Genomic DNA, 57,671 nt, shown 5'->3' on the forward strand with positions numbered 1-57,671 from the left:
CAAACTGCTTTTCTAGTTGTTTTAACGCATAGCAAACAGACTCTTCAGTATGGTCATCTAAAATAGCGGTCACCATGTAGCGTGTTTTTCTTTCAACGAGAGTGAGTAAAGCATTGTCATCTTTTGTTTTGGCTCCAAGAACACTATCTATTTCCCAATGACCAAAAGATTGTCTACTATCAATCGAAGCTGGCCGTAGATCAATTGATTTTCCTAGCTCTTTTTTATGTTGATGGCTTTTCTTTTTCTTCGGTGATAACCTAAGCTTCATTTTAAGATGGTGGTTTCTTATTGGTAGAATGCCACTATCTATGTAGTTATAAAGTGTTTTAGTGGAGACTGTAGGTTTGTCAAAATCCTCTAAGGATTTAACAAACCCAACAATCGCATCTGGTGACCAATTAAATTCAATGATTTGTTTACAAGCATAATTAATAAAGTCAAAGGCACTTATTAATTTGGATTTAGCTCCACAACGCTTCCTGTTTTTTATATAAACGGCTTGTCCTGTATCAGCAAAATAGAGTTGTCTAACTTTTCTATTTTCTTTAATTTGAGTTGTGGTACCACGTTTAAGCTCGTTAGCAATCGTTTGGTGATGACGACCTAACCGTTTACCAATTTCTCTATTTGATTTACCATTCTTATGCCAGGATTCAATAAGTTGTCTTTCCTTGAAGGAAAGGTGTTTATAGGTTGATTTTTTTGTGTTACTCTTAATTTGAGCCATGGTAAAAATTCCTTTCATTGTTGAGTGAGTACTTCAATGATACATGATTTTTTACCATGGTGTTTTTTATTTATCTTAGGGTGGCTAACTTGATTCTACAACTAGCCATTTCAGAATAATCTTTTATTGATTCAAATAAGCTAGCATCAAACTCTGGGTCTTTCAAATAGTGTTCATGATTGCCCTTGATTAAATATTTTTTGCCATTTAATTGTTGTAATATTTTATTCGCTTCCTCACCCGAGCCCCTTACAATGAAATCGCCTAAAATATAGACATCATCCTTTGGAGTTACTACTTGATTCCAGTTATGAATTAAAGTGTCATTCATTTCTTCGACATTAGCAAACGGTCTCTCACAAAATCGAATGACATTCTCATGATATAAATGTAAATCAGCGATAAAGTATTTCATACTCCCTTGTCCTCTCCTTCAACTTTTTCTAAGTAAAACATCGCGGATCGATACTTCTCAAAACGCTGTCTATCCCGTTGCATGATTTTTCTATTTTTTATTCGAGAGAGTTCACTATTATGACTAAGCTCTGCGAGTTTCACTATTCGAGCCCATTCATTAGTTTTCACTCGTGCTAAATAATCTTGATAAGATTCATATTTGGGTTTGGTCAATACTTTGACAGCCTCGACAATTTCTTGAGAAAACTTAATTATAAGCTGAGATTCATCAACTTTTGTATCTTCAAGAATATCATGCAGATACGCGACCGCAATAACCGCCTCCTCATGTTGCTGTTCTTTTACGATGTTCCCCACTGTGATTAAATGACGAAGATAGTTCTCTCCCGCAAGATCTACTTGACCATTGAGCTTCAAAAGTCAACGTTAACGCACGACTTAACACCGTATCTTTCTTAGCGAGTAAATGTAAGCGATTCTCTGTTTCTAAAACATTTTTAACAGATAGTTTTGTGGTTCAAACCAGATATCATAAGCTATCGGTTAGACCATGAGATTGATTGGTTGTAGATTCAGCTCTTTCATGGTACTAACTCCTTATTGATATATTTTTTCATTCTAAATTCGTAATTCGTATAATTTTGTTAATAAAATAATTCTCACATAACCTAAACCCAGCATTTTTCACAATTTAATTAAAGGTAAACCCTTGCTCCTTCAAAAACTCTGCCACTTCTGCTCGTCTTACTTCTCCAAAGAAGTTCGCATTTTTAAACGACCATGATGTTTCTTGCGCATTGGTTGCGCGACCACCATAATATTGGTGGGTGATTTCTTCATAAGCTGTTAAGTCCGTTAATTTCTCACGGTCATACGTATTTTCTGAGACTTGATTAGCAATTGGTAATCGTGGTTTGACTTGATTTTTAGCTTTAGGGATACCAACTGTCAAACCAAATAGCGGCACAGTAAATGGTGGTAAATCTAAAATTTCCGCCACTTGTTTCATATCATTACGAATCCCACCAATATAACAAATCCCCAAGTCCATTGATTCAGCAGCCACTGACATATCCTCAGCTGCAATGGTCGTATCGACGACGGCTACTAACAAACTTTCCATATTTCTAATGCCATCTAATGATTTCTGATGTGTTTCTAAAATGGTTGCATGACGGTATAAATCCGCGACAAACACATAAAATGTGCCTGTATTTTTGACATATTCGGCACTGTTGGTAATGTTGGCCAAGGCTTCTCGTTTTTGTGGATCAGTTATTTCAATAATCGAAAAGGCTTGGACAAAATTCGAAGACGAACCACTCTGAGCCGCTTCTATTAAGGCTTGTTTCATCTCTTCTGAAAGAGGCGTTGTCTCAAACTCTCTCACTGAGACATGTTCTTTCATTTTTTTAATCACTTCATTCACTTGCGGACACTTCCTTCATTTTTTATTATTTCCAAACGACTTGAAACTCTTCGCAGACAACGCCCATCTCTTCCTCATAATCTGCTCCCCAAAAATCCTGATGTACTTCTCGCCAGTAGGCTAATGAGCGGTCACCTTCGCCTTCTTTATACGCAAATTCTGGTGTGATTTGGTTGAAGGTTATCACACTAACGTTGGTAATTTTCAAAATCGCGATGGGTTTTCCTCTGCCATCCAATAATATATCATACGTATTTTCTTTGACTGTTGGGATAGGCTCATTCGCTTTTTGATAAGCATCCAACGCACTGCTCGTTGCTGTTTTGATACCTTGTAACACTAATTCCCCTAATTCATCCGCCGTCTCTTCTGAATTGCCAAAACGCCATGATTCACCCAATACTGCCTGCTGATTACCCGTTGCTTCAATAAACTTATTCCAAAACGTTCTTTCAGCTTGATTCATCTAACAACCCTCCTTATAAAAAACCTCTACACTCATCATACCATTAATTATTCTAGCTACCTCATTCTTATTATTCAACAAGGTTTAAAAAATGGTTCTTTAAAGAGAGAGTGGTATACTTTAAATATATAAATACGTTTTTTTACCATTATTCTTGTCACTAACTCATTAATAAAAAAACAGTTTAATAGCATCTCGAGGAGGAACTTTATGAAAAAATTTGATTTTACCAAAAATATTGAAAAGTTAGTAGATCCAATAAACGTGGGTTCTATTCATTTTTTACAACAATTTTTAACGATGTTACCAACTAAATATCAGAATAAAATTATTGAAAAAAATGCCAACAAAACACCTTATATGGGCTTTGTCGTTGAACCCTATAGTTCATTTTTATGTTATAAAGTCCATGATGTAGAAAAAGCCAATGCCTTACTTTCTGATAACTTTGAAATGGTTAAAAGTCGTGTAATAAAGGATGAAGAACCTCAGTACTATGCGCTTTTTGGCTCGTTCAATGTACATACCAGTGCTTTTTTGGGGACAACGGATGGAGTTTTACTTAGTCGCACGTGATAAGACAACCGGTCTTTTGACATGGGTAATTGTAGATTATGATACGAATACAATCAGCTACGATAAAAAAGGTGGTTTGATTAGTCCGACTACTGAACGCTCTATTATCACAACTGATTTCGATGGTCATGTTATTGTCGACGTCAAACGAGCAAATGCTACGAATGAACTCGTTTATGATTGCAATATTCCAAGTGGTATTTCAACCCAAATGGATGAAGAACTATGGCTATATGGTAACCTTTCGATTGGATACGGCAAGGAACTATCGAACAATAGTCCTGACGTTTTTTCATTAAAATTCGATCCAAAAGAAGTCGGAAAAGCTCTAAAAATCCCTAAGGAACACTATCAAATAGATGTTAATACCTGGTATCAAGATATGTTACATGCCGAACCAGAGCATGTTTTAGTCTTCCCCTATGCTCAACATATGTTATCTGACTCGCCGGGAAATGCTAGTTTATTAAAAGATGTCGAAACGATGCTAAAGGCGAAAGATGCGGTAAAATTCGATGATATAGAGGTTTACAATCCGAAAGAAACCACTAACTTGATGAAAAAAAGCAGTGCTATGATGCTATTAATTATTATAGGACTCATAATTGCCCTAATTATCAAATAAAACAAGTAAACACGCTAAGATTAAGGTATAAACGCCTCAATCTTAGCGTGTTTAGTTATTCAGACTTCAATATGTTTATTCGCTGTTGCCATCATTAATTTAATACGGTTCAACTGATTAACAATTGACGCGCCAGGGTCATAGTCAACGGGCGTAATGTTAGCCATTTGATAGCGTGAGCGTAGCTCTTTAATTACGCCTTTACCAACGACATGATTTGGTAGACAGCCGAATGGTTGTAAACAGACAATATTATGGACACCTTTGTTCAGTAACTCAATCATTTCACCTGTTAGGAACCAACCTTCACCGGTATGATTACCAATGGATAAAATCTCACTAGCTGCGTCAGCTAATGCTTCAATTTTGGTTAAACCAGTAAATCTCGCTGATTTTCTCAACGCTTTATCCATTGGTTTTTGACATTGCTCAACTGCTTTAATCGCAAATTCGGCAATCCATTTACTTTTCAGCGAGCCACCGATATTAGCTTGTCGCCACACGTTATTATAAAGTGAATATAATAAGAAACCTGCGATATCAAGAACGACCGCTTCAGCCCCTTCATTTTCTAGCACACGGACAATATCGTTATTGGCAACAGGTGAGTATTTCACTAAAATCTCCCCAACAATGCCGACTTTTGGTTTGACTGTGTTAGTTAGCGGAATCGTATCGAAATCTTCGATAATCGCTTGCATATTTTTTCTGAATTGTTTGTAGGAACCACTACGAATACTCGGCTCGATTTGCTTTAACCATTTTTGATGTAGCGCATCAACGGAACCTGGTGCGACTTCATATGGGCGCGTGCGATAAACGACGCGTTCAAACAAATCACCATATAAAAAGGCAATCGCTAGACTTTTTAAAATTGGGAGTGTCAATTTGAAACCAGGCTGATGTTCAACTCCTTTATTGCCCATTGAAATTGAGACAACAGGGACTTGGCCAAAACCAGCATCTTTTAACGCTTTTCTAAGTAGCGGAATGTAGTTGGTTGCCCGACAACCACCACCTGTTTGGGTCATCATAACACTAACATTATCTAAGTCATACTGCCCGCTCTGCAAAGCCTTTATTAATTGACCAATTGAAATAATCGCTGGATAACACGAATCATTATTAACATATTTTAGACCAACATCGACTGCTTGGCGATCTTCTGACGGTAAACAAACGACATAATAGCCTGCCTCTTGCAAAGCTAAATCGACCAATCCTTTTTGATGAATTGGGCTTAGCATTGGCAGTAATAGGGTATGCTTCTTACTCATTTCTTTTGTAAAAATAATTTTTTCTTCCGTTTCAAATTGTTTAGTCGGTACGTAATGACGTTTGTCGCGTTCTTTAACTGACGCTTTGAGTGAACGCAAACGAATACGAATCGCACCTAGATTAGACCCTTCGTCGATTTTTAGTACGGTATATATACGATCATACTGGGCCATAATTTCTTCAACTTGGTCAGTGGTTACGGCATCAATCCCACATCCAAATGAGTTAAGTTGCACAAGTTCTAAGGCTGGTGTTTTAGCCACTAGTTTTGCTGCTGCATAGAGACGCGAATGGTAGGTCCACTGATTAACCACACGTAAATCTCCAACATTTTCTAAATGCGAAACAGCATCTTCGGTTAAAACGTGGAAACCTTCTTGATTGATAATGTTAGCAATCCCGTGATTGATTTCTGGATCGATATGATAAGGTCTGCCAGCTAAGACAATTCCTTTTTGATTGTTGGCAATTAGCTTTTCTATTACGGCTTCACCTTTTTGCTGAATATCGGCCTTAAACTGGGCCATCTCCTTTAAGCCATGCGCGACTGCGCTAGCCATTTCTTCTTTAGTAATCCCTAAATCTTTAAACGTCTCACTTAATACGTGAATCACTGACTTGGGATTCGCTAAATTTAAGAACGGACGACGATAATCGACTTTCCCTTCACGAATTTCATCGACGTTATTTTTAATCACATCAGGATAACTTTGGACAATCGGGCAATTAAAATGATTATCTGCCCCTGCAAATTCTTCTTGCTCAAAAATAACACCTGGATAAAAAATGAGTGGTACATCTTGATTAATCAAAGCTTGAATATGACCATGTACCAATTAAGCTGGGTAACACACAGTATCGCTTGAAATGGTTTCAATTCCTAGTTCGTACAATTCTTTATCTGAACGTGGTGATAACACGACTCTAAATCCTAAATCAGTAAAAATCGTATGCCATAAAGGATAATTTTCATACATATTTAAGACACGTGGAATCCCAATCACTCCACGGGTTTGTTTTTTATTCGTTAATGAGCGGTACTTAAACAAACGGCGATATTTATAGTCAACTAAGTTTTCACGTCGATCATCACGGGCAACTTTAATTTTTGCCCCGCGTTCACAACGATTACCTGAAATAAATTGACGGCCATCAGAAAACATCGTCACTGTTAACATACAGTTATTTTCACACAAACCACAATTTGTATGGGTGTTCTCAGAAGTAAAATCAGCCATCTCCTCTAAACTAATTAGCGAACTCACCTCATTAGGTTCATAATTTTCTAAGGCAATTAAGGCTGCCCCGTATGCACCCATTAAGCCGGCAATCGACGGACGGACGACTTCTTGACCGGTTGTTAATTCGAAGGCTCGCAAAACCGCTTCGTTATAAAACGTCCCGCCTTGGCACACTATCTTCTGTCCTAAATCTTCGGGCCGACGAACTTTAATCACTTTGTAAATCGCGTTTTTGATAACCGAATAAGACAAACCAGCTGAAATATCACCGACTGTTGCGCCTTCTTTTTGAACTTGTTTGACTTTCGAGTTCATAAAGACCGTACAACGCGAGCCTAAATCAACCGGATTACGTGATTGAACTGCCAACTCAGCAAACTCTTCTACGCCATAGTTTAGTGACTTCGCAAATGTTTCGATAAATGAACCACAGCCTGACGAACAGGCTTCATTCAATTGAATCGATGTCAAAACACCCTCTTTGACTTTCATCGCCTTCATATCTTGACCACCAATATCGAGAATAAAATCAACGCCTGGATAAAACTTATTAGCCGCTTTGTAATGGGCCATCGTTTCGACTTCACCAAGATCAATTTTAAGCGCATGTTTAATCAAATGTTCACCGTAACCAGTGACCGCTGCTTTACCAATAAAGACTTGTGTCGGTAACTGTTGATAAATCTCGCGAATTACGCGCATCGTTGTCGCAAGCGGATCTCCTTCATTATTGCCATAATGTTGGAATAACATACGCCCCTCGTCATCAAGTAACACGACTTTAGTAGTCGTTGAACCCGCATCAATTCCTAAAAAAACTGGTCCTCGATATTTCGCCAAATCAGCTGTTTCAGCTTGTGCCAAAGCATGTCGCTCTCTAAAAATTTTTAATTCTTCCGTACTTTTGAACAGTCTCGGTAAACCTTCGACTTCTTCGACGACAATATTCGTTTCTTCCGCCAAACGTGCTAATACTTCTTCAAGCGTAAGTGCACCTTCTGACATCTGCGTTTGACACATCAAAGCCGCTCCAATTGCCACGAATAATTGGGGATTATCAGGAAAGACAACGTCCTCTTTTTTAATATCAAGCGTCTCGATAAAACGGCGACGTAACTCACTCATGAAATAAAGTGGCCCACCTAAAAAAGCTATTTTGCCTTTGATTTTGCGACCCGCAGCTAAACCGGCTATCGTTTGATTGACCACTGCTTGAAAAATACTGGCAGCGATATCTGCTTGATCCGCGCCCTCATTAATTAATGGCTGAATATCCGTTTTTGCAAAAACCCCGCAACGTGAGGCAATCGGATAGATGGTCTGATAGTTTTTAGCTAGTTCATTTACGCCATTGGCATCGGTTTTTAAAAGAGCGGCCATCTGATCAATAAACGCGCCCGTTCCACCAGCACACGTACCGTTCATGCGTTGCTCAAGTGAACCTTCAAAAAAAGTAATTTTAGCGTCTTCGCCACCTAATTCAATCACGACATCAGTTTCTGGAATCAATTGCTCCACCGTCGTTGTACAGGCGATCACCTCCTGAACAAAAGGAGCATTAATTGAATCTGCTAGCCCCATACCAGCTGAACCCGTCATTGTCAGCGATACTTCTTGATTGTGAAACGTTTGTTTTATTTCTTTTAATACCGCTATTATCGTCGCTTTAACATTAGAAAAGTGGCGTTCATATTTAGAAAACACCATTTGATTATCTTGATTAAATGCAACTACCTTAACCGTGGTCGAACCGGCATCTATTCCCAATCTCAACATCATATTATTCCCACCTTTTTATATAACCCAACAACTTGTTGATTACCCAACACTGCGTTTGTTATAATTATCTTAATACATGTGAAAATAAATACAATGATCAATCTTAAGCAGTTTGTCAGATAACCAACACAGCGCAATCATCTGTTGGATAACTTCCCAAAAAGGTGGCAAAAAAATGAAGAAAAAAATCGATTTACGCGTTTTACGTACAAAAAAAATGATTGTTGAATCATACGTGGCGCTCTGCCAAGTTAAAGATGAGGACCATATCACGATTCAAGACATTACTGATCGTGCAATGATTAATCGGGGCACGTTCTATGCTCATTTCAAAGACAAACAAGAATTGTCCGAGTATATTCTAGATATCATTGTGAAAGGCTTTGTCGATATTCTCGACACAGAACCACTACTGAACGGCAATACCGTCAAAATCAAAAATTTAGAAGAGTTGTTAACTAAAATCTTTCAAGAAATATACGAAAACAAACATTTTTTCCTGTCTTATACAGAGAGCAACTCGGCGTATTTATTCCGTAAACAGATGATGACTTTATTGGAACAACGCTACACCGTTATCTTTAATAAACTGAAAATCACTGAAAACGATATCGAAGTGCCGATTAGTTTTATCATTGAATACATGACCTCGATTTTCTTAGGCGTCGTCCATTGGTGGATTACTTCAGACAGCCAGTTCCCACCTGATCACATGGCACGCTTAGTCATTAAATTAGTCGGAAATGGACATCTAACCGTGATGGGCGTGACGATTGAACAAGGTTAAAAAAACTATGAAACAAGGACTACACTTATCTCACAGGTTGATTTTAGTTAACAGAATATCTTATTTTTAATGACTTTGTTTAGAACACATCAATACTTGCCGTTCATATGTCGTTTCATCATTCAAAAGACTAAGCATGACCTGTGCAACATCGACACGACGCGTGGTTGAATTGATTGGCATTTTAAGATTCGTTCTTGATAAAGCCACATAAGGTTGAACCGTTTTTTGCTTATCCACTAGAATTTCTGGATGAAGTGTTGTCCAATTAAGTGAGCTGCTCATTAACAGCTGTTCTCCCCGCTCATGATCGGTAAAAGCTCCCTTCAAAAAGGTTTTCGCTGCGATCTTATAATGTAGCGGGGCATTCACAAACGTCTCTCCCACGCCCATCGCTGACATCTTAATAATCCGCTTAAGCCCTACTTGTTCCATTGCGTTAATTATGACTGGCATCACTGTTTCAAACAGAGGGGCACTTTTGTTAGACTTTGGATTGCCTAAGGTCACTAAGACAGCATCCTGTTGACGCATAGCCGACACAAGTTTGTCTTTTTCTGTCAATTGACCCGTAATAATTTTAAGATCGGCATGTGTTAGTAATGGCCAAGACTTTCTAATATAAACCGTCACTTGATGACCACTTGCTAAAGCTTGTGTGACAAGTTCCTGACCAGTCTGACCCGTTGCCCCAATAATTAAAAGATTCATTGTTCTCTCCTTCCTAACATTTCAATTTAACTCATTTCTACTATCTTGATACTATCACGTTTGAATCGATTTTGTCTTTAACTGAAATTCCTAACATTTTCATCCCTCATTCTTCATTCTTCTATGTGTTCAAATTTTACAACTAACCTTTTTATCGTTTACTTTTTTCCATTTGTCGTTTATCTTTTGCAAGTGGTAGTTCTAGCTCTAATTTATGATTAATTAAGGCCATCGCCTGCTTGACACCTTGATATTCTTATGGATAAATTCGTTTCACTTCTAAATGAAGTGGATGATTTGGCACTTCAATTCCTTGTTGATGACGCGCAATCGCAAAATCAAGATGATCCGCTAGCGATAACAACAAGCTATCTTGAAATTCACACTGCCATTCTCGTTTCGCCCAATCAATAATTTCAGTGGTGACTTAAATGACACATTCATCAACTTTTTGTAAAAACGAATCGAACCTTTCAACCTGTTGCTCATCGTTCATCACAAAGGTTGCTTCAATTTTTCGGTTGGAATGACAGCTCCTTGTAATGATATGTTTATATTAACAACACAAGAAAACGCTATCAATAAAAACATAATAATAGTTTATATTTTTCTTGTTATTTAACAAAAAAACGCCCTTCAACGGACGTTTTTTAGTGATAATGATTTATTCGCCACGCTCATCACCAAAGAAAAAGACTGCGACAGTTCCTGGTCCAGTATGTGAACCAATCACTGTACCAACACTGTTAATTTGCACATTACCATCTAAATTTGGGAATGTTGCTTCGATTAAACCAGCTACTTCTTGGGCATCTTTAATGCAATCAGAATGTGAAATATAACATTTACCTGAATAGTTTTCACCATTTTGTGCATGTTGTTTCACTTCATTAACGATAGCTTTAATAACTTTTTTCTTACCACGAACTTTAGTACGTGGAATTAATTTTCCTTCATTATTCATATTCATTAACGGACAAATATTTAATAATCCACCGATTGCAGCTGACGTGGCACTAATCCTACCACCACGTTGATAATGCGTTAAATCTGTCGAGAAGAACCAATGGTGTAAGTTTAAACGATTATCTTTCACCCACTTAGCCACCTCTTCCAATGGTTTGCCTTGATCACGCATATCAGCAGCCGTTGCAACGAGTAGACCGTAGCCTGATGAAGCACCCAGAGTATCAATCACAACTATTTGGCGTTCAGGATATTGATCAGCTAATATTTCTTGAGCAATACATGCTGATTGATAATCCCCTGATAAACCTGATGAAAATGATAAATGTAAAATATCTTGGCCTTGTGCTAAAAATGGTTCAAAGAATTTTGTGTAGTCATCTGGATTACTTTGAGAGGTAATTGGCATTGAACCGGCTTTTATTTTCTGATAAAACGCCTCAAATGACATTGATTGACCTAAATCATCCAAGTATTCTTGACCATCAATCGTAAAATGGAAACTTGAATAGTGAATGTCACGTTCGTCAAAAAATTCTTTTGGCATATCGGCTGTTGAACCGCATGTTAATGTATAGCTTTGTTGCATAATATGTTATTCCCCTTATCTCTTTAAAAAACTAATATGGATAGATAAAAGGCACCCATTTTGGGTGCCTTTTAGTTAAACCGATTGATTGATCTTAGTGATATAAATCGAAACGTCCTTTAGCAAACATTTGTTTCATACCACCTGTTGCAGCAAGTGATTTATTCATGATGATTTTTTTCAAGAATGATGCTGGGTAACCTTTAACTGATGTGTTACCAACTTGACCTAAACCGATAGTGTTACCGATTGACGCAACAGATCCTTGAGACTTGAATGTGAATGTTTCAGTTGCTTGATTATTTAATTGGCGTAAAATGTTGTGTGCTGTGAAATCACCCATTTTTAAAGCGATTTGCGCTGTTGTTGGGAATGGACGACCTGATTCTGGATCCATAACTGCTGACACATCACCGATAATATAAACATTTTCATGATCTGGATCACGTAAGTCTTCGCCAACCATTACGCGGCCACGACGTTCTGCAAACCCTGATTCACCCATAACAAAGCTTCCGCTAACACCTGTTGTCCAAATAATTGTTGCTGCTTCTAATTCAGCTAATTCTTCTGTTTCAGCGTTGTCTTGATAAACAACTGTTTCTGGTTTGATGCCTTTAATTGGTTTTCCTGTTAATAACTTAACGCCTAAACCTTCTAATTTACCAATTGCAAAGTTCGCTAATTTTTCGTTGAACATTGGTAATAAGCGTGTAGCTGCTTCCACACAGTAAATTTCGATTTCTTCTGGTTTAACGCCAGCTACTTTCGCATATTTAGGTTTCATTTCAGCTAATGAACCTAATAACTCGATTCCTGTGAAACCTGCGCCACAAACGACAAATTTCAAGTATTTTTTATCTTGTGTTTCTTTATATTTTTTCAACATTGCATTGATATGATTGTTGATGTTAACAGCTGATTCAATGTTAACCATTTCTAAAGCATTTTCTTCAGCACCTGAGATACCAAATGTTTCAGAACGGAAGCCTAATGCCACAACTAAATAATCATATTTAAGAGCAGTGTTGTTTTCTAATTCTACTTCTTGTTTATCAGTATTGATTTTAACAACGCGGTCTTGTAAGAAAGTTGTCACTTTAGTGTTTACAACTTCTTTGATAGGATAAGTAATTTTTTCTTTTGGTACTGTTCCTGCAGCCACTTCGTGTAAAGCAGTTGCTTCATAGTGATAATCATTTTGATCCACTAACGTAATATGGAAATCTCCTGCTTTTTTTTGTAGAGCTTTCAGTGTACTTAAACCAGCATAACCGGCTCCTAAGATAACTACTTCTTTCATAACTAAATTCCACTTCTTTCTATTATATTGATAATGTTATAAAATCCTCGAATAAATGCGTACCGATTTTTAGATGCTTCTCCAAAAATAGTCTAGTTTGCTAATCAATGGTTATTTAATCACTTCACGACATGTTTTCACAAAGTTCTCGATCCGACTACTGCTTTAGCAATCCACACTACATTCGGCAAAGCAATAACTATACTACTAAAATAAAGCATCAAATTCAAATAAAATGCCTATGATTATGTGAATAAATTACAAACCAAATTAAAAACGTTTACATTTTGCGTAATGTTTTAATAACAATAAAAGTATGACTATTAAAAAGTAAATGGCATAAGCCTAAAACAGGAATTAACATCTCTATCAAGAACTTTCATGACTATACATAAGTATATATATCCCTCGCCATTGACCAATTGCGTTTTCTATTCGAATGTCCTCTCTTTCTGATTTCAACCACTTCATCATTTCTTTTTTTAGGCTTTTACTACCCCCGTGATAGCATTTTTTCCATGTCTGATGAAAAAATTCAAATGTTTCTTTGTTATAGTTGATAAAATAGGGCTGCATTCCAATTGGCAGTAGTTTATTATACAAATATTTAGAAACTTCAAACCCTAAGCTATAATTTTCATCATACATAATAGCTGCCATCTCTTCACTAAATAAGTGGCTCAGCGTTGAAAATAAGTGTTCAAAATCTTGCTGTTGCCACTCTTTATTGCCATCTAACCCTGTAAATTCCGAAAACTCTTCTAACTCAATATCAATTCTGCGTTTGATACCTGTTTGGGTTAAATCTGATATAATCTGTTCAAATAAATCAATATTCTCTTTAAATAAGTCCATCAGTTTATCAAATTCTTGATCAAAATTTTCTTTCATGATTGAACCTCATCTCTTTAATTGTTCTTTTATTATAACAACAATATAATTAAATTATTAGAGTTTTTATATAATAATTTAATTGGTCTTTGAATAAGACGGATTTAAAGTAAGTCTTATATTATTCATCACTATTGTATTAGGGCTGACGATAATGCCTAAAGAAACTTCTTGTTAGTGATAGAAAACTCGTTCTTTTTCATCAAATTTTTCATTATATAAAATAGGATTTTCAATAATACAACATAGCAACTTAATCTTCTTCATAACATAATAATTAAAATAGGAGCTAAATCCATTAGATTAAGCTCCTATAAATATATGAATGGATAAGATTTTAACGTTTTTTATTAGGGATAACAAAAACAATTGAAATAACCGCTAAAATACAAAATACTACATTAATCATCAAGCCCATTGTAGCCCCATTAGCATGATTCCCTGATTGACTTATGCTATTGTAGATTGTTGATGAAATAGCAACACCTAGTGCTCCTCCTAGTGAACTTGCCATTTTGTAAATACCAGAAGCGACACCCGCTTTTTCCATTGGGACACTTGAAAGAGCCGTATCAGTTGAAGGTGTTGCATAGATGCCTAAACCAATACCGTATAAAGCATAGCCTACAAATACTAATCCTAAGAACAATGTTCCTTCAATAAGGGTCAATGACATTAAAGAAATTCCGATACCAGCGATAATAGCTCCTGAAATCATAGGTTTTTTAGCTCCCATTTTTTGTAATAGCTTTTCGCCAATTCTAATGGTAATTAATACTGTTACTAAGTATCCAATCGATAGCATTCCAGTTTTACCCGCAGATAAACCTCGTCCTTGTTGCACATAAGAATTAATGACAATCATTGTTCCAGCTACAGCATTTAACAGAAAATTAGAAATGGTAGCTCCCAAATAACCTTTGTTTTCAAATAATGAAAAATCTACAAAACTATTATCATTAGCCTTTTCGACTTTAATAAACGTAAACAATCCTACTAATACAACGACTGCTAAACCTAGCGTTTGAACACTTGTCCATCCCATTGCTGAACCTTTACTTACAATGATATTTAACGATAACATAGAAACAACAAATAAAATTAAGCCGACATAATCAAAGCGACCGTTTGATTTTTCGTTTGAAACTGATTCTGGCGTCCCCATTATTAATAAGCCACTAAGAATTGAAATAATAATTGAAAAAATAAACACATAACGCCATCCTAATGAAGTAGCTATCGCTCCACCAAAGAATGAACAGAATCCTGATCCTCCCCATGATCCAATCGACCAAAAGCTTAAGGCTTTTTGACGCTCCTCACCTTCATAATAAGTTTTAACTAATGCCATAGTTGCTGGCATGATACAGGCAGCGGATAACCCTTGTAAGGCACGACCGATAATAAACAACGTACCTCCTGTTGCTAAGACTAGCGCTAACGAACCAATAATATTTAATAGTAACCCGATATAAGTTAATTTAACACGACCTAATTTATCAGCCATCCCTCCAGCGACTACGATGAAAATCCCTGAAGCTAAACTAGTAGCTGATACCCCCATACTTAACGTACCTGATGATAGTCCTAAATCAGCTTGTACCTGTGGGGCCATGTTTACCAATGATTGCGCAAATAACCAAAATGTTAAAACACTAAACACAATTCCTATTAATAATCGATTATTACCGCGAAAATTCACGTTTTCTTTTCTTACAGTTGATTCCATCTCTACACCTCTTCTAAGCAAGCTAAAACTGCGCTGGCCATTGATTTTGCTGAAATAATTAATGCTTTCTCATCAATTGTGAACTTTGGATTATGATGAGGATAAATTGGTGTGCCTGGCGTATGAGCTCCCACCCAGAAGAAGCAGCTCGGACGTTCTAAGGCATAATACGAAAAATCTTCTGAAGCTGTTTGTGGTCCAGCATCTTCCACACCTCTAATTTCTGTAATATTAGCTGATTGGATCGCACTAACCACTTTATCGGTTAGTTCTGGATCATTCATGCATACAGGATAATCATTCCCATAATCAAGTTCATAACTAACCCCGAATGTTTGAGCAATTCCCTCTAAAATTTGTTTAAATTGTTTCTCCACAATTGGGCGATTGTCTTCATTCATTAAACGAATGTCACCTTCCAAACTAACACTTTCTTTAATAACATTAGCTGAACCTTTACCATCAAATGAACCAATGGTAACTGTAACAGCATCAAATGGACTAACACGACGACTAACAATCGTTTGCACAACGGTTACAAAATGTGCGCCTGCTACGATTGCGTCATTGGCGTCTTGAGGGGCAGAACCATGACCACCTTTACCAGTAATGGTTAGTTTGAAAGTAGCCCGTCCTGTATGAATTCCCCCTTTGTGATAATAAACTTTACCAACGTCCATTGTACTCATTACATGAATACCTAACACATGTTCAATTCCTTCTAAGCAACCACCTTCGATCATATCTTTTGATCCACCCGGTGGTACTTCTTCAGCTGGCTGATGAATAATTCTTATCATCCCAGGTAACTCGTCTTTAAATTTGATTAACGTATCTGCCAAAATTAACATATACGCAGTATGACCATCATGACCACACGCGTGCATTACACCGGGATTTTTTGAAGCAAATGGTAGTCCTGTTGCCTCTTCGATTGGTAGGGCATCAAAATCAGCTCGAATCCCTAATGATTTACCTGGTTTTCCTCCCTGAATATCCACGATAATACCGTAACCTGTTCCAACATTTGCTGTCACTTTACAATCTTTTCCTTGATAAAAATCACGAATATACTGAGACGTTTCAGTTTCATGGAATGATAATTCTGGGTATTCATGTAAATGACGACGAATTGCAATCATTTCATCTTTTCTCTGATCTAACTCTGTAAAAATTCTTTCTTTCAAGCTGTCCATTATTTTTCTCCTCCTGTAACTTTCTATACAAATATAAACAATTGCTCTATAGTTCACATTCTAATAGAATGACATCTTTCAACAATGGCGAATCTTTCTTTTATCCTCACAAAAAACGAACGAATAACCCTTATAGAAAATATCGTTCCAAAAATAGAACGATATTAGAGAATTTGTTATAATGAATTAGCAATGAAAGGAGCATGTTGGATGAACAATCAAAATTTTTGTACCATAAATTATCAAAAAATTTCCAAAAATTATCGGATATTTTCAGAACAATTAACTCTATTACTTGTCTTAGAAGGAACTATTACTATTGAAGACGAAGGTGAATTATCTCACTTAACAAAAGGACAACTCTATTGTTTAAATTTAAATCATCTAGTGATAATTCAAGCAGATAGCCTCTCAAATTCATCTGTAGTTTTTTTACAAATCAATCCGATGTTTTTTAATGCTCAATTACCAGACTTTTTAACAGTAAAATTTATTATTCCAATTACTGATGCTAATTACGACCAACAACAAGCCATCACGAAATTAACCAACTTGTTTGTTGATTTGCTAATTAATGAATTTAGTTTCCAAGAAACTCGCGCTATTAAACAATTGATTCTTTTGGAATCTATAATTTTAGCTTTGACAGAACATTTTAAAATAGAATCTCATTTTATTTCACTACATTCCGATAACTTTCAGACGAAAGAAATCATTCAATTTATTAATCAGCATTATCAAAAAGGGCTCACTGTCAAGCAAATCGCCGAAGAATTTTTTTTATCTGAAGCTACCTTGTCAAAGACCTTCAAAAAGGAAACAGGTAGTTATCTTTCTAAATATCTAAAAAAATTACAAATTACTCGTAGCATCAATGAACTGCTCTACTCAGATTTGACAATTGAACAAATTGCACTGAATGTTGGTTTTAATAGTGCTAAAATTTACCGAGAACAATTTAAATTATTATTTCATATGAGTCCGACTGAATACCGGGAACAACATATTCATAAAAAAAAGACCGATAACGTTATAACAAAGTCCATAAACAATAAACCAAAAGAGCTGATTTCAGTACTCTATCAACTTGCACATAAAGAAAATCAAGTACGTCAACCTGAAGAACTACATCAATTAACAAAACATCTTAATATTAGTACTATAAAACCTATACGTTCAAAAAAAACGAATGAAATTATCGTACATTTGGAATATTTAAGTGATTTAAATAAAGCACATATTCAGGCTGAGTTATTGGAGCTTTTAGACCAACAAACATTAACAACCATCAGTTGTTTTGATTTTTTCCCTGAACTACCAATTAGTTATCGTTTAGCAAAAAATGCCCATCTAAACTCATTTCCGGCTTTTGAAGAATTAGATACTGCCCTATCATTTCTCACGAAGCATCAAATCAAGCTAATGGTTCAATTCAATCTTTCTAATTTTAATGAGCAAACACTCATGTTATATAGCGAAATTTTTAACTATATCATCAATCGCTGGGGAAAAACATTTTTAACGCATATTTCAATAAACGTTCAATCAGTAACATTAGCAAATATCGAAACTTACCAACAATTTTATCAACAAATTCGTTATGCTTTTCCTGATATAAGATTTGGCGTTAAACTACCTATATCAGATCCCTATGATAATGAGCTTGCTAAAATAAATATCAACAACTTCTTAAAACAATTGGCTGGTAATTTTCAATTTTTAAGCTACTCAGCTGATTCGAATTATATCTTTAAACAATCTACTGATATTAGAGACGGTATTGTCGAAGCTCATCATTACTTAACGAACAAAACTAATTGGGTAAAATACCGTTTAAGTGAGAATGATATTAGCTGTCCTTTATATTTAACTGAGTGGAATACCTTAACAGGTACAACTATCAATTATAACGGGATGTTCTTCCGTGGAGCCTTGATCACTAAACAATTGCTAGTGTTAGAAAAACTTGTTGAAGGTTATGGCTTTTGGCTAAATCTTGAAAGTCATGAACACCACAACTTACAAGCTAGTATCAACAGCATCGGTTTAGATTTATTTCATTACCATCAAAATAAACGCCCCGCTTTCTTTAGTTTACAACTTAGCAACCGACTGAATGGTGTTGTTGTCAAAGAAGACGATTTTTATATTATGACCAAGAAAGGACAACAATTTCAAGTAATGATATGGAATGAAAACTATTTTGATCCACATTTATCGACTGAATTATCCTTTATTAATAGTCACATATTAACATTATCATTAGCAATTCAAGATATTTTCAAGGGAAAATATCAGGTAAAACAAATTGATTTTAACCGTGAAAGTGGTGCACTCTTTTACTCCTATATGGACTTCAAAAAAACTGCTCATTTAGATAAAGAAACTATTGACTATATTTACGCTAAAAATCGTCCTAACCTAAAAGTGTTTGATATTGAAATTGATAAAAGTTTTAACTATTCTTTCTCACTCGATTCAAACGCTGTTATATTATTAGAATTCACACCAATCGCTACTTAAGCATCATTCACTAATAAAGCGATACTTAATGTTATACTGACATTATATGAACATCTTTTTATTAGGAGGGAATGCTGAATGATAACCGAACACACAAATGGCTTTATTATGACGGATGAAACTGGACAAAAAATGGGCGAAATTACATTTTCGATTGCAGGGGATACACGCTTGATTATCGATCATACTTTTGTTGATCCTGCTTTTCGTGGGCAAAAAATTGGGGATCAATTAGTTAACCAAGTCGTATTAAAAGCTCGAGCAGAAGGCAAAAAAATTATTCCACTATGCCCATTTGCCAAGAGACAATTTCAACAACACCTTGAGTACCAAGATGTTCATCAACAATAACAAAAGCGTTGTGGCTCTTATTCCACAACGCTTTTGTTATATATAGGTAACGAAAGTAATCGTCAATACGGGGAGTAGTAGGATTACTTTCATTATTAACTTAATCGTCTAATTCCGATTCTAATACTTCGCCTGTTTGCGCATTGATTTTTACTTCATGCTCTTGGTTGCCATTTTTAACTTTAATTTCCCAATAAGTAATAGATAATTCTTTGTCTAGGCTCCAGTCAGTCGCTTCGCCACCACCGGCCTGATTAATCGCTACTTCAGTAATGTCTTTCAAAGCTTTTAAATTAGTTAAGTCTAATTTATCTTCGTTACGTTTGACTCCGTTTTGTTCATCGCGATCTAATTTTTCGTCACGTTTTTCTTTGACTTCGCCACTGTTCACATCAATTTTCAACTCGTACTCAGTGTTATCATCCATACCATTGACTTCGTAGTAATAGTTACCAAATGAACTATCAATACCAATACCTGTAATATCAGTATTCGGTACTTCTTTTTGATAAATAGCCATCGCTTCTTCTAAACTAATAGCAAAATCTTTTACTGTTCCAATCGCTGTATTATTGCTAGCTGTATTTTCAGTCGCTACTGAATCGCTCTCTAATTTAACAGAATCTGAAGATACTTGGCTACTCGCATTATTTGATGAATTATTATTAGTGCTCGTTGAATCATTTTTACATGCCCCTAATGTCATGACGGTTGCTAAAGTTAATACCCCTAAAACTACTTTTTTCATTTGATCATCTCCTCTAACCTATTTTGTTCATTATATAAACATTATACACAATAAATAAAATTTAAACATTAGACTTTAGACTGAAAAATGATTATGTAATAAGAATAAAAAAGCCGTATAACACTTGATAGAACAAGCATCATACGACACAAAATTTTATAATCCCTTTATAGTCGAAAAAAGTGAAGAAATACTTATCTTCACCTTTTTCTTAAAATATATTTCGACTAACTATTGATTGATTAAATCTAAATAATATTCATAAGCTTCTTTATCAGAATATTTTTCATGAACAATTTTGGAAACACTCCTTGCCATTGCTTTTGGATGCTGACTTTGGAAAATATTTCTTCCCATATCTAAACCTTTAGCTCCTCTAGAAATAGCATTATATGCTAATGTAAAGGCTTCTTTCTCAGGTAATTTTTTCCCTCCTGCTACTACAATTGGCACTGGACAAGCTGCAACAACTTCTTCAAAATTATCACAGTAGTATGATTTAATAATATTAGCTCCCAACTCAGCGACAATTCTAGTAGCCAGTTTAAAGAATTTATCCGTTCTTTCCATATCTTTACCAACAGCAACTACACCCATAGTTGGAATACTGTATCTATTTCCAATATTCACCATATCTGATAAGTTTTTCAAACTAGACAATTGTCCATCTGCACCAATAAACGTTTGAACTGCTAAACAATCTGCATTTAATCTTATAGCTTCTTCAATATCTACTGCATTAATCTCATGACTCATATCATCAAATAAAATTGATGACCCAGATGTCGCTCTTAATGCAATACCTTTTCCACATGCTGGATCAACACTCGATCGTAATGCACCACGCGTTCCCATCAAAACATCAACTTCGTCGATTACTTCTGGGATAATTAAATCCAATCTTTCTAATCCAGAAGTTGGTCCCATAAAATAACCATGGTCAAATGCAAACATCATGCTATTTCCACTTTTTTCATTAAAGATATTTGATAGGTGCTTTTTCATACCCCAATCAAGATTACTTGCACCCTTCACATAAAAATCACCTTTTGAAACAACAGGTGTCCCTACCTTAAAGTCTTTCGCTACTTTTAATCCATCAATATCCGCCATTATTAATTCCTCCAATTAGTTTTTATTAAAAATTAAAATCATCTACATTATCTTTTGTAAAGATTGTTCGTTCTGGCATAATCACCACTCCTGAATCTTCACTATCTTTTGCATCCTCAGATAATACAGAATTATTTAATACTTCAACTGTTCCTACATTAGGTACATCAATTTTGTCACCAACTTTAACCTCATTACCTTCAGCTAAATAATTCGCCAAGTATACAGCCATACCTCCTTGTACCGTTACATCCCACAAACCCCAAGCTTCAATAATATCTGCTTTTGCATAATCTTTAATTGAATTAGGTGATGCAAATCCTGTAATAGTCACATCATCTTTTGTTAATCCATTATTTTGTACAGCTTGTAATTGTCCTGGTAGAGCTGTTGAATCATTACATATTACTAAATCAATATCACTATGCGCTGATAGAATTGCTTCACCTACAGTAATCGCCTTCTCAGCATTCTGTTCGCTATAATAATTTTCAGGAGCAACATTCACCCAGTTTGGAAAGTTCTTTTTAATATAATCTTCTCCTGCCTTTTGCCATGAATTTTGATCTTGAACCGTCGATTGAGAATAATGCCATACATACTTAATTGGTTCACTAGTAGCATCTTTACCACGTTTTTTTAATGAGTCGGCCCCCATGTCAACTAACATCTGGCCTAAAATATCTGGAGTTCCCTGTGCTACCATTAAAGTTCGAGCATCAGAAGATACATCTGAATCCCAAGTCACTACTTTAATTCCCGATTCTTTTGCTTGTTTTAGTACATCATCTAAACCTGTTGCATCAACAGCTGAAATCGCTAAACCATCAACGCCTTGTTGAATAGCATTATTAATAATAGTTACCTGATTCGCTACTGATGCTTCAGGATTTCCATCATATTTAACTGTGAACCCCTGTTCTTTTGCCATTTTTTGGGCGCCGTCATTTCCAGATTCAAAAAAAGCGTTTCCAGATAATTTCGGAACAAATACAATAGTATTATCTCCACTACTTTCCCCAGCACTATCATCATTCCCACAAGCTGCTAAAGCTAACATCATTAAAGAACCCATTCCGATCATGCTAATTTTTTTTAAGTTCATCATTCATTTCTCCTCATTATTATTTTAATATATTTTTTATTTTTTGAGCGATTCTACCATTTTCAATAAAAGAGCGCAAAATCAAAGAACCAATTAATAATAAACCTACTGGAATATCTAAATATTGAGTATTAAGTCCAGACATTGATAATCCGAACCTCATTATCCCAATAACTAACGATGCTAAAGCTGTTCCTAATACATGACCCTTCCCTCCATAATTTGATGTACCGCCTAATACAACTGCTGTGATAATTGGCAAAGTTAATTCCTTACCAAAATCCGCTTTCGCTGTACCAAGATAGGCAGTTAACACTATACCCGCTATTGCTGCTGCAATACCTGATAAAACATATGTACTAGCTATAATTCTATTAGTTTTAATACCTGAATATTCAGCCGTACTTCTATTTACCCCAATCAGAAAAATTTTTCTACCATACTGAGTCTTATGTAATATAATGTATGAAATTACACACAGTAGAAGAAATAAAATTACTTGATTCGGAATACCTAATGTCTTTCCTCTAAACAAGTTAGTAAAACTTTCTGGAAAACCACTGATTCCTTTATAAGACTCAACTGAACTTAAACTTGTTACACCTAGTGCTATACCAGAATATAAAAATGAACCTCCCAGTGTGATTACCATAGGCTGTACATCTGTATTCGCGATCAACGTACCACTTAAAAGCCCGCACAATGCACCAATCAGTATTCCTATTAAACAAGCTAGCCAAATGTTCAGCCCTAACTCTGACCACATCAATCCAATTGATATCGATGTTAGACCTACTATAGTACCTGCTTGGATATCCATTCCTCCAGTAATAATAACAAAAGTGACAAAAAGAGAAATGATACATATAGGCATAAAATCATTTATACTTCCCATCAAAACTACAGGATTAAAGAAACGATTATTGATTGACCCAAAAACAACTATTTCCATTAATAATAAACCTACTAAAAAATATTCCCACCTCCACTTCAACTTCATTTTCGAATAATTTGTCTTTTTTTTGCCAAAATCAATATTTTCCACATTTTCCATAATATAATTCCTTTCTAGACTATTTTGGCTGCTAATCTTTCTTTTCTTAATTTCTCTGATTTTCTTCTATCAAATACCGCTCCCAAAACTACAATGACTATTAATATTAAACCTGTGATTGTGTTATCAAATGTTGAAGGAAAACCAAGAAATACTAAAACTCTGCTAATTGAGGTCATTATAACCGAACCTAAAACGCTTCCAAAAACTGTTCCAATACCTCCATTTAAACTAATACCTCCTATTACACAAGCTGCAATTGCAGTCATTTCATAACCTACACCGGCTGTAGGCGTAACAAAACCAACACGACTAGCATATAAAATTCCTGCTAAAGAAGCCAACACACTACATATTATATAAGAAATATATTTAATTCTTTTAACTGAAATCCCTATCAATCTAGCTCCTTCTATATTATCCCCAACCGCTTTAAAAGACTTTCCAAATTCAGTTTTTTCAGTAACAAAATAAAAACATAAGGACAATAGAATAACTAAAATAAAAATTAATGAGAATCCATTAAATAATTTGATTTGGGCAATATTTTTGAATGAAAGAGGTAAATTTTCAATCCACTTTCCATCAGTATACACATAAATTAATCCTCTAATAACGCCATTTGTTCCTAACGTCATAATGATTGAAGGAATATCAAAATATAATATGCCAATAGAATTAATTACACCCACAGCAACACCAAATAAAATAACGATTACAACAACCAAAATAAGAGGCAGTCCCTTATTAATCAAAGTTCCAGCTAAAGCTGCTGCAAATCCTAAGGTTGCACCAATTGAAACATCAATTTCTCCTGTGAACAAAACAAAAGACATCCCTAAAGCAACCAAAGCATACACTACACTTCCGTTTATGGTTTGAAAAATATTGTTCGCAGACAGAAAATTCAAATTAAATATACCAACTAACAAAAAAATACCGATAATAAACAACACTGAAGTAATTTCTCTTGATTTCAATATTTTTTTTAGTTTTATACTCATACCGCTAACTCCTCCCTCAAAACACCAAATGATGCACTCATCAAATTATCCTGATTAATATCATCGCCTTCAAATTCAGAATTAATACGCCCACGATGCATTGTAACCGCTCTATCAGATAGTTTAATAATTTCCTCCATATCAGAAGAAATCAGAAGAATTCCTACTCCTTGAGATCTTAGTCTATATATTATTTTGTATACATCTTCCCTAGCTGCCGCGTCTATCCCCCTAGTAGGCTCATCTAAAATTAAAACCTTAGGAACAGAAGCTAATGCTTTAGCGATTACAATTTTTTGCTGGTTTCCTCCAGAAAGAGTACCGATTTCTTCATCAATACTTGAAGCTTTGATTTTGAAAGACTGCTTATATTCTTCAAATAGTACTTGATCATAATGCCTATTTAAAAATACTTTTCCCATATTACCTATTGAAGAAGCTGAAATATTCATTCCAATATCACTAATCTTAAAAATTCCATTTTTAAATCGATCTTCAGGCACGTAATTTAATCCTAATCTAATGACTTCTTCTGTTGACTTACCCGTAATATCATTGGTTCCTACAAATACTTTTCCAGATAATATCTCATCTTTTCCAAAAATCGTTTCAGCCAATTCTGTTCTTCCGGCACCAACAACTCCTGCCATTCCCAATATTTCTCCAGCTCTTAGATCAAGAGTAATATCTTTAAAGCCATGACCTGTCAACTTATCAATTTGCAGTACTTTATCTTGTTCTCCATTAAACTCTTCTTTACTACTCATAGTACTTTTTACATCATCAGTTTCTTCGGGTAAAAGAGCTTTAATTAGCATATCATTATCAAAATCTGTAACTTTACCTTTTAATGTAACTTTTCCATCACGCATGATTAACACATGCGTTGAAATTTCGAATACTTCATTTAATCTATGAGTAATATATATTAACCCTACACCTTTTGATTTTAAATCCTCAATCATCCTAAATAATGATTTAATCTCATTAAAAGTCAAAGAACTAGTTGGCTCATCAAGTATCAAAATTTTAGATTCTCTCACTAGACCTTTCAGTATTTCAACTAGCTGTTGTTCAGCAATTGTTAAGGTAGTGGCTTTTCTTTCAATATCAAGTTTCCAACCAAGTTCATCAATAATTTGAAGCAATTTCTTCTTGTTTTCAATTTTAGAACCTTTTAATCCTAATAGAACATTTTCCAGAACAGTCATATTTGGAAACAGCATAGGTTCCTGTGGTACCAGATAAATACCCTTTGAAATTGCTAATGATGGTGATAAATTATTTGTTTTCTCTTCACAAATAAATAATTCACCACTATCAGATTTGTGAATTCCCATTATAATCTTCATTAAAGTACTTTTTCCTGCTCCATTACCTCCAATAATAGAAATTACTTCTCCACGATTAAGACATAAATCTATCCCTTTTAATACATGATTTTCTCCAAAAGATTTGACTATTGATTTGCAATTTAACAACTCACTTTGTCCCATAAATTCCACCTTCCAAAAGATAAATTATTTTACTTTTGTAACAAATTTATTATTTTTGTTTCAAAAAACATTTGATATTTTTATAGCAAAAAAAATTAACAAAAGGAAATTAACAACAAGATAGCTTGATATCACAATTATTACACATGTTTGAAAGCGTTGTCAATATTTTTTATTTTTATTTTTAACTTGAAATGTATTTTAACTTTTGTTAAACTTTAATTACATTTGTTATGAAGGAGCAAAAAAATAATGACAGAAGATAAAAATGATTTTTATAACTACTCACTACTTACTAAGGTCGCTTGGCTGTACTACATCGAAGAAATGACTCAAAAGGATATAGGAGAACAACTCGGATTATCAAGAATCAAAATAATAAAAATGTTAGAAGAAGCTAGAATAAAAAATATTGTACAATTCAAATTTTCAACTTTTGATAGATTAAAAATAGAGGCAGAAAAAAAGTTAATCAAAAAATATAACTTGAAAGATGTCTATATAGCACCATCATCTTCTAACGACGACGAAAATAACACACTATCTCTAGCTGCAGCCATGTATATTGATGATTTAATAAAAGACAATACATATATAAGCATGGGATATGGTAAAACAGTCAGTAAAGTATTAAATAATCTAGCTAATTTATCAGAAAAAGATATCTCAATCATTTCACTTACTGGAGGTGTTGCACCCTATTTACCAAACAATCAATCTAAAGTTTTCAACGCAAAGTTATATCTATTACCAACTCCATTATTCATGAGTTCTAAAGAGACCGCAAAAAATATCAGAAAAGAGCTAGCTGTTAAAGAAATCCTCGATATGGCAACCTTATCTAAACTGTCAGTGGTTGGTATCGGCGGTATGGACGATGAAGCAACAGTTCTAGAATCTCACATATTAAATAACAACGATTTTATCAAACTAAAAATGCAAGGAGCCGTTGGGGATATTTTGATGCATTTCATTGATTCAAACGGAAATTTAGTCCAATCAGAAATAGAAGAAAAATTAGTAAGTACTAATTTAGACGATTTAAAAACTCATGAAAACGTTATAGGCGTAGCTGCGGGTCGTGAAAAAATAACCGCAATTAAAGCTGCATTAATAGGAAAATATATACATACTCTAATAACTGATGAAGAAACTGCTCAATTACTAATCAAAGGAGAAAATTTTGATGAATGAAAAATACTTATTAGCTCTTGATGGTGGCACAGGTAGTTTTAGAGCCATACTTTTTAACACTTTAGGGGAACAAATCGCAATTAACCAAAAAGATTGGAGGCATAAATCTAACCCTCTTTACCCTGGAAGCATCGATTTCGATTTCTTAAACAATTGGGAGTTAATTGCTAATTGTATTAAAGAATTAATTGAAAAAAGTTGTATTAATGCCGAACAAATTATCGGCATTAGCACAACTTCCATGAGAGAAGGTTTTATCTTATATGATGAAGTTGGAAATGAATTGATAGCATTTTCAAATGTAGATGCCCGTGCTACAAAAGAAGCTGAATTTTTAAAAACTAACTTCCCTGAATTAGAACATGAATTATTTTTAGAAACTGGCGAAACATTTGCTCTGAGCGCTATTCCTAGATTACTATGGGTGAAAGATCATTTACCAGATATTTACTCAAAAGTATCATGTATCACTATGATAAATGATTGGATCAGCTATAAATTAACAGGAGTTCTGTCTTCGGAACCTAGCAACGCTAGCACAAGTGGTCTTTTTGGTTTAGAAAATCGAAATTGGCTCACTAGCATCGCAAAAAAATTCAATTTGAAAGAAAATATTTTTCCAAAAGTTTTTGAAAGCGGTTCCTTAATAAGTAATGTAAATGAATTGGCCGCTCTAAAAACTGGACTATCTACAAAAACTAAAGTAATAGCTGGAGGTGGAGACGCACAGTTAGGCTGTATCGGAATCGGTGCTACTCAAACAGGACAGGCAGCTTTATTGGGAGGGAGTTTTTGGCAACTAGAATACAACACTTCCAATCCAATAGTTGATAACAATGCTAAAATACGAGCTAATTGCCATGCCGTACCTCGTGTATGGCAATTAGAAGCTATTGCATGGTGCCCTGGATTAGTTATGAAATGGTTTAAAGAAGGTTTTTGTCATTTTGAAAATGAATTAGCAATTCAAAAAAAAATATCTGTCTATAAAATTCTAGATGAAAAAGCACAACACGTACCTCCAGGATGTTTTGGATTAATATCTTTATTTTCCAATACAATGGATTTTAAAAATTTAAAGCACGTTTCACCAACTATCACAAATTTTCAATTAGACTCTAAAAAATTCAATACATATAGTTTCTATCGTTCTATAATGGAAAATGCTGGTTTAGTTACCTATAGCCATTTACTGCTAATTCAAGATTTAACAGATGAGATAATAGAAGAAATAATTTTTGCTGGCGGCTCATCTTATAGCGATTTATGGTGTCAAATAATTTGTAATATTCTGGGAGTCAAACTTACTATCCCTGTAGAGAAGGAAGCCACTGCTCTCGGCGCGGCTTTATTAGCTGGTGTAGGATCAGGTGTTTATAAAAACATCGAAGAGACTAAGCAATTGATAAAATTAGAAAAAACCTTTTTCCCTGATGAATCAGAGCATAACCTTTATAAAGAAATTTATTGTCGCTGGAAAGAGGCATATCCAGAATATCTAGCTATTGCCGATAAAGGTCTAGTAGATCACATGTGGATAGCACCCGGTGTAAAATGAAAGGAGAAAACAAAAAAATGATTATTGATGAAAAAAATTTAGAATACAGATTCGGAGATAGCGGTCCAAAATATTTAATGAAAGGACCTCGCTCTAATTTTGCTCTTGTTAGATTTAATCCAAAAGAAGATTTTCCTGCGCATTACCACGAGTATATGGAAGAAAACTTTTATGTGTTAGAAGGAAAAATCGATATCTACATTGATGATGAAAAATTTACTTTAAGTAAAGGGCAATTTATCCATATAGAACCAACTTGTGTTCACTATGTTAATAACCCTTATGACGAACCAATCACGATGATATCAACTTTGGCACCGTATCATGAAATAGATAAAATTGAGGTACAAAATTATAAACCAACTACATAACTCCCCCTATACTGTTTAATATAACTTCACCCCCTCTACATTTTTCAGATTGTAGAGGGGGTGAAGTTTATATTATTTTGCGTCTTCTTTTGGTAACATTGCTTTACGAGAAGCATTCACACGACCTTGTTTGTCGATTTCTGTTACTTTGACTAAAATTTCGTCGCCTTCTTTTACCACATCTTCAACGTTAGCTACACGTTCGTTAGCTAATTGAGAGATATGAACTAAAGCGTCTTTACCTTTGAATAAGTTAACGAAGGCACCGAATTTTTCGATACGAACAACTTTAGCTAGGTAAGTTTCGCCAACTTTCGCTTCACGAACGATATCTTCAATAATTTCAATGGCACGTTTAATCATTGCAGCATCAGATGACGCAATACTTACGTTACCATCTTGATCGATATCAATCTTAACGCCTGTTTCATCGATGATACCGTTAATTGTGTCGCCACCTTTACCGATAACTTCTTTGATTTTCTCAGGTTTAATTTGAATCATTTCAATCTTAGGAGCATACGCACTTAATTCTTCACGAGGCGCTTCAATAGCGGCTGTAATCACTTTTAAGATTTCCATACGTGCTTTTTTAGCTTGTGATAAAGCTTCTGTTAAGATTTGTTCTGTGATTCCTTCAATCTTAATATCCATTTGTAATGCAGTAATCCCTTGTTCAGTTCCTGCTACTTTAAAGTCCATGTCACCTAAGTGATCTTCTAAACCTTGAATATCCGTTAAGACTGTGTAGTCCTCACCTTCCATTACTAATCCCATTGCGATACCGGCAACTGGTGCTTTAATCGGCACACCAGCATCCATAAGGGCTAAGATACCACCACAGATACTTGCTTGTGAAGATGAACCATTTGATTCTAATACTTCTGAAACCACACGGATCATGTATGGGAACTCTTCTTCACTTGGAATTACTTGTGCCATTGCACGTTCACCTAACGCACCATGACCAATTTCACGACGTCCTGGAGAACGTGCTGGACCAGTTGAACCAACTGAGAATTGTGGGAAGTTATAGTGATGGATGAAACGTTTGCTCTCTTCAGTTCCTAAACCATCGATAATTTGGTGCTCACCTAATGGCGCTAGAGTAACTGTTGATAAAGCTTGCGTTTGTCCACGAGTAAATAATCCTGAACCGTGAACGCGTGGTAATAACCCAACTTCAGCGGCTAACGGACGGATTTCGTCGATTTGACGACCGTCTGGACGGATTTTTTCTTTCGTAATTAAACGACGAACTTCGTCTTTTTCTAAATCTTCAGCGATTTGTTTCACTTGTTTTAATTTTTTCGCAGCGTCTTCGTCGTCTGCAAATTTTTCAGTATAAACTTTAATGATTTCTTCTTTAACCGCTTCAATGTTATCTTCGCGTGCTAATTTCTCTTCTGTTTGAATTGCTTCAATCATGCGACCATTAAAAGCTTCAACGATTTCAGCTTTTAAGTCAGCATCGACTTGTAATAATTCAACTTCCATTTTTTCTTTACCAACAGCGGCAACGATTTCTTCTTGGAAGGCAATCATTTCTTTAATCGCAGCGTGACCGAATAATAACGCTTCTAACATTGCTTCTTCTGACACTTCTTTCGCGCCACTTTCCACCATGTTGATGGCATCTTTTGTTCCGGCAACACTTAAGTTAATATCTGATGCTTCTTCTTGTTCTGGTGTTGGGTTTATGATTAATTCCCCGTTCACGCGACCGACGTTAACCCCTGCGATTGGACCGTTGAATGGAATATCTGAAATAGCTAATGCTAATGATGAACCAAACATCGCAGCCATATCTGGTGGGCAATCTTGTTCCACACTCATAACAACGTTAGTGATTTGTACTTCGTTACGGAAACCTTCCGCAAACATTGGACGGATTGGACGGTCGATTAAACGAGCTGTTAACGTTGCGTGTTCGCTTGGACGTCCTTCACGCTTGATGAATCCACCTGGTACTTTACCAACTGCGTACATTTTTTCTTCATAGTTTACAGTTAGTGGGAAGAAATCCACATCTTTTGCTTGTTTAGAAGCAACTGCTGCACTTAGTACGACAGTATCTCCGTAGCGTACAAACACCGAACCGTTAGCTTGTTTCGCTAATTGTCCAACTTCGACTGTAAGTGGGCGTCCGCCCCATGTTGTTGTAAAAACTTGTTTTCCTGACATTGACATAGTCTCCTTTACTTTTGCGAAAAGTATGATGGCCTACTAAACAAATAACAAAGAAGTTATCAAGCATTTAATGACTGATAATGATAGTTTCCCTCTTATTTGTATAGTAGAAGAACACAGCATCTTTTCGCGTTCCAAAATAATATTCAATAGCAAAAGAAAGCGAGACCCCAAAGAGTCTCACTTTCCTAAGTTGTTGACCAAAAATTAACGACGTAAGCCTAATTTTTGAATTAACTCACGGTAACGTTGAACATCTTTGTTACGTAAATATGCTAATAAGTTACGACGATGACCAACTTTTTTCATTAGTCCACGGTAAGAATGGTGATCTTTTTTGTGAACTTGTGCGTGCGCGTTTAAGTGGTTAATCTCAGCTGTTAAAACTGCGATTTGTACTTCTGGAGAACCAGTATCTCCTTCGTGACGTGCGTATTCGCTCATGATTTGATTTTTTTGTTCTTTTGAAATTGCCATAATTTCCACCTCTTTCTAAAATTTGCCCTAGAACTGAGTAAGTCGTTGGTGATTCGACAAACCAAGTAATAGGTCGTACTTTCGTACACTAACACTTTACCTTATTTACTATTAAAATGCAAGTGATTATCGCCTAAACTAAATTCAAGCGACGCGTTGTGCCTTGATGTTCTGTTTCTAGAAATTTTTCCAAATCACTTGCTGTTAGTTGTGCTAATGTTACCGTTGTACCTTCAACATATTCTTCCAAACCTGCTTTTGCTTCCCAAATCTCAACTGGTACTTCACATGTTATTAAATAGTCATAAAGTAGCCCATAAACTTTCGCCACTTGCTCGGCTTCATCCGCTACTAATTGCACCTCATATAAATAAGTTTTATTGAAGATATCTGCTAATTCTTCGTCCTCATAACGTTGAATAGCGATACCATAACCGTCTTTTAAAACCATAATCCCATTTGGGGCATTTAACTCTTCCTCAGATAATTCCTCAACATCAAAAAAATCTGGTGAAACAATCGCTCGTTCGACCGCTTCTCTAATTGATAAAACTTCCGTCGCTAACTCGACTTCGCTTAACGCCACATCCGACGCTAAATAAGTGTGATACATCCGTGTTTCCTCCTTGACTAACTAATATTATCCTAACTTTATAATAATTTTTGTTAGATTACTAGCTAAAATATTCAAGTGGTAAACAAGTCTGTTGTCACAAACAATCAATCACTTATCTTGTAGTTATTATCAAGACAACTTTGTGTACTTTTCATATAGAGTTCTCTAGTAAACGGGCCGACTGTTGGGAAAATTTATCTAGACTACTTTAAATGACAAGTTAATTTTCGGAAATATTAAGCATTTATTATAGACTCAAACAAAACCACCCCATTTTAGCTAGAGCTGTGTTAAAATAGAAACGATATTGAACAAGTATAAGGAGTTAATGAATCATGATATTAATGAATGACATCATTCGAGAAGGTAATCCAACGCTTAGAGAAACAGCTAAAGAGCTAACCTTCCCTTTAAGTGACGAAGAGCGTCAACTAGCGGCTGAAATGCTAGAATTTTTAAAAAATAGTCAAGACCCACAACTTGCTGAAGAGTATGACTTGCGTGGTGGCGTTGGGCTAGCCGCGCCTCAATTAGACATTGACAAACGCATGATTGCGGTGCACATTCCTAACCCAGATTTTGATGAAAATAATCCTAAATCAGGGCCAGAAATTACATTTTCAGACGTAATGGTTAACCCTAAAGTAATTAGCCATTCTGTTCAATTAGCTGGATTAGAAGGTGGCGAAGGCTGTTTATCAGTTGACCGTCCGGTTGAAGGTGTTGTAATTCGTCATTTCAAAATTACAGTGACTTACTTTACTGTTGATGGTGAAGCGAAGAAGAAGAAATTCAAAGGCTATGACGCGATGGTTATCCAACACGAAATCGATCACTTAAACGGCGTAATGTTCTACGATCGTATCGATCCTAAAGACCCATTCGCACAAAAGAAAGACATTATCCTACTATAAAAATAAGAGGTGAGACGTTTATTAGACGCACTCACCTCTTATTTTTATAATGATTGACTTTCCTCATAACCAAACAAGTTCGCCATCACTTGATATATTTACTACCTTCTCTTACAGCTAGATTACTTAATTGATGTGTCGCTATAAACTCGCGGACCCATTCTGGATTCGTTTTGCTATATTGTCGCAATGACCAACCAATCGCTTTTTGAATAAAAAATTCATCTGTTACTCGATCATTTAAAATAGCTTTCTCCAAAAAATCCGTTTTCGTTTCTTCCTTGAACTTCAATTGTAAAATAATCGACACACGGCGCATCCACATGTTGTCATGCTGATAAAACCAGTGAAAAACATCGTCAAAATATTCCATGTTCTTTTTTAACCATGACCCAAAAAATGAGGCTAAATTATCCACGCTATCCCACCATGATTTGACCATGACTAATTGACTCAGTTCTTTAACCTCATCTACTGATAAACGGCGTAAATTTTTATTCGCCAATTCAATCCCGATATATTGATATTCACGTTCAGTTAACTCAAAATAATAGCGAATCTCGGCTAGCAGTTCAGTCACTGTCCATGCTTTACTAGCTTTAATTAACGGTTTAGCTAATTCACGACGTTCCGTAGCTTGTAAACCACAGAAGATAAATTGGTTGCGCATATAGGCTGCCATTTGAGCTTTTTTCGCTTGATTAACTGGTAAAACTAATCGTTCCATCTCATGCTCCTTATCCGATTAATACGTCGACTAAATTCGTTAAAATTGGTGCTAAAATAACTGTCGCAATGCCGGCAATTCCGATTGCTAAACCGGACATCGCCCCTTGTACTTCACCCATCTCCATCGCTTTAGACGTTCCAATCGCATGTGAGGTAGTTCCTAAGGCCAAGCCCTGCGCCATTGGATCATCGATCCCAAACATTTTTAAAATTGGCTCCGCACATAAAGGTGCTAACACTCCCGTTGTAATCACTGATAAGACGGTAATCGCTGCAACACCACCAATTTGCGTCGATAAATCCATCGCAATGGCGGTTGTAACAGATTTAGGAACAAGCGAAAGCATTAATGGTTCTTTCAGCTTAAACATCGCTGATAATAATAACACCATTAAAATATTAAAAATCGTTCCGATCCCTACTGATATCATAATCGAGGCTGCATGTTTTTTAATTAAAGGTAATGAACGATAAAGTGGTAAGGCTAACGCAACGGTTGCCGGTCCAATGAACATATCAACGTATTTAGCTCCAACGTAGTAGTTATCATAAGATATCCCAGTCATATTTAAAAATAAAATAATTGCTAAAATTGAAAAAGCTAGTGGATTCAGCCATTTCCATTGAAATTTGTTACCTAACATTCTAAAAAACATAAAGACGACGATTGTTAAAATCACGCCAAAAATCGGTTCTTTTGATAAATAATCAATCAATTGCTGGCTCCTCCTTTGAGGCTTTGGCTGTTCCTCCTTGTCTTTTCTTCACAAACTGAGCGGTTCTCCCGACTACTAACAGAGAAGTAACAAAGCTTACTAACAAAATAATCACTAAACTGACGAAACTGTTTTTAACTAAATCAAAATACATCATTAATCCTACACCTGCTGGAATAAATAAAACACTCAATATTTCTAATAAATAATCGCTCACTAAAGCAATCTGACTTTCTTTTACCCAACCACGCGTCAAACCAACAAACAATAAAACCATACCGATGACACTACCAGGAATCGGTAAATGTAAAGCTACTTGCAAAACTTTTCCGACAAAGGTAAAGCCTAAAATAATTAAGAGTTGCTGTAAAATTTTCATGAAAATCCCTACTTTCGCGTTCCATTATAGCACAGATTGTGACAAAATAAACGAGCTTTTTATTTTTCGTTTGACTATTATGATAGTCTTGGTTATACTATTAAGAGTGTAAAATAATGCAGCAGAAAATGAGTAAGCTCGTAAACAGTTTGTCGCCCAGTTGGGTTCAATTGCGTAACCGCGGCTGCAAAGGTGAAGATTGAAGGATAAACTGAACGAATACAAACTTTTCAATTGATTATTTTACTCCAAAACACAATTATATTGGAGGAATTTTAAATGTCACGTTACACTGGACCATCATGGAAAGTATCTCGTCGTTTAGGGATCTCACTTTCAGGAACTGGTAAAGAATTAGCACGTCGTCCTTACGCACCAGGACAACACGGACCAAACAGCCGTGGTAAAAAATCTGAATACGGTATGCAATTGACTGAAAAACAAAAATTACGTCATATGTACGGTATGAACGAACGTCAATTCGTTAACTTATTTATCCAAGCTAGCAAGATTAAAGAAGGTAAACATGGTGTTAACTTCATGATCTTATTAGAACAACGTTTAGACAACGTAGTTTACCAATTAGGTTTAGCGACTACTCGTCGTCAAGCTCGTCAATTAGTAAACCACGGTCATATCTTAGTTGACGGTAAACGTGTTGATATCCCATCATACCACGTTGAAGTTGGACAAGTTATCTCAGTTCGCGAAAAATCAATGAACTTAACAATCATCAAAGAAGCTGTTGAATCTTCAGTTGGTCGTCCTGCTTACGTAAGCTTTGACGCTGAAAAATTAGAAGGTAGCTTAACTCGCTTACCTGAACGTGAAGAGTTAACTCAAGAAGTTGACGAATCTTACATCGTAGAATTCTACAACAAAAAACTTTAAGATTTTTTATCTCTTGTCTTCAATGCTTGGCAAGAGATTTTTTCGACAAGCGTTATTTCAAACTCATACACTTAAAGAGCGATGGTCTTTTAGACTATCGCTCTTTTAACATCCAAAAAATCCCCTCAACGCCTGCTGATTAAACAGCGCGTCGGGGGATTTTTTGTACGTTAATGAATTGATAACTCATAAGCCACCCATAAATAGAACAGACATGGCACGACTAAAGAAATTGTTAATAAAATTAAGGCAATTTTATAACGGCGATATAACCTTATTAGCTGCTGAGCTTGTTTAGTACCTACCTTACTCGAAGACTTACGTTTATCTTCTTCAAACAAAATATCTTCATTCAAAAAATATTCTTTCACTCCAATAATTAACACACTTGCTATCACTAACAAACTAGCCACAATTAGCATTACCAAGGCCACAAGATAATGATGCTTATCTGCCAAAATATAGACACCTGCAAACATAATAATGGCGATTAAATAGCCACTTGCTTTCACAAACCAACGTTGGTCAGCACGATGTTTGATTGCTTCATCAATCACCACATCCTCTAATTTATTCCCTATTAATTGCTTAGTGTAACGATTAACATCCCAATAAGTCCAGAAAATCATACTGACTGAAAAAATCAAAAACAAGGCCACAATGACTAATAAAAAATTAAACAGATATATTCCTCCTCTCAGCCACTTTAATACCTTTAAGATAACACAAAATAAGACATGACAAAACTGTCATGTCTTATTTTATCGGAGTCTAACGCGCCCTAAAGCACTTTTCTTAATCCGGCTTTCTGGCGCATCTTTCTCGGTGATATGGAACAATTCTCAAAAATTACGTTGTAATTTTCGTGATTGTACGCATATCACTCAAAAGATAACCGCGCCATCAAGTACTTTTTTATGCTTCGTATCTTACGTTGCCGTCTAGGTACGTTGCTTCTAGATCCATATCTTTTGATAGGACGATGAAGTCTGCATCACGGCCAGGTGTGATTGAACCACATTTATCTTCGATATTACAGCTTACTGCTGGGATTAATGACGCCATCATCACTGCTTGTTCAGGTGTTGCGACACCCCACTCCACAACATTTTTCAACGCTTCTTTTAATTTCAAAATACTTCCAGCTAAATTACCTTCAGCCATACGTGCTGTTCCGTTTGCTACAACAACTGGGAACTCACCTAACATATATTCACCATCTGGCATGCCCCCTGCCATCATACAGTCGGTGATTAAAGCAATGTGATCATGACCTTTTGTTTTAATTAGCACATCGACTGCTTTAGGATGAACATGATGTCCATCACAAATTAATTCAGCATAGACATCATGTAAGGTCATAACTGCCCCTACCATACCAGGCTCACGGTGGTGTAAACCACTCATCCCATTAAAAGCATGTACAAAAACACTTGCCCCATTTTCAGCAGCAGCTTGGGCTTGGACAACTGTCGCATCACTATGACCTAACGCAACAACTACGCCTTGATTAGTGACTTCACGGACGAATTCCGCAACACCTTCGCGCTCTGGTGCTAGAGCAATCTTTTTAATACGTCCACCTGATGCTTCTTGCCATTTATTGAAAATTTCTAAGCTTGGATCGCTCATGTAAGCTGGGTTTTGAGCCCCTTTATATTTTTCTGTAAAGAATGGGCCTTCAAAATAAATCCCTTGAATTTTGGCACCATCAACGTCATCAGCCACTTGACCGATTGTACGAGCAACGTCTGTTAATAACTCATGATCAGACGTTAAGGTTGTAGGAAGATATGACGTTACACCACATGATAGTAATGCTTCAGACATCACTTTAATTCCTTCAGGATCATTGTCCATTACATCATGGTTCATATAACCATGAATGTGAGTATCTACTAAACCTGGCGCAATCCATTTGCCAGTGTAATCAACGATTTCTGCGCCTTCAGGTCGCTCAAAAAACACTTGACCAAATTTGCCATCTTCAACTTCTAAATAGGCTGGGCCAACTGTACCAGTTTTTAAGAAAAATTTGTCTGCATAAACATAATATTTCATTATCATAACCTCTTCCGTTAATTTATTTAACTATTACCTACAAACTACTCTTTTTTTCAAAAAAAGTCAAGAATGGTCTAAACCATTCTTGACTTTAACATGACTCTATTTAAAAACTAATGACTTCGCCGCTCGTTTCTAAAACATGCAAATTATCCGCTAACTCAACAAAGAAAGTTGCTTCATCAATTCGATTCAAATCCTCGAGCGCTATGCCTTTAACATATAATAAATCTTCTAATAAATACATGTTCATCATTTTTCGACACCAAGAAATGCCAACATCGGCAATTTCAATTGCTTCTTGTGGCGCTCCCATTTCTAGCTGATAGGTCGATTGGAAATAAAATAGTTGCGAAAAAATAGGCTTCATACTAAAAGAGTGATGCTGGATATACAACTCAAAGCTCTTTTCGATTAGACTTTGCGCTTCTTCGTGCTCCCCTATACGATGACGAATAAAACCTAATAAAGTCATAATTATAACTTCCATATCACTTGGATATGATGAATCAGGTTGATAAGTAAAATCTAGCGCTCTAGCGAAATATTTGTTAGCCCCCTCGATATTACGTTCGTAAACTAATTCATAGGCGCCACGATAGTACATCAATAATTGATTTTCTAAAATACTTAAATCAGGCATTTCAATTAAGACACGCGTAGTCGCTTCATTTAAACAATCATACTGTTTAGTAATCAAATAATGATCCAAGATACTAAACCAATTAGCTTTAGATAAAGCATTACGATGAGTAGACGACGCCTTCACTTCACACATTGCCATCAGCTCGTCAATAGTAACTGATAAACGATCACAAATTTTTCTTAATAAAGACAATGAAGGAATCGTATTGTCTACTTCTAATTTTTCTAATATCTCAAGACTACAGATATCTTTTGACAACATCTCTTTAGAAAAAGACTTCTCTTCACGTATTTCCTTCAACATAAGACCTAGATTGTTCATCTTATCACCTCTTTTTTCATTTACTCCATACCACATTTTAATTTAATCCCATTATACAGAAGAAAAGGGTTACATACTATACGTTATTCGAAATTTTAATATTTTTTTCACAAATAATCACAATTTATTCACATTTATACGGTATTTTAAACATTCGTTTTTTTATTAAACTTTTGATTCAGTGACGTGGGATACAAAGAAGAAAATAGTTAAAGCACTAAAAAAAACAATCTTGTATTAGTTGATAGTTAAATTACGCATCATATTTAGCCATAATAAAAACCCCTTACGTTAGATTTTGGGCTAACATAAAGGGTTCACTATATTTTTAGTCTTTTTTTAAATTATTTTTGGCGATAGTTTTGTAAGAAGTCTGCCATATTATCCGCCATTAATTTTAATTCTTCCACACGTGGTAGGTAGACAATTCGGAAGTGATCCGGTTGTTGCCAGTTAAATCCACCACCATGTACAAGCAGCGTACGTTTAGCATGTAAGAAATCTAATACAAACTGCTCATCGTTCTTAATATTAAATTTTTTCGTATCGATTTTCGGGAACATGTAAAAGGCTGCTTTGGGTTTAACAGCACTTAAGCCTGGAATGTCATTAATCGCTTTATGAATAAATTCACGTTGTTCGTAAATACGACCACCTGGTAATAACAATTCATCCACACTTTGATAACCACCTAAAGCTGTTTGGACGATTTGCTGAGATAATACATTTGAACATAAACGCATTGACGCTAACATGTTTAACCCTTCAATATAGCCTTTAACACGTGATTTATCACCACTTAACACCATCCATCCAACACGGAATCCGGCAACACGATGTGATTTTGATAACCCATTGAAGCTTACTACGAACACATCTGGTGCAATACTCGCAACAGGAATGTGTTCTAAACCATCCATGACTAAACGATCATAAATCTCATCGGCAAATAAAATTAATTGATGCTCACGAGCAATCGCCACGATTTCTTCTAATAACTCACGCGGATATAATGCACCTGTTGGATTATTAGGATTAATAATGACAATCCCTTTCGTTCTTGGGGTAATTTTGCTCTTAATGTCTTCAATATCAGGGTACCACTCTGCTTCTTCATCACAAATATAATGAACAGGCGTCCCACTTGCTAGTGAAACAGAGGCTGTCCATAGCGGATAATCCGGCATGGGCACTAAAATTTCATCGCCTTTATCAAGCAATCCTTGCATGCTCATCGTAATCAATTCGCTGACGCCATTACCTGTATAAATATCATTAATGGTCACATTATGGAATCCTTTTAACTGGCAGTCTTGTTCAATCGCTTTACGCGCTGAAAAGATCCCTTTAGAATCAGAATAGCCTTCTGAATTTCGCGCATTTAAAATCAAATCACGAATAATTTCATCTGGTGCATGAAAATCAAATGCGGCAGGGTTCCCCGTATTTAATCTTAATATTTTAATGCCATTTTCGATCATACGATCCGCTTCTTCTAGAACCGGTCCACGAACGTCATAACTTACACCTTCTAATTTTAACGACTTGTCAAATTTTTTCATGCTAGTCTGCCTCTTCTCATTATTGATTACCAAACTTTTTTTATTCTATCCTCTTCTGCTCTGAATGACAAATAATTCAGTTAGTTTTTTTGCCAAACAATTAAGCCCTCTGCACATTTGTTCTCTGACACGCTTAATTGGTGGACACTGATGAATTGATTATCGACTTGTGTCGTTTGTTGCTCAAACTGACTCGTTACTTGCTCACCACAATGGGTTTCTTTAACAAAGCGAATCGTTGCTTGACGTGGCTGATAACTTGTTAACGTGTCATAATCTAAACTATCCACCATCCAACCTAAATAACGGGAATTATTCACGTGTTGATTAGTATCGATATCAGAAAAATGAACATCGAACAACGACGTTTGCGCTTGTTCGGTTAAAACTGGAAAAGTTTCTCCACGTTTGATTGTTTTAATTTTTTCACTGTGATAAGGTTCAATCAATTCACTTGGCACACTGACCATTTTACGCGTGGTCATATCCATTAAGACAAAGGTCGTCATCATATTAATTAGCTCGTTGCCTTCTTCATCATGCAACCAGAAATAACGATAACAAAAATACTTATTGTGTTCCTTCGCTTCAGTTGTGACGGTAATTCGTTCATTGGTTCTAGGTAAACGCGTAATATTAATAGCATGTTCAGTAATAACCCAAGTTAATCCTAAGTTTTTAACATACGCTCCGTCTCTTTCTAATAGCACACTTTGCGCTTCAGACGTATCGATGACGATATTTAGTAGCATCGGTAAAGTTAAACGGCTACTCGCATCGCATTCGTAGTATTTCACTACATGTTCTTGACTATATTTCATCCTAGTTTCAACTCCTTATCTTAAAATTATACAACTAAATTCTCATTAAGTGTTAGTAAAACTATAGTTTTTAACATTCCTATCTTTTTGTGATAAAATAGTTAGGAAAGAAAGGTGGCAACTCATGACTCCCAATAAAGAAGATTACCTAAAACTAATGTACGAATTAGGCGCTTATCGTAATAAAATACCTAATAAATCAATCGTTGCTGGATTAAATGTGTCACCAGCTTCTGTTAGTGAGATGATTTCTAAATTAGAAAAAGATCAACTCGTTATTCATACACCTTATCAAGGCGTACAATTAACAGAAAAAGGCATGACTTATGCTAGTTCTTTAATTAGAAAGCATCGCTTATGGGAAGTTTTTCTAGTAGAACATTTGAATTACTCATGGGAGGAAGTCCACGTCGAAGCTGAAATTTTGGAACACGCAACATCTGATATTTTAAGTAATCGCTTAGAAGCATTTTTGAACCATCCAGAATTTTGCCCACACGGTGGTATTATTCCATCATTAGACACCTTTGTTGAAGAACCTAACCAACTAACGCTCAGCACTATGAAGGAACATGAGCAAGTTGTCATTAAACGTGTTTTAGATGAAAGCGACTTATTAGAATATTTGGCAGAAATTGGCTTACAAATCAATGATACGGTTACAATCAAAAAAATTGGTGCCTATGAAGGCCCCATAACTTTGACGAATCAACACGGTCAAACTATTATGATTAGTTATAAAGCTGCTTCTAATGTTTTTATTGAACTAACCTAGAACACAACACCATATAACGAACAATAACTATAAAGGTAGGTAACCACACCCATGAACGAAGAACAAACTGCCCTATTTACTATTTTCGGAGCGACTGGCGACTTAGCTCAACGTAAACTATATCCTTCCCTATTTCGTTTATTTCGAAAAGGATTTATAAAGGAACATTTTGCTGTAATTGGAACGGCACGACGTGAATGGTCAGACGACTATTATCGTGAAATCGTGACAACTTCTATTAACAGCTTAAAACCAACCGAAGAAGAAGCGAAAGCTTTCGCTTCACATTTCTATTATCAATCTCACGATGTAACAGATACAACCCACTATACAAATTTAAAAAATTTAGCAGATAAATTAGATGCTGAATACAACTTAGAAGGCAACCGTTTATTCTATTTAGCAATGGCACCTAACTTTTTTGGTACCATAGTTAACCATCTAAGCTCCGAAAAAATTATGACTGAAAATGGCTTTAACCGTTTAGTCATCGAAAAACCTTTTGGAACTAGCTATGAGACAGCCGCTGAATTAAATGAGCAAATTCGTGCAGTCTTCTCAGAAGATCAAATATTCCGTATCGATCATTACTTAGGTAAAGAGATGATTCAAAACATTTCAGCTGTTCGTTTTGGTAATAATATTTTTGAATCACTTTGGAACAATCGCTATATCGACAACATTCAAGTCACACTAGCTGAAGACTTGGGAGTTGAAGAACGTGGCGGTTATTACGATAAAAGTGGTGCTTTAAAAGACATGATTCAAAATCATATCTTACAAGTAGTTGCATTGCTTGCAATGGAAGCACCAAATAACTTTACCGAAAAAGAAATTCGTGAAGAAAAAATTAAAGCCTTAAACGCAGTGAAAATTTACAACGAACAAGAAGCATTAGACAATTTTGTTCGTGGACAATATGTCGCAAATCGTTTCAAAAATGAAGACATCATCTCATATGTAGATGAGCCTAACGTTAATCCTGAATCTCGTACTGAAACGTTCGTAGCAGGTAAGTTAGAAATCAATAACTTCCGTTGGAAAGGTGTGCCGTTCTATATTCGTACAGGTAAACAATTATCAACAAAAGCTGCTCGAATTAATATAGTATTTAAAGCAACACCAACCAATATTTTCTCACAAGAAGACATCTGTGAGAAATTACCACAAAATATTTTAACGATTTATATTCAACCAACAGAAGGGTTCTCGCTATCACTAAACGGTAAAGAACCTGGACCTGGCTTTGAAATCGATCCAGTTAAATTAGATTTCCGCACACCAACAGATGTTGTGGCAAATAGCCCTGAAGCTTACGAAAAATTAATCTTAGATGCCCTACAAGGTGACGCGACGAACTTTACTCACTGGGATGAAGTGTCACAATCATGGCGTATAGTCGATGTTATCAGACAAGCTTGGGATAACGACTCACAACCAATTCCAACCTATCCAGCCGGTACGATGGGCCCAGCCGAAGCCTTTGACTTACTAGCCAAAGACCAACACGAATGGGTCTACAAACCAGACGAATGGTACAGAGAACACGGGTTACTGTAGGTGCTTGAGAAGGCGATCAGCTCCGATAAAAATCTCAAATACGATGAAAATTGTGCAACAATTTTTGAGAGTATTTAAGATTTTTCTGAGGAGTTACCTTCGAAAGCCCGTTTTTTCAAGTGTTTGAGGACATGTTTTACTTTTGAGCAATATGCGCAGGACGACGAAAATATTATCCTCTAAACATCTCCAACAATACCTATACGAAAAGGTTCGCCGGCACTTTGCCAGCGAACCTTTTTTTATTCTACTTCACGATAAAACTGTTTAAGTTTGCGAATATCGCCAAAATTCAAATAACGTAAACAAACCTCTTCATCTGCTAAACTCGCTTTAACCCATAGACTCACATGCCCTAATTGCTTCTGATAAAGCCATTTCCCTGTCTTTTCAGCGAAGGCCTGAACTTTTTCTTTTTCCACAAAGGTCATAGTTTTGGTTCCAAACTTGAAGGATTGAAGACACAGTCGAGAAGTTGATTGAATCGCATAGCCTTGAAAGTGAGACTGTAGCCACGCACTTAACAAACTTAGTAAAACTATACCTATCCCTACCAAACTTGCCATACGGAATGAAAAATAACTAACAACCGCTGTTACAATGACAGCCGCCAACAACTTCCATCGTAAAAAATACCAAAGACTATCACGACTCGTAAACTTAAGATCAGGCTGTTCAAATTGCCATTCTGGTAACAACTGATTTAACGTCGTAAATACCTGATATTCTCTAACAATCGGTAATAAATAAAGCGTTTGATCACTAGTATCCATATCGTCGGCTGACTGACCGCCTGCCAAAGATAATTCCACACTGACAATCCCAAATAATTTCCGCATCAATGGTTGCTTAATTTTGATTCCTTGAATTTTGGTTAACGGAATTTTTTGTGTTTTGCGCTCAAATAGGCCACTCTCAATTGTCAGAGTTCTCTCCTCACGTTCAACCTTAAACTGATAATACTTCATTAAACTTTTCATCACACTAAAAGCTGCCATGATGACCACTACTATTAAACAAATACTAATCGTCAATAACCAACCCGCTTGCAGCAGTTCAAGAGATTCCTTGCTAATTTTGTCAAACCATTTTTTAGGCAAATATTCTTGAAGAAAAAAGAATAACGTAAACATCGCCGTCATCATCCCTAAATCAGTCAACGCAAACATTAATATATCTTGATTAGTTATCGTATATTGAGCAGATACTGTCTTACTCTCTTTCGTTTGCTCGTCTGTATCAGCACTTCTTAAGTCAAACAAGTCTATGTTGTCGCTAGTAGGAACCACCTCAGGCTCCTTTTCTACCTGATTTATTTGTTGGTTAGAGCGACGATAGTGTTCAATCAGCTGCACCGTCTCTTCCTTAATCACTGGTAGAGAGGCTTCCGGTTCATCATTATCACCACCTGCCGTCTCAATTAATAATTGTACAAGATGGAAAGGTTTCAAAAAGAACCATTGACGCTGCTTAAGCGTTTGAATTCGGTTATAAGGAATAATGGTTTCTCGTTTATTAACAAGCCCTTTGTAAATCACGATATGTTCGTTTGTAATTTGATAGTAACTTGACCAATAACCAATCACGGTTATCATCAAAATCAAAAACACAACAGAGCCGGCACCTAACCAAAAATAAGCCGAAGATTTCAAATTGATGTAGCCTAATACAAACACAAAGAACCAACTTTTAAGATGTCGAATGAATTCGACTAAGACAGAAAACGGATGAAAATGTGCTTTATTAGACATCTTGCTCCGCCACCTTTATCATCGTGATTATTTGTTGACGCAGTTCTTGTGCTTGTTCGACAGTTAAACCTTCAACACTGTGACTAGTCGCAGCAGTATGAATGGTAACCGCCATCAAGTTGGCCTGTCTCAAAAATGGGCCTTGTTTCGTCTCAATATGCTGTATCCGATTGATAGGAACGTAAGTTGTTGCTCTAAAGATATAACCATTTTGAAATGCTAGATCCTCAGGCGTCACTTCATAGCGATGAAAACGATAGCGATAAGGTATAAGTACTAAATCAAACAATTTTATGCCGACAACTAAACAGAAATAAATAATAATAGCCATTAACCAAATACCTGATAGCTGCTTGAACCACCAAGCAACGCCTATGCCTATTCCCCCAATTGCTAAAAAAACAAACGACGTAACGAGTGAACTTTTTAGCCAAACTTTTTTTATATTCTCAGGCATTTTATTTTTTAACAACGGATACTCCATTGTTCCACCCCCAAAATCTAATTAGTTAGCTCCCATTATAAAACAAAACGCCCAAAAAACAAACAACTATCTTATAAAAAAGAAGTCCGACTAACAATAATAGTTAGCTCAGACTCCTTCTGTTTAATAATTAGCTTATTTGACCAAACGATAAATTGCATCAGCGTAGATCGCTGTCGCACGGAATAAATCGTTTAACGCCATAAATTCATTAGCTTGGTGCATTGTGTCAATGCTGTCTGGGAACATTGCACCATAAGCGACACCACGTTCTAATAAACGACCAAATGTACCACCACCGATAACTTGTCCATGACCTTTAAGACCAGTATGTTCTTCGTATACTGATAATAAAGTTTTCACTAATTCATCATCTTCTGGTACGTAGTGAGGGCCTTTACCACCTTCAAGTACTTCAACAGCAAAATCAGTTGCTGCTAAGCTATCAGCAATTTGTTGACCAATTGTGGCTTCGTCAGTTCCTTTAGGGTAGCGCATGTTTAAAATTACTGAGTTATCAGCACTTGTTACGTCGAATTTGAAGACCCCAACGTTAAGTGATAATTCACCCATGATATCATCAGCGATTGCCACGCCTATTTTCTCACCTTTAGTATCATCGTGTAAGAAAGTTGCAATAGTGTTGATGTATGTTTTAGCATTGCCTTCAAAAGCATATTGGTTTAAAAAGTTTGCTAAGTGTGTGCCACCGTTAATACCTAAATGTGGGCTAGCACCATGAGCTGATTTACCTTTAATAAAGACTGTGACTGTTGAACCATCAATAGTCACCTCACCTGAGATGCCTTGTTCTGTTACATATTTTTCTAAGTCAGCGGTAATGGATGCTAATACATCTGCATCAGTTACTTCTAAAACTGCTGTTCCTGATTCTGGTACCATGTTGGCACGTAAACCAGCTTTGAAGCTGATTAATTTCACAGCTCCTTCGTTTTCTCCTGCAAGATTTAACGAAACTGTCACGTTTCCTTTTTCACCGTTAATAATTGGGAATTCCGCATCTGGAGCAAAACCGAAATCTGGTGTTTCTTCAACTTCTAAGTAACGGTCAACACATTTCCAGCTACTTTCTTCGTCTGTTCCGATAATTAAACGGATACGTTTAGAAGTTGGTAATTCTAATTCTTTAATCATTTTGATTGCATAGTAAGCAGCCATTGAAGGACCTTTGTCATCGCTTGAACCACGTGCATAAATACGTCCGTCTTTAATCACAGGTTCAAATGGGTCTGTGTCCCAACCAGTTCCAACAGGTACTACGTCAACGTGACTGAAAATACCTAATGTTTCATCACCGGCACCAAATTCAATATGTCCTGCAATGTTTTCAACATTTTTCGTTACAAAACCGTCGCGTTCACCTAATGCTAAAAAGTGTAATAAGGCTTCTTTAGGTCCTGGTCCTACAGGTGCATCAGCCGTTGCTTTGTCATCTTCACGCACACTTGGTACACGTAATAAACCAAATAAATCCTCTAACAAGGCTTCTTTACGAGCCTCAACTTCTTTTGTCCAATCAATTGTTGTCATATTATCGTCTCCTTTAATAGTTAACTATTCTTCTATTATAACCCTGGATCGTAAAAATTTCCTAAAATTCTTACTTTTTCGGAAATACTCACAAAAGCTTTTGGATCCGTCTCTTTCATCACGTCTTCTAACGTATGCATTTCAAATGCGGTTATAACTGTAAAAAGCATTGTTTGCTGTTGTCCGTCATACGCACCTTTAGCGCCATCAATAATCGTTACACCACGACGCATTTCTTTACGCAACGCATCAATAATTTCTTGCGGATGTTTGGTAATTATCATCACTTGCATTTTCTGTTGCTTCGTATAAGTTGCGTCCATTACTTTCCCACTAATAAAGAAACTTAAGACACTGTAAAAACCATAACGCCAACCAAATAATGCCCCTGCGATTAAGGCAATCATGACATTAAAAACAATCGCTACTGATCCAACTGATTTGCCAGTCTTCCTGCGAATTGCTAAAGCGATAATATCTAGACCACCAGTTGAAACACCATTTTTCAACCCTAGTCCAACACCAAATCCATTAATTGCGCCCCCAAACACAGAACATAACAGTGGGTCCGTCGTTAACGGCGTGGCCGGTACAAAATTTAATGCAATCGCAGTAAAAGATACTACCATTACAGTAAATATAGTAAATTTCTTACTCAGCATACACCATGAAATTATAAATAAAGGAACATTCAAGCCATAGTAAATGACAGAAAAAGGTAGATTAATACCAAACAGTTTCTCTAATAATGTATCAATAATTTGCCCAATTCCGGTCACGCCACTTGCATAAATTCCTCCAGGATGCCAAAAAACATTTAAGGCAATGGAAGACATTAAAGCGACGACTACTGCGATACTAACTTTTTTTAAATATTCATGATTGGATTGCGTAAGAAACGATTCTTTCCTCATTTCTGCACACCTCTTTAATCATTCTGTCCAACTACTTATTTTTACCTATCCAACTCGCTTGCTTGATTAATTGTTCCTACAAAACAGCCCTCGTTCAAATGGAATCATTAAACGAGGTAACTGTTACATTAATTAGATATAAGACTAAGCTTCGTCTTGTGTTTTAACGACACTTAGTGTTAATTCAGCTAGTTGAGCGTCTGATACAATACTCGGCGCACTGTTCAACGGATCAATTGCACGGTTATTTTTAGGGAAGGCAATTACTTCACGAATATTGTCTTCACCTGCAAGTAACATTGCTAAACGGTCTAAACCTAAAGCAATACCACCGTGTGGAGGGAATCCTAACTCTAAAGCTTCTAATAAGAAACCAAATTGGTTATTAGCTTCTTCTTTCGTAAAGCCAACAACTTCTAGAACTTTCTCTTGTAAGTCACGTGTGTAAATACGGCTTGAACCGCCACCTAATTCGTAACCATTTAAAACTACATCATATGCTTCAGCGTAAACTTTTTCTGGTGCTGTTTCTAATAATGGAATATCTTCCGCTTTTGGACGTGTAAATGGATGGTGAGCTGCCACATAGCGACCTGCTTCTTCATCATACTCAAGTAATGGCCAGTCAACAATCCATAAGAAGTTGTAGGCATTTGTATCAATTAGGTCTAATTCTTTTGCCATACGAGAACGTAATGCACCTAATGAAGCTGCCACAACGCTAGCTTCATCTGCCACAAATAAAATTAAGTCGCCGACTTTAGCGTCAACATGCGCGATAATTTCAGCTTGTTTTTCAGTTAAGAATTTCGCGATTGGGCCGTTTAGACCTTCTTCCGTTACTTTAACCCAAGCTAAACCTTTAGCGCCAAATTGTGATAAATCTTTACCTAAAGCATCTAAGTCTTTACGAGAATATTTTTCAGCTGCTTGAGGTGCCACGATTGCTTTGACTTGGCCACCATTTTCTAACGCTGATTGGAACACTCTGAATTCAACATCAGCCACTACTGGTGCCATATCGATTAATTCTAAACCAAAACGTGTGTCAGGTTTATCTGAACCAAAACGGGCCATAGCTTCTTGATAGCTCATACGTGGGAATGGTGTGTTGATTTCAACGTTCAAGACTTCTTTCATCACGTTTGCTAACATGTTTTCTGTTAATGTTTGGATATCTTCAGGCTCTAAGAAGCTTGTTTCGATATCGACCTGGGTAAATTCTGGTTGGCGGTCACCACGTAAATCTTCGTCACGGAAACAACGGGCGATTTGATAGTAACGATCAACGCCAGCTCCCATTAATAACTGCTTACGTAATTGTGGTGATTGTGGTAATGCGTAGAAATGACCACTGTTCACACGTGATGGCACTAAGTAGTCACGCGCGCCTTCTGGTGTTGATTTGTCTAAATAAGGTGTTTCTACTTCTAAGAAATCTTCACTATTTAAAAAGTTACGAATAGCCTTACTTGCTTGATGTCTAATTTTTAAGTTGTTTAACATTTTCGGACGACGTAAATCAATATAACGATATTGTAAACGTGTTTCAGTGTTTACGTTTCCTTCGTCATCAATCGTAAATGGTGGAGTTTTGGCTTCATTTAAAATGACCACTTCACTCGCTAAAACTTCGATTTCACCGGTCTTCATATTTGGGTTAACTGCGCCTTCACGTGCTACGACTTCACCCGTTACTTCAATAACATACTCAGAACGACATTTGTCCGCCACTTCCCAAGCTGCTTTAGCATTTTCTGGATTAATAACAACTTGGACGATTCCTTCGCGGTCACGTAAGTCGATAAAAATTAATCCACCTAAGTCACGACGTTTTTGTACCCAACCTTTTAATGTGACGGTTTGGCCAATTACTTCTTTAGAGACTAAGCCTCCATACATTGTACGTTTACTCATAATTTCCACCTTTTCTAAATTAACAAATAACTAATTTGCCATCATTTCTTGATATACTTTTGCAAAGTCGTTGTAAACATCAGCCAGTGGGATTGTTTTTTCAATACCTTCTGCCATGTTTTTCACTTGCACGACTTGTTGTTCTAATTCGTTACCACCTAGAGTCATCACTAGTTTAGCATTTAAGCGGTTCGCTGTTTTGAACTGTGCTTTGGCACCACGTGAAAGGAAATCACGTTCAGCTGAGAAGTTAGCTTGACGAATCGTTTGCACAAGTTTCAATGTTTCAACATTTGTTTCTTCACCTAAACCAACGATGTAGACGTCAAGTGGTTGGGCGATTGGCATCTCGCCACCTTCCGCATTAATCGCTAATAATGTTCTTTCGATTCCTAAACCAAAGCCAAAGCCTGGTGTTTCTGGTCCACCTAGTTCTTCAACTAAACCACTGTAGCGACCACCACCACCGACTGCAATTGGCGCATCAAAAACTTTTGATTCACTCATGATTTCAAAAATTGTATCGTTGTAGTAGTCCAATCCACGAACCATACGGTGATCAATTTCATATTTCACGTTCATCACATCTAACATTTCTTTAACTGTGTCAAAGTGTTTTTGTGAATTTTCTGTTAAATGATCTAAAATAGACGGCGCATTTTTCACAATTTCGATGTCTTTTTTGTCTTTACTATCTAAAATACGTAAAGGATTTTTTTCAAAACGATTTTTTGAATCTTGACTTAATTCTTCATAAAAAGGTGTTAAATAATCGATTAGCCCTTGACGGTAGTTCGCACGACTTTCTTTATCCCCTAATGAGTTAATCACTAATTTTAATTCTTTCAAGCCGATTTCACGATAGAAATCTAAAGCCATCATCATCACTTCAACGTCTGTCGCTGGATTTTTACTACCGAACACTTCCACACCGATTTGGTGGAATTGACGTAGCCTACCAGTTTTTGGACGCTCATAACGGAACATTGGTCCAATATAGTAAGTTTTATATGGCTTTTGGAATTCTGGACCGTATAGTTTATTTTCAACAAAGGCACGTACTACTGGCGCTGTCCCTTCAGGACGTAACGTCACATGGCGCTCCCCTTTGTCATAAAAATCATACATTTCTTTTGATACGATATCAGTCGTATCTCCTACACTACGAGAAATTACTTCATAGTGTTCGAACATTGGCGTTCTAATTTCGTGAAATTGATAGTTTTTAAAAATTTCGCGTGCTTTGCCTTCAACGAACTGCCATTTTTCAACTTCGCCAGGTAAAATATCCGAAGTCCCTCTAGGTCTTTGATAACTGCTCATTTCTTATCCTCCTTAATCTACAAAAAAAGCCCTTGTTTAAAAAAACAAGGACGAATGAATTCACACGTGGTACCACCTACATTTGAAAGAGACCGAGTCTACTTTCTTCTCAAACGATGTAACGCGTCGTACGCGAGATGGCTTAATCAACATCTATCTCCAGAGTGTCCTTCCCTCTTTTTCAATGAAACAACTCTCAGCAACTGTTGTTCTCTCTTAACATCTTCAAAGTGGTACTCTCTCTATCTTCGATTTTAAATTGTTTACAAGTTCAAAGGTACTAGAAAAGTGCTCTTTTGTCAAGAATCACGGGTAATATCGAGTAATATAAATTCATTAGACAGTCATTCTTATTAATTTCTGGCTCACTTTATCGTGTTACGTTCACCCATTCCCCATAGGACCAAGAACTCAGCAATTTTACTTTAGGCCTAATAATTGTTATCTTATGGCCATTATCTAAAAACGTTTCTAATTCTCTATTCAAGTTCGTCTTGAATTATGTAGAATTCAACATGAAAGCTATCTACTGCTAAACTATATCTCAGGTTGAAAACAACCCTATATTTTCGGCCTACTTCCATTTATAATGACTACTTTATTTTTCTCATCTTATTTAAGCTTAACTTTATTAAAATTTCACAAATCATGGTTATTCCTACAATTAAATATATTGCTTTACTATTTTTTTTGTTATAATAATGTGGAGTTTAAACTCTACGGAGGAAATTATGTTAAAAAAATTAATAAAGAAACCCGCAATTAAATTGCTAATAATTCATTTATCCGTTATCGCCCTTGTAATATTAGCATTTGTCACCTATAAACCAAAAGATTTAGTTACAATTGAATCCTTAGCACTTAACGTTCGTCTTGGTCCTGGTTTGGACTACGATATCACGTCTCAAGTAAAAAAAGGCGATGAAGTTGAAATCATCGATAAAAAAGACAAATGGTATCAAGTCGTCTTACCCAATAATACAAAAGGTTGGATTGCAAGTTGGTTAATTGCTGAAAACAGTGCTAGCACCGCCATAACAAGTATCAAAGCAACCGTTAATACCGATGAAACTAACCTTCGAGCAAAAGCCGATATAGATAGTGACGTTGTAACAAAAGTAAAGAAAGACACTACCGTCTTAATCACTAACGAAGCAAATGGTTGGTCACAAGTCGAAGTGGATGGTAAAAGCGGTTGGATTTTCAGTGACTTATTAACGATTACTGACACCAGCAAACCTGACAGTAGTAAAGACTCACAGACATCTTCAATAAAAACCGTCTATGGACGTCAAGATGAAGTCAAAATTCGCCAAGAAGCTTCGATTGATGGAGCAGTCCTTGAAATCGTTAACTTTGGTAAACCAATCGAAGTTGTCGCTGAACAAAATGATTGGTATCAAGTTAAAACAAGCGACGGGCAAACCGGTTATGTCGCTAATTGGGTTGTATCAACCGCTAAACAATTAAGCAACAGTAACGTCAGTTCAATTGCAGAAGCAACTATTATGCTAGACCCTGGTCATGGTGGCTCAGATGTCGGCTCAATCAGTCCTGATGAAACCATCTACGAAAAAACAATTACCCTAGCAACCGCTAATTATGTCAAAAAAGAACTTGAAGCACTAGGGGCTAACGTCATGATGACACATAATGATGATTCCTTCGTACCACTAGCTGAAATTGCAGCTAAAAGCAATCGGGCAAAAGCAGATGCGTTTATTAGTTTCCATTACGATTCAACTGAAGGTGCCAATACTGCTTCTGGAACAAAAACATATTATTACGATGAGAAAAATAAGATTTTAGCCAACATAGTCAATGAATCATTGACTAACCACTTACCACTTCCTAACCGTGGCATTGACTTTGGAGACTATCAAGTCTTACGTGATAATGATCGACCAGCATTGCTATTAGAACTAGGCTTCATGAACAACTCAACTGACCTAGCTGAATTTAGCACGAAGTCCTATCAGAAAAAAGTGGCGACAGCCGTTGCTGAAGCCTTAACAACCTATTTTGAATAGAAAAAACAAGCCCCGTTATCATAAATGATAGCTGGGCTTGTCTTTTTGTCTGATACTTTAATTAATACTTTGAATACACCAATTATTCCCTGGGATAAATGCTCACTCAAGCACCTTTATGTTCTGTATCAAAGATAATGGTTACCGGGCCGTCATTGATTAGAGACACTTTCATGTCAGCACCAAACTGCCCTTCTTTAACGATTAAACCTTCTTTTCGTAGACCTTCATTAAAGTATTGATACATTTGATTCGCAGCTTCTGGACTTTCGGCTTCAATGAAACTTGGGCGATTGCCTTTTTTGGTATTAGCTAACAGCGTAAACTGGGAAATCGACAAAATTTGACCGTCAATGTCTTTAATCCCTAAATTCATTTTGCCCTCTGTATCTTCAAAGACGCGTAAGTTGGCGATTTTTCTAATTAAATAATCCGCATCGGCTTGCGTGTCGCCTTGTTTAACGCCTAGTAAAATCATATAACCTTGCTTAATATCTGAAATTAGTTGCCCTTCAATTGTCACACTAGCTTCAGAAACTCTTTGTACAACAGCCTTCATCTATAAAACTCCTATCCTTTTGTTCGACGAACGCTATAAACATCAGGAACTGATTTAATTTTATCGACTAAGCGTTCTAAATGACTTAAATTTTTAATACTAACACGTAATTGAATGGTTGCAGTGTTATTTTTTCCTTGGCGAGCTTCTACGCCCATCAAGTTCTTAGTAGCACTATTGACAATATTCAAGACATCATTCAACAAACCATTGCGGTTATAGCAATATATTTCAATGTTTGCCACATATTCTTTTGTTGAATTTACGGCTAATGTGTCTTCCCACTCAACTTCAATCAAACGTTGTTGCGCCTCTTCACTATTGCTAACATTTGGACAGTCTTTACGGTGAATCGAGACACCACGACCTTTAGTAATATACCCCACAATGTCATCACCAGGTACCGGATTACAACAGCCACTAATACGCACAAGTAAATTTTCAACGCCTTGAATCACAATACCACCTTCATGACGGACTTTCATCACGTCTGCTTCTTTTTTCGGTGGTTGTTTTAGCATCTCTTCCATTTTTTCTTGTTTCTTCGTCTCTTCGCGTTTGCGACGCTCATCTTCGGTGAAACGATTGGCCATCGTTAGCGGTGTCACTTCTCCATTACCGATTACTGCGTACATTTCATCTTCTGAATTGAAATGATATTTTTCTAACACTTCTTGAATATTAGCTTTAGATAACACTTCTTTAACGTTAAAATCTAGGGAATGAAGTTGCTTTTCAAGCATTTCTTTTCCTTTAGCGATGTTAAAATCACGGTCTTGTTCTTTGAAGAAGCGACGAATTTTATTTTTCGCACGAGAAGTGGTAACTAAATTAATCCAGTCACGACTTGGACCAAACGAATTGGCTGACGTCAAGACTTCGATAATGTCACCGTTTTTTAGTTTGTAATCAAGTGGGACCATTTTGCCATTCACTTTTGCACCCGTCGTTTTATTCCCTACCTCGGTATGAACGTTGTAGGCAAAATCCAATGGCCCAGAGCCTTGTGGCAATTCGGTTACGTCGCCTTTAGGTGTGAATACATAAACTTTATCCTTGAAAATATCGCCCTTAACACCTTCCATAAAGTCAGAAGCATTTGTACTTTCATCTTGAAGCTCAATTAATTCTCTAAACCAACTTAATTGTTTTGCTTCACTGTTTTCTTCCACTTTATCAGTTTTGCCTTCTTTATAAGCCCAGTGAGCTGCTACCCCGAATTCAGCAATTTCATGCATCTCATGAGTACGAATTTGAATTTCAACCGGATTACCTTTTGGTCCAATCACGGTCGTATGAAGCGATTGATACATGTTCGCTTTTGGCATCGCAATATAATCTTTAAAGCGACCTGGCATAGGCTTCCATTTTGTGTGAATCGCCCCCAACACAGCGTAACAATCTTTAATCGTATCGACTAAGACACGAATCGCTAGTAAGTCATAAATCTCTTCAAATTCTTTCTTTTGGTCACGCATTTTACAATAAATAGAATAAATATGTTTTGGTCGGCCGTATATTTGACCGTAAATCCCTAGTTCTTCAGTTGCTTCACGAATTTGATTAACGGTTCCGTCAATATAAGCTTCGCGTTCATCACGTTTTGAGTTCATTAATGACACGATGCGGTAATATTGTTGTGGATTAATATAACGTAGAGCTGTATCTTCTAATTCCCATTTAATACGACTAATCCCCAAACGATGAGCCAATGGTGCATAAATTTCAATCGTTTCTTTTGCAATACGACGCTGTTTATCCTCACGTAAGTGCTTCAACGTGCGCATGTTGTGCAATCGGTCAGCCAATTTCACCATGATGACACGCAAGTCTTTAGACATCGCCATCAACATCTTACGGTGGTTTTCAGCCAATTGCTCTTCGTGAGATTTATATTTAATTTTCCCTAATTTTGTCACCCCATCGACTAACATCGACACGGTTTCACCAAATTCTTCGGTTAACTGTTCTAAGGTTACATCAGTATCTTCAACAACGTCATGTAAGAAACCGGTTGCCACAGTATACGGATCCATTCTTAATTCGGCTAAAATACCGGCTACTTGTATCGGATGGATAATATATTTTTCGCCGGATTTTCTGACTTGCCCTTCATGTGCTGTTTCCGCAAAGTCACTCGCTTTTTTGACAAAGGCGACATGTTCTGGATTCATATATTTAGACACAAGTTTAATAATTTCATCAGCGGTCAAATTTCTTTCTTTTGGCATCAGCTTCACTCCCCTTTACGACTGTTTAAAAAAAACACACCTGACGTGTGTTTCATCGTGATAGTTTGTTAATATTATAACGATTAATGCGTATTTTTTCAATGAAAGCCCACTAATTCAAGGACATTTTCGCTAAGATTGTGAAAAAAATAAAAAACTGATGGGCGAATCCACTTTATTGTCCGCCATCAGTTTTATTTCGTCATTATATACTTAATAAAGCCACTTGTTCTTCATTACGACTCGTAATCGCCATGTAGTGCTTATATAGCGCACCAAAAGAATTCGTATAGAACGTTTGCCACGGTTTGTTACTACCACAAAAATGCAAAATCGAAGTATGTTGAATTACCCAACCTAATGTATCCTCACCTTTGCTACGTAGCAAATAATTAGAATAGTTACGCACATCATAATTCCATAATTCATCAGGAATGGCTAACGTTTCTTTACCATACAATGCATTGAAGACATCTTGATCTGGTAACACTAACGCTTTACTATTATCTGACACATAATTAAAAATATCCTCGGCTTTGATTAACTCACGCGCTTTTACTAAATCCATCAAAATAATGCCAGAATTATAATAGTCATGCTTCGTTCCTAAACGCAAACGATTAAAATTGTTTGCTATCTCGGTCATTCCCGTGTGTGCCGCTGCTGCGAAAGTTGCTTCTCTTAAGTCTAATTCCCACAATTTTCTCAATGAATTAATAATTAGAATATCCGGATCTAAATACAAGATTTTTTCCACATGCTTGGGTAAAAGATTCGGCGCTAATAATCGATAATACATCTCTTGGGGATAACGCTTCGTAATCGGTGCGTCTTTAAATAAAGTACTATCAACTTTAATATCAATTAAAGTTATCCCTAAAAATTCACAATAAGCGGTTAACTCTTTCAATGTTGCGGTCGAAATTGAGCGATGTACTAAATAAATGGTCATCTCTTTGACTTCCGGATTATTATTCACAAGCGAACTGACCATCACTTTAAATGGCAAACGATAGTTTT

51 protein-coding genes, 1 pseudogene and 1 other annotated feature (2 of these 53 running past the window's edge) are annotated in these 57,671 nt (G+C 36.2%); of the genes and pseudogenes, 13 read left to right on the top strand and 39 right to left on the bottom strand.

What is annotated here, in order from left to right:
• The 5 genes from FA707_RS08035 to FA707_RS08055 form a co-directional block, all read right to left on the bottom strand.
• Positions 1-730, bottom strand: the 5' portion of a protein-coding gene (locus tag FA707_RS08035; protein WP_136954183.1) for an IS30 family transposase. 320 nt of this gene lie to the left of the window's left edge; only the first 730 of its 1,050 coding nucleotides appear in the window; the start codon lies at positions 728-730; its stop codon lies off the left edge, out of view.
• Positions 731-800: 70 nt separating this feature from the next.
• Positions 801-1,145, bottom strand: coding sequence for a metallophosphoesterase (locus FA707_RS08040; RefSeq protein WP_136953741.1), 345 nt, complete (start codon positions 1,143-1,145; stop codon positions 801-803).
• Positions 1,142-1,564, bottom strand: a complete 423-nt coding sequence (locus FA707_RS08045) for an HD domain-containing protein (RefSeq protein ID WP_136953742.1) — start codon at positions 1,562-1,564, stop codon at positions 1,142-1,144. The genes FA707_RS08040 and FA707_RS08045 overlap by 4 nt, the downstream gene beginning before the upstream one ends.
• A 274-nt stretch (positions 1,565-1,838) precedes the next feature.
• Positions 1,839-2,576: an NADPH-dependent oxidoreductase gene (locus tag FA707_RS08050; protein WP_136953743.1), complete on the bottom strand. Its 738-nt coding sequence runs from the start codon at positions 2,574-2,576 to the stop codon at positions 1,839-1,841.
• 25 nt (positions 2,577-2,601) lie between these two features.
• Positions 2,602-3,042, bottom strand: a complete 441-nt coding sequence (locus FA707_RS08055) for an ASCH domain-containing protein (RefSeq protein WP_136953744.1) — start codon at positions 3,040-3,042, stop codon at positions 2,602-2,604.
• Positions 3,043-3,252: 210 nt separating this feature from the next.
• Between FA707_RS08055 and FA707_RS08060 the strand changes: the two genes are divergently transcribed.
• Together FA707_RS08060 and FA707_RS08065 are read left to right on the top strand one after the other, a co-directional pair.
• Complete coding sequence (locus tag FA707_RS08060; protein ID WP_136953745.1) at positions 3,253-3,618, top strand: hypothetical protein; 366 nt, start codon at positions 3,253-3,255, stop codon at positions 3,616-3,618.
• Entirely contained in the window at positions 3,593-4,243 is a 651-nt protein-coding gene (locus tag FA707_RS08065; RefSeq protein WP_136953746.1) for a hypothetical protein, read from the top strand. The genes FA707_RS08060 and FA707_RS08065 overlap by 26 nt, the downstream gene beginning before the upstream one ends.
• A gap of 59 nt (positions 4,244-4,302) precedes the next feature.
• On the opposite strand, the pseudogene FA707_RS08070 reads toward FA707_RS08065, so the two are convergent.
• Positions 4,303-8,541, bottom strand: a pseudogene (locus tag FA707_RS08070) (acyl-CoA dehydratase activase-related protein).
• 175 nt (positions 8,542-8,716) lie between these two features.
• Here FA707_RS08070 and FA707_RS08075 point away from each other — a divergent pair.
• Positions 8,717-9,328 (top strand): TetR/AcrR family transcriptional regulator, encoded by a 612-nt coding sequence (locus FA707_RS08075; protein ID WP_136953747.1) that lies wholly within the window; start codon positions 8,717-8,719, stop codon positions 9,326-9,328.
• A gap of 66 nt (positions 9,329-9,394) precedes the next feature.
• Here FA707_RS08075 and FA707_RS08080 read toward each other — a convergent pair whose 3' ends face one another.
• The 7 genes from FA707_RS08080 to FA707_RS08110 all read right to left on the bottom strand — a co-directional run bounded on the left by FA707_RS08080 (position 9,395) and on the right by FA707_RS08110 (position 16,713).
• Entirely contained in the window at positions 9,395-10,039 is a 645-nt protein-coding gene (locus tag FA707_RS08080; RefSeq protein WP_136953748.1) for an NAD(P)-dependent oxidoreductase, read from the bottom strand.
• Positions 10,040-10,295: 256 nt separating this feature from the next.
• Positions 10,296-10,454 (bottom strand): PRD domain-containing protein, encoded by a 159-nt coding sequence (locus tag FA707_RS08085; RefSeq protein WP_136953749.1) that lies wholly within the window; start codon positions 10,452-10,454, stop codon positions 10,296-10,298.
• A gap of 249 nt (positions 10,455-10,703) precedes the next feature.
• Positions 10,704-11,594 (bottom strand): DegV family protein, encoded by an 891-nt coding sequence (locus FA707_RS08090; RefSeq protein ID WP_136953750.1) that lies wholly within the window; start codon positions 11,592-11,594, stop codon positions 10,704-10,706.
• A 94-nt stretch (positions 11,595-11,688) separates the two neighbouring features.
• On the bottom strand, positions 11,689-12,897 hold the full coding sequence (locus tag FA707_RS08095; RefSeq protein WP_136953751.1) for an NAD(P)/FAD-dependent oxidoreductase: 1,209 nt from the start codon (positions 12,895-12,897) through the stop codon (positions 11,689-11,691).
• 369 nt (positions 12,898-13,266) lie between these two features.
• Positions 13,267-13,788, bottom strand: coding sequence for a hypothetical protein (locus FA707_RS08100; RefSeq protein ID WP_136953752.1), 522 nt, complete (start codon positions 13,786-13,788; stop codon positions 13,267-13,269).
• A 337-nt stretch (positions 13,789-14,125) separates the two neighbouring features.
• Positions 14,126-15,517, bottom strand: a complete 1,392-nt coding sequence (locus FA707_RS08105; protein WP_136953753.1) for an MFS transporter — start codon at positions 15,515-15,517, stop codon at positions 14,126-14,128.
• Positions 15,518-15,519: 2 nt separating this feature from the next.
• Complete coding sequence (locus FA707_RS08110; protein ID WP_136953754.1) at positions 15,520-16,713, bottom strand: M20 family metallopeptidase; 1,194 nt, start codon at positions 16,711-16,713, stop codon at positions 15,520-15,522.
• A gap of 210 nt (positions 16,714-16,923) precedes the next feature.
• Between FA707_RS08110 and FA707_RS08115 the strand changes: the two genes are divergently transcribed.
• A complete protein-coding gene (locus FA707_RS08115) occupies positions 16,924-19,236 on the top strand; it encodes a helix-turn-helix domain-containing protein (protein ID WP_168177382.1) in 2,313 nt (770 codons plus the stop codon).
• Between the two features lie 78 nt (positions 19,237-19,314).
• Entirely contained in the window at positions 19,315-19,587 is a 273-nt protein-coding gene (locus FA707_RS08120; RefSeq protein WP_136953756.1) for a GNAT family N-acetyltransferase, read from the top strand.
• 100 nt (positions 19,588-19,687) lie between these two features.
• On the opposite strand, the gene FA707_RS08125 is transcribed toward FA707_RS08120, so the two are convergent.
• The 6 genes from FA707_RS08125 to FA707_RS08150 all read right to left on the bottom strand — a co-directional run bounded on the left by FA707_RS08125 (position 19,688) and on the right by FA707_RS08150 (position 26,107).
• Positions 19,688-20,335, bottom strand: a complete 648-nt coding sequence (locus FA707_RS08125; RefSeq protein WP_246032317.1) for a PepSY domain-containing protein — start codon at positions 20,333-20,335, stop codon at positions 19,688-19,690.
• Positions 20,336-20,566: 231 nt separating this feature from the next.
• Positions 20,567-21,448, bottom strand: coding sequence for a 3-hydroxy-5-phosphonooxypentane-2,4-dione thiolase (gene lsrF, locus FA707_RS08130; protein WP_136953757.1), 882 nt, complete (start codon positions 21,446-21,448; stop codon positions 20,567-20,569).
• A gap of 25 nt (positions 21,449-21,473) precedes the next feature.
• Complete coding sequence (locus FA707_RS08135; protein ID WP_136953758.1) at positions 21,474-22,556, bottom strand: substrate-binding domain-containing protein; 1,083 nt, start codon at positions 22,554-22,556, stop codon at positions 21,474-21,476.
• A 16-nt stretch (positions 22,557-22,572) separates the two neighbouring features.
• Positions 22,573-23,607, bottom strand: coding sequence for an ABC transporter permease (locus tag FA707_RS08140; RefSeq protein ID WP_210409616.1), 1,035 nt, complete (start codon positions 23,605-23,607; stop codon positions 22,573-22,575).
• 14 nt (positions 23,608-23,621) lie between these two features.
• Positions 23,622-24,611 carry an ABC transporter permease gene (locus tag FA707_RS08145; protein WP_136953759.1) on the bottom strand — a complete coding sequence of 330 codons (990 nt, stop codon included), beginning with the start codon at positions 24,609-24,611 and terminating at the stop codon, positions 23,622-23,624.
• Entirely contained in the window at positions 24,608-26,107 is a 1,500-nt protein-coding gene (locus FA707_RS08150; protein WP_136953760.1) for a sugar ABC transporter ATP-binding protein, read from the bottom strand. The genes FA707_RS08145 and FA707_RS08150 overlap by 4 nt, the downstream gene beginning before the upstream one ends.
• A gap of 252 nt (positions 26,108-26,359) precedes the next feature.
• On the opposite strand from FA707_RS08150, the gene FA707_RS08155 reads away from it, so the two are divergent.
• The 3 genes from FA707_RS08155 to FA707_RS08165 are packed head-to-tail and all read left to right on the top strand — an operon-like array spanning position 26,360 to position 29,230.
• Positions 26,360-27,301 carry a sugar-binding transcriptional regulator gene (locus FA707_RS08155; RefSeq protein ID WP_136953761.1) on the top strand — a complete coding sequence of 314 codons (942 nt, stop codon included), beginning with the start codon at positions 26,360-26,362 and terminating at the stop codon, positions 27,299-27,301.
• Complete coding sequence (gene lsrK / locus FA707_RS08160; RefSeq protein WP_136953762.1) at positions 27,294-28,859, top strand: autoinducer-2 kinase; 1,566 nt, start codon at positions 27,294-27,296, stop codon at positions 28,857-28,859. Before FA707_RS08155 ends, lsrK begins: the two co-directional genes overlap by 8 nt.
• A gap of 17 nt (positions 28,860-28,876) precedes the next feature.
• Entirely contained in the window at positions 28,877-29,230 is a 354-nt protein-coding gene (locus FA707_RS08165) for a cupin domain-containing protein (RefSeq protein WP_136954218.1), read from the top strand.
• Between the two features lie 72 nt (positions 29,231-29,302).
• Here the strand turns inward: FA707_RS08165 and pnp are convergent, their stop codons facing one another.
• The 3 genes from pnp to FA707_RS08180 all read right to left on the bottom strand — a co-directional run bounded on the left by pnp (position 29,303) and on the right by FA707_RS08180 (position 32,510).
• Positions 29,303-31,414 carry a polyribonucleotide nucleotidyltransferase gene (gene pnp, locus FA707_RS08170; protein ID WP_136953763.1) on the bottom strand — a complete coding sequence of 704 codons (2,112 nt, stop codon included), beginning with the start codon at positions 31,412-31,414 and terminating at the stop codon, positions 29,303-29,305.
• 213 nt (positions 31,415-31,627) lie between these two features.
• Positions 31,628-31,897: a 30S ribosomal protein S15 gene (gene rpsO / locus FA707_RS08175; RefSeq protein ID WP_136953764.1), complete on the bottom strand. Its 270-nt coding sequence runs from the start codon at positions 31,895-31,897 to the stop codon at positions 31,628-31,630.
• 133 nt (positions 31,898-32,030) lie between these two features.
• Entirely contained in the window at positions 32,031-32,510 is a 480-nt protein-coding gene (locus tag FA707_RS08180; protein ID WP_136953765.1) for a hypothetical protein, read from the bottom strand.
• 338 nt (positions 32,511-32,848) lie between these two features.
• Between FA707_RS08180 and def the strand changes: the two genes are divergently transcribed.
• Positions 32,849-33,427, top strand: coding sequence for a peptide deformylase (gene def / locus FA707_RS08185; RefSeq protein ID WP_136953766.1), 579 nt, complete (start codon positions 32,849-32,851; stop codon positions 33,425-33,427).
• Between the two features lie 85 nt (positions 33,428-33,512).
• On the opposite strand, the gene FA707_RS08190 is transcribed toward def, so the two are convergent.
• From FA707_RS08190 to FA707_RS08200, 3 genes are read right to left on the bottom strand one after another with little or no spacing between them, the layout of a single operon-like run.
• Positions 33,513-34,154, bottom strand: a complete 642-nt coding sequence (locus tag FA707_RS08190; RefSeq protein WP_136953767.1) for a DNA alkylation repair protein — start codon at positions 34,152-34,154, stop codon at positions 33,513-33,515.
• A gap of 10 nt (positions 34,155-34,164) precedes the next feature.
• Positions 34,165-34,872 carry an LrgB family protein gene (locus FA707_RS08195; RefSeq protein ID WP_136953768.1) on the bottom strand — a complete coding sequence of 236 codons (708 nt, stop codon included), beginning with the start codon at positions 34,870-34,872 and terminating at the stop codon, positions 34,165-34,167.
• Positions 34,865-35,251, bottom strand: coding sequence for a CidA/LrgA family protein (locus tag FA707_RS08200; RefSeq protein WP_136953769.1), 387 nt, complete (start codon positions 35,249-35,251; stop codon positions 34,865-34,867). Before FA707_RS08200 ends, FA707_RS08195 begins: the two co-directional genes overlap by 8 nt.
• A 279-nt stretch (positions 35,252-35,530) precedes the next feature.
• Between FA707_RS08200 and rpsD the strand changes: the two genes are divergently transcribed.
• Positions 35,531-36,142 carry a 30S ribosomal protein S4 gene (gene rpsD / locus FA707_RS08205; protein ID WP_136953770.1) on the top strand — a complete coding sequence of 204 codons (612 nt, stop codon included), beginning with the start codon at positions 35,531-35,533 and terminating at the stop codon, positions 36,140-36,142.
• A 170-nt stretch (positions 36,143-36,312) separates the two neighbouring features.
• Here the strand turns inward: rpsD and FA707_RS08210 are convergent, their stop codons facing one another.
• The 5 genes from FA707_RS08210 to FA707_RS08230 form a co-directional block, all read right to left on the bottom strand.
• On the bottom strand, positions 36,313-36,789 hold the full coding sequence (locus tag FA707_RS08210; protein WP_136953771.1) for a hypothetical protein: 477 nt from the start codon (positions 36,787-36,789) through the stop codon (positions 36,313-36,315).
• 268 nt (positions 36,790-37,057) lie between these two features.
• Positions 37,058-38,203, bottom strand: coding sequence for an N-acetylglucosamine-6-phosphate deacetylase (nagA, locus tag FA707_RS08215; protein WP_136953772.1), 1,146 nt, complete (start codon positions 38,201-38,203; stop codon positions 37,058-37,060).
• Between the two features lie 109 nt (positions 38,204-38,312).
• Positions 38,313-39,173, bottom strand: coding sequence for a helix-turn-helix domain-containing protein (locus FA707_RS08220; RefSeq protein ID WP_168177383.1), 861 nt, complete (start codon positions 39,171-39,173; stop codon positions 38,313-38,315).
• Positions 39,174-39,517: 344 nt separating this feature from the next.
• Positions 39,518-40,735: a pyridoxal phosphate-dependent aminotransferase gene (locus FA707_RS08225; RefSeq protein ID WP_136953774.1), complete on the bottom strand. Its 1,218-nt coding sequence runs from the start codon at positions 40,733-40,735 to the stop codon at positions 39,518-39,520.
• 80 nt (positions 40,736-40,815) lie between these two features.
• Positions 40,816-41,556 (bottom strand): acyl-[acyl-carrier-protein] thioesterase, encoded by a 741-nt coding sequence (locus FA707_RS08230; protein ID WP_136953775.1) that lies wholly within the window; start codon positions 41,554-41,556, stop codon positions 40,816-40,818.
• A gap of 124 nt (positions 41,557-41,680) precedes the next feature.
• On the opposite strand from FA707_RS08230, the gene FA707_RS08235 reads away from it, so the two are divergent.
• Entirely contained in the window at positions 41,681-42,331 is a 651-nt protein-coding gene (locus FA707_RS08235) for a metal-dependent transcriptional regulator (protein WP_136953776.1), read from the top strand.
• A gap of 51 nt (positions 42,332-42,382) precedes the next feature.
• On the top strand, positions 42,383-43,891 hold the full coding sequence (zwf, locus tag FA707_RS08240) for a glucose-6-phosphate dehydrogenase (RefSeq protein WP_136953777.1): 1,509 nt from the start codon (positions 42,383-42,385) through the stop codon (positions 43,889-43,891).
• Positions 43,892-44,133: 242 nt separating this feature from the next.
• Here the strand turns inward: zwf and FA707_RS08245 are convergent, their stop codons facing one another.
• The 6 genes from FA707_RS08245 to hisS all read right to left on the bottom strand — a co-directional run bounded on the left by FA707_RS08245 (position 44,134) and on the right by hisS (position 51,831).
• Positions 44,134-45,642: a PH domain-containing protein gene (locus FA707_RS08245; RefSeq protein WP_136953778.1), complete on the bottom strand. Its 1,509-nt coding sequence runs from the start codon at positions 45,640-45,642 to the stop codon at positions 44,134-44,136.
• Complete coding sequence (locus FA707_RS08250; protein WP_136953779.1) at positions 45,635-46,126, bottom strand: PH domain-containing protein; 492 nt, start codon at positions 46,124-46,126, stop codon at positions 45,635-45,637. The genes FA707_RS08245 and FA707_RS08250 overlap by 8 nt, the downstream gene beginning before the upstream one ends.
• 135 nt (positions 46,127-46,261) lie before the next feature.
• The gene (gene pepV, locus FA707_RS08255; RefSeq protein ID WP_136953780.1) at positions 46,262-47,677 is read right to left on the bottom strand and encodes a dipeptidase PepV; all 1,416 of its coding nucleotides are present in this window, start codon (positions 47,675-47,677) and stop codon (positions 46,262-46,264) included.
• 35 nt (positions 47,678-47,712) lie between these two features.
• On the bottom strand, positions 47,713-48,591 hold the full coding sequence (locus FA707_RS08260) for a YitT family protein (RefSeq protein ID WP_136953781.1): 879 nt from the start codon (positions 48,589-48,591) through the stop codon (positions 47,713-47,715).
• Between the two features lie 144 nt (positions 48,592-48,735).
• Positions 48,736-50,508, bottom strand: coding sequence for an aspartate--tRNA ligase (aspS, locus tag FA707_RS08265; protein WP_136953782.1), 1,773 nt, complete (start codon positions 50,506-50,508; stop codon positions 48,736-48,738).
• Between the two features lie 30 nt (positions 50,509-50,538).
• Complete coding sequence (gene hisS, locus FA707_RS08270) at positions 50,539-51,831, bottom strand: histidine--tRNA ligase (protein ID WP_136953783.1); 1,293 nt, start codon at positions 51,829-51,831, stop codon at positions 50,539-50,541.
• A gap of 43 nt (positions 51,832-51,874) precedes the next feature.
• Positions 51,875-52,089 (bottom strand) — a binding site (T-box leader).
• Positions 52,090-52,562: 473 nt separating this feature from the next.
• On the opposite strand from hisS, the gene FA707_RS08275 reads away from it, so the two are divergent.
• Positions 52,563-53,861, top strand: coding sequence for an N-acetylmuramoyl-L-alanine amidase family protein (locus FA707_RS08275; protein ID WP_168177384.1), 1,299 nt, complete (start codon positions 52,563-52,565; stop codon positions 53,859-53,861).
• Positions 53,862-53,967: 106 nt separating this feature from the next.
• Here the strand turns inward: FA707_RS08275 and dtd are convergent, their stop codons facing one another.
• The 3 genes from dtd to FA707_RS08290 form a co-directional block, all read right to left on the bottom strand.
• Complete coding sequence (dtd, locus tag FA707_RS08280) at positions 53,968-54,420, bottom strand: D-aminoacyl-tRNA deacylase (protein WP_136953785.1); 453 nt, start codon at positions 54,418-54,420, stop codon at positions 53,968-53,970.
• An 11-nt stretch (positions 54,421-54,431) separates the two neighbouring features.
• Positions 54,432-56,651: a RelA/SpoT family protein gene (locus FA707_RS08285; protein ID WP_136953786.1), complete on the bottom strand. Its 2,220-nt coding sequence runs from the start codon at positions 56,649-56,651 to the stop codon at positions 54,432-54,434.
• Positions 56,652-56,856: 205 nt separating this feature from the next.
• Positions 56,857-57,671, bottom strand: the 3' portion of a protein-coding gene (locus FA707_RS08290; RefSeq protein ID WP_136953787.1) for a glycosyltransferase family 8 protein. The gene runs 25 nt beyond the window's last position; 815 of the gene's 840 nt are visible here — the last part of the coding sequence; the start codon falls outside the window, past its right edge; it ends in the stop codon at positions 56,857-56,859.

The organism is Vagococcus zengguangii (assembly GCF_005145005.1).
GTDB lineage: Bacteria > Bacillota > Bacilli > Lactobacillales > Vagococcaceae > Vagococcus_A > Vagococcus_A zengguangii.

What these genes read in the sequence shown, in the direction of transcription:
- FA707_RS08040 (WP_136953741.1), bottom strand. Translation starts at nt 1,145, where the DNA reads ATGAAATACTTTATCGCTGATTTACATTTATATCATGAGAATGTCATT.
- FA707_RS08055 (WP_136953744.1), bottom strand. Translation starts at nt 3,042, where the DNA reads ATGAATCAAGCTGAAAGAACGTTTTGGAATAAGTTTATTGAAGCAACG.
- FA707_RS08060 (WP_136953745.1), top strand. Translation starts at nt 3,253, where the DNA reads ATGAAAAAATTTGATTTTACCAAAAATATTGAAAAGTTAGTAGATCCA.
- FA707_RS08065 (WP_136953746.1), top strand. Translation starts at nt 3,593, where the DNA reads ATGGAGTTTTACTTAGTCGCACGTGATAAGACAACCGGTCTTTTGACA.
- FA707_RS08075 (WP_136953747.1), top strand. Translation starts at nt 8,717, where the DNA reads ATGAAGAAAAAAATCGATTTACGCGTTTTACGTACAAAAAAAATGATT.
- FA707_RS08080 (WP_136953748.1), bottom strand. Translation starts at nt 10,039, where the DNA reads ATGAATCTTTTAATTATTGGGGCAACGGGTCAGACTGGTCAGGAACTT.
- FA707_RS08090 (WP_136953750.1), bottom strand. Translation starts at nt 11,594, where the DNA reads ATGCAACAAAGCTATACATTAACATGCGGTTCAACAGCCGATATGCCA.
- FA707_RS08095 (WP_136953751.1), bottom strand. Translation starts at nt 12,897, where the DNA reads ATGAAAGAAGTAGTTATCTTAGGAGCCGGTTATGCTGGTTTAAGTACA.
- FA707_RS08100 (WP_136953752.1), bottom strand. Translation starts at nt 13,788, where the DNA reads ATGAAAGAAAATTTTGATCAAGAATTTGATAAACTGATGGACTTATTT.
- FA707_RS08105 (WP_136953753.1), bottom strand. Translation starts at nt 15,517, where the DNA reads ATGGAATCAACTGTAAGAAAAGAAAACGTGAATTTTCGCGGTAATAAT.
- FA707_RS08110 (WP_136953754.1), bottom strand. Translation starts at nt 16,713, where the DNA reads ATGGACAGCTTGAAAGAAAGAATTTTTACAGAGTTAGATCAGAGAAAA.
- FA707_RS08115 (WP_168177382.1), top strand. Translation starts at nt 16,924, where the DNA reads ATGAACAATCAAAATTTTTGTACCATAAATTATCAAAAAATTTCCAAA.
- FA707_RS08120 (WP_136953756.1), top strand. Translation starts at nt 19,315, where the DNA reads ATGATAACCGAACACACAAATGGCTTTATTATGACGGATGAAACTGGA.
- FA707_RS08125 (WP_246032317.1), bottom strand. Translation starts at nt 20,335, where the DNA reads ATGAAAAAAGTAGTTTTAGGGGTATTAACTTTAGCAACCGTCATGACA.
- lsrF (WP_136953757.1), bottom strand. Translation starts at nt 21,448, where the DNA reads ATGGCGGATATTGATGGATTAAAAGTAGCGAAAGACTTTAAGGTAGGG.
- FA707_RS08135 (WP_136953758.1), bottom strand. Translation starts at nt 22,556, where the DNA reads ATGATGAACTTAAAAAAAATTAGCATGATCGGAATGGGTTCTTTAATG.
- FA707_RS08140 (WP_210409616.1), bottom strand. Translation starts at nt 23,607, where the DNA reads ATGGAAAATGTGGAAAATATTGATTTTGGCAAAAAAAAGACAAATTAT.
- FA707_RS08145 (WP_136953759.1), bottom strand. Translation starts at nt 24,611, where the DNA reads ATGAGTATAAAACTAAAAAAAATATTGAAATCAAGAGAAATTACTTCA.
- FA707_RS08150 (WP_136953760.1), bottom strand. Translation starts at nt 26,107, where the DNA reads ATGGGACAAAGTGAGTTGTTAAATTGCAAATCAATAGTCAAATCTTTT.
- FA707_RS08155 (WP_136953761.1), top strand. Translation starts at nt 26,360, where the DNA reads ATGACAGAAGATAAAAATGATTTTTATAACTACTCACTACTTACTAAG.
- lsrK (WP_136953762.1), top strand. Translation starts at nt 27,294, where the DNA reads ATGAATGAAAAATACTTATTAGCTCTTGATGGTGGCACAGGTAGTTTT.
- FA707_RS08165 (WP_136954218.1), top strand. Translation starts at nt 28,877, where the DNA reads ATGATTATTGATGAAAAAAATTTAGAATACAGATTCGGAGATAGCGGT.
- pnp (WP_136953763.1), bottom strand. Translation starts at nt 31,414, where the DNA reads ATGTCAGGAAAACAAGTTTTTACAACAACATGGGGCGGACGCCCACTT.
- rpsO (WP_136953764.1), bottom strand. Translation starts at nt 31,897, where the DNA reads ATGGCAATTTCAAAAGAACAAAAAAATCAAATCATGAGCGAATACGCA.
- FA707_RS08180 (WP_136953765.1), bottom strand. Translation starts at nt 32,510, where the DNA reads ATGTATCACACTTATTTAGCGTCGGATGTGGCGTTAAGCGAAGTCGAG.
- def (WP_136953766.1), top strand. Translation starts at nt 32,849, where the DNA reads ATGATATTAATGAATGACATCATTCGAGAAGGTAATCCAACGCTTAGA.
- FA707_RS08190 (WP_136953767.1), bottom strand. Translation starts at nt 34,154, where the DNA reads ATGGAACGATTAGTTTTACCAGTTAATCAAGCGAAAAAAGCTCAAATG.
- FA707_RS08200 (WP_136953769.1), bottom strand. Translation starts at nt 35,251, where the DNA reads ATGAAAATTTTACAGCAACTCTTAATTATTTTAGGCTTTACCTTTGTC.
- rpsD (WP_136953770.1), top strand. Translation starts at nt 35,531, where the DNA reads ATGTCACGTTACACTGGACCATCATGGAAAGTATCTCGTCGTTTAGGG.
- nagA (WP_136953772.1), bottom strand. Translation starts at nt 38,203, where the DNA reads ATGAAATATTATGTTTATGCAGACAAATTTTTCTTAAAAACTGGTACA.
- FA707_RS08220 (WP_168177383.1), bottom strand. Translation starts at nt 39,173, where the DNA reads ATGAACAATCTAGGTCTTATGTTGAAGGAAATACGTGAAGAGAAGTCT.
- FA707_RS08225 (WP_136953774.1), bottom strand. Translation starts at nt 40,735, where the DNA reads ATGAAAAAATTTGACAAGTCGTTAAAATTAGAAGGTGTAAGTTATGAC.
- FA707_RS08230 (WP_136953775.1), bottom strand. Translation starts at nt 41,556, where the DNA reads ATGAAATATAGTCAAGAACATGTAGTGAAATACTACGAATGCGATGCG.
- FA707_RS08235 (WP_136953776.1), top strand. Translation starts at nt 41,681, where the DNA reads ATGACTCCCAATAAAGAAGATTACCTAAAACTAATGTACGAATTAGGC.
- zwf (WP_136953777.1), top strand. Translation starts at nt 42,383, where the DNA reads ATGAACGAAGAACAAACTGCCCTATTTACTATTTTCGGAGCGACTGGC.
- FA707_RS08245 (WP_136953778.1), bottom strand. Translation starts at nt 45,642, where the DNA reads ATGTCTAATAAAGCACATTTTCATCCGTTTTCTGTCTTAGTCGAATTC.
- FA707_RS08250 (WP_136953779.1), bottom strand. Translation starts at nt 46,126, where the DNA reads ATGGAGTATCCGTTGTTAAAAAATAAAATGCCTGAGAATATAAAAAAA.
- pepV (WP_136953780.1), bottom strand. Translation starts at nt 47,677, where the DNA reads ATGACAACAATTGATTGGACAAAAGAAGTTGAGGCTCGTAAAGAAGCC.
- FA707_RS08260 (WP_136953781.1), bottom strand. Translation starts at nt 48,591, where the DNA reads ATGAGGAAAGAATCGTTTCTTACGCAATCCAATCATGAATATTTAAAA.
- aspS (WP_136953782.1), bottom strand. Translation starts at nt 50,508, where the DNA reads ATGAGTAAACGTACAATGTATGGAGGCTTAGTCTCTAAAGAAGTAATT.
- hisS (WP_136953783.1), bottom strand. Translation starts at nt 51,831, where the DNA reads ATGAGCAGTTATCAAAGACCTAGAGGGACTTCGGATATTTTACCTGGC.
- FA707_RS08275 (WP_168177384.1), top strand. Translation starts at nt 52,563, where the DNA reads ATGTTAAAAAAATTAATAAAGAAACCCGCAATTAAATTGCTAATAATT.
- dtd (WP_136953785.1), bottom strand. Translation starts at nt 54,420, where the DNA reads ATGAAGGCTGTTGTACAAAGAGTTTCTGAAGCTAGTGTGACAATTGAA.
- FA707_RS08285 (WP_136953786.1), bottom strand. Translation starts at nt 56,651, where the DNA reads ATGCCAAAAGAAAGAAATTTGACCGCTGATGAAATTATTAAACTTGTG.